This is a genomic window from Bacillus cereus group sp. BfR-BA-01347 (assembly GCF_022663835.1).
Classification (GTDB): Bacteria; Bacillota; Bacilli; order Bacillales; family Bacillaceae_G; genus Bacillus_A; species Bacillus_A thuringiensis_K.
In genome coordinates this window covers 1-57,671 of record NZ_JAKUGG010000011.1, presented here as the reverse complement: position 1 = coordinate 57,671, position 57,671 = coordinate 1, and the positions used below count along the sequence as shown (strand labels likewise).

The window sequence follows — 57,671 nt, the reverse complement described above, 5'->3', positions numbered from 1 at the left end:
GAGAAATTTGATTATTCACAAGATGTACCAAAAATTGTTATATTTAATAATGAGAAGAGTGGAGAATTAACTCGTTCTGACGCTGTTTTATTACTATTTTTAAATCAAATAGGAGTAGATGTATTCCACTTCAATCCAACAGGAAGAAACGATATTGAACCGTATGTTGAAGCGGGAGCATTTGATTCTCATTGGCTTGAAGAAGTTAATTTCGATCTTGAGTTTCATGGTTCATCAGCCTATAAAAATTTATCACAAACAATAAAAGGACTATTTCGTCCATTTTTATAAGGAAAGGGAGAATACCATATGAATAACCCAGTCGTACTAGATTCGAAAACTGAATTGAATGAGCAAACCGCACAAGATGTTCGCTTGCAACTTAGACAAGATGCAGATGTGCAACGTATTTATAATGCAGTAGATATTAAAGACCAACTGGAATTAATTGAACTTGGAAAAGAACCTTCTATGGAAATTTCACGTTTTGCTGATCAAATTTTACATACAATGTCATTATCAAAAATAGAAGATTCTGGTGAATTGTTAAAGCAACTTGGTAAAATTATGGACAGATTTGATAGTAAAGACTTTGCGGAAGAGAAAAGTGGTTTCTTCTCACGTATGTTCAAAAAAGCGGATAAAATGATTGAACAAATCTTTAGCAAGTATCAAACGATGGGCCGTGAAATTGATAAAGTGTATGTCGAAATTACGAAGTATCAAGATGAAATGAAAAAATCAATTGGTACGTTAGATGGTTTATATGAGCAAAACTTAAAATATTATTTAGACTTAGAAAAATACGTAGTAGCAGGAGAAATGTTGTTAGAGCGTTTAAATACAGAGTTAGTTCCGATGTATGAAGAGCGCGTGCGTAATAATGATCAATTAGCAGGTATTGAATTAGAGTCGCTTAAAAACTCGGTTGAAATTTTAGAGCAACGTATTGATGATTTAGAAAAAGCTCGTATGGTTGCGTTACTTACAGCACCACAAATTCGTATGATTCAACGTGGTAATAATAAATTAATTGGTAAAATCAATACAGCATTTATTACGACGATTCCTATCTTTAAAAATGGTATCATTCAAGCGGTAAATGCCAAACGTCAAAAGCTTGTTGCAGATTCTATGGCTGAACTTGATCGCCGTACAAATGAATTACTTAAGAAAAATGCACAAAATATCGCAACGCAAAGTGTAGAAGTAGCGAGATTATCGGGTTCTTCTAGTATTAAGATGGAAACACTTGAGGAAACTTGGAACATTATTTCAAGAGGTATGCAAGAAACACAACAAATTGAAGAGCAAAACAAACGTGAGCGTGAAGAAAGCCGTAAGCGTATGGCTACATTAACAGAGAATATCAAAAAAGAATTACAAGGGTAAATGAAAAGGCAATGAGGAATAGTCCTCATTGCCTTTTAGTTTTTCTTCACTAATTTAATGATTTCATTCACAACAAGCGGAATGATACTTAATAAGAGAACAAATCCCCAATCTCGCATCGTTAATGCATGTACACCGAATATATTTGCAAGGGGCGGGATGGAGATGATACAAACTTGCATAAGAACACCGATAAGGAGGGAGAAGACTAAATATTTATTTGTAAAGATCCCAATTGAAAAAATCGATTTTGTTCTTGAACGCAAGTTAAATGAATGAACGAGCTGAGAAAAACTAAGAACGACAAATGCCATCGTTTGAGCATGTAATAGAGCATCGTCATCAATTTGCTCTGGGAAAAGAGGGAATAAATTTGTATCTCCAGTATAGAATTTTGCTCCGGCGATAAAAGCTATTAGCGTTAAAAGTCCAATGACAACTCCATTGAAAATTAGGAAAGGAACGCTGCCGCTAAATAAGCTTTCTTTCGCATGTCGTGGTTTTTCCTTCATCACATCTGGGTCTTCAGGATCAACCCCAAGTGATAATGCAGGCAGTGTATCTGTAATTAAATTCACCCACAAAATGTGAATAGGTCGTAGTGGTGTCGCCCAGCCGAGTAAAATGGCTAAAAATAAAGCGATAATTTCTCCGAAGTTACAAGAGAGTAGGAAGAGAATTGATTTTTTTATGTTGCGATAAATATTTCTACCTTCTTCAACGGCTTTCACGATAGATGAGAAATTATCATCTGTTAACACGACATCTGCTGCCCCTTTTGCAACGTCTGTTCCTGTAATGCCCATCGCTACGCCAACATCAGCTTGCTTTAAAGATGGTGCATCATTGACACCATCACCAGTCATAGAAACGATATTTCCTTTTGCGCGTAATGCCTTTACAATTTTCACTTTATGCTCTGGAGAGACTCTAGCGAATACATTTAAATGATTAATTTTGTTAGCTAGTTCTGTATCAGAAATGTTATCTAATTCAGTTCCAATCATAATTTCCGATATTTCTTCAGCAATGCCAAGTTCTTTGGCAATTGCAAAGGCGGTATCTTTATGGTCACCAGTAATCATAACTGTGCGAATACCGGCTTTTTTACATTCTTTAATTGAATCTTTCACTTCAGTTCGTGGTGGATCAATCATACCGACAAGACCAATAAAGATAAGATTTTCTTCAAGATGATTTATATCCACATCGTTTGAATCGTATTGTTTAAATGCGAATGAAAGTACTCTTAAAGCTTCTTGAGACATTGATCCGGCAGCTTCTAATATTTGATTTTTATCAGAATCAGTTAAAATCTCGATTTTGCCGTTTTTAAAAATATGGGTACATCGAGGTAAGAGTTTATCAATAGCGCCTTTCGTCATGCTATAGTAACTTTCATTGTACATATGTACGGTTGACATCATTTTACGATCTGAATCAAAAGGTACTTCGTTAACACGTTCATGTATTTTTTCTAAATGATCTTTTTGCATGTTAAAAGTGGTTCCAGCAACGAGAAGTGCAATTTCAGTCGGGTCTCCCGTTTGTGATTCGTTATTGTAAGACGCATCATTACATAGCACCATATTTTCTAACAATAGACGTTGCGCATCATTATTTACATTTAAACTTTCTAAGCGATCGTATGTGTTATCACTATAAAAGTGAGTAACGGTCATTTTATTTTGCGTTAACGTACCTGTTTTATCTGAACAAATAATTGTGACAGAACCGAGGGCTTCAACAGCTGGTAGTTTCCGAATGATAACGTTTTGTTTAATCATACGTTGCACACCAATTGCAAGAACGATGGAAACGATAGCTGGCAAGCCTTCTGGAATAGCTGCAACAGCTAAACTAATAGCAGTCATAAACATTTCTAATGTATCCCGGCCTTGTAAAAAACCGATGAGAAACATAACGATACAAATAGCTACAGCGACAAAGCCTAAATATTTTCCAACTTGTGCTAAGCTTTTTTGAAGTGGTGTCATATCATCGTCTGCTTCATGTAAAAGGGTAGCAATCTTACCAATTTGTGAGTTCATCCCAGTTTCAACAGCAACACCGACGCCTCTTCCGTATGTTACAAGAGTAGACATAAATGCCATGTTTTTTTGGTCGCCGAGTGGTACTTGCTCATCACTTTGCATGGAAGGGTGGTAGATTGCATCTTTATCAACAGGGACAGATTCACCAGTTAGAGCAGATTCTTCAACTTTTAAATTTGCGGTTTCGATAAGGCGTAAATCGCATGGGATATATCGTCCAGCGTCGAGCATAACGATATCCCCTGGAACGACGTGCTCAGATGGAATTTCTTTTAGTTCACCATTTCTCTTGACGATAGCTTTAGGTGTTGCCATCTTTTTCAATGCCTCTAAAGCTTGTTCTGCTTTCGATTCTTGGACAACACCGATAACAGCATTTAAAACTACAACGAGCGCGATAATACTGGCATCCGCCCATTCACCTACAAAGGCAGAAATAAGGGCAGCAATAATAAGGACATATACGAGGACGTCATTAATTTGGGCGAAAATACGCTGCCATAAAGTGCGTTTTTGTTTTGTAGCTAATTCATTAGAACCGTATTGCTTTAAACGTTCACTTACAATCTCATCTGTTAAACCGTGTTGTTCGTTTGTTTCTAGGTCAATTAATATTTGATTTTTCGTCTTACTGTACCAATTGCTCATAAGTAAGCACCTCCAGTAAAAACAGTTAGCAATGGTAGTGTTGCTATTATTTGTGAGTAGTATGTATGGAGAAAAAATCTAAGATGAGGTTCTACTTCTATTGTACAATATTTTACAGTTGGTTGAGGGAAAGAGATGAGTTGTCATGAATTTGTTGGAAATAAAAAAGAGCCTCATATAAGAGAGGCTTTTTTACTTTTTAATTAATGTACCTAATTCTTCTGTAATAGCTTGCATTTCACTAATGCTGAATGTTTCACGTTTCATAACATGATCATAAATGTCACGTAAATCTTCGTACATTTCTTCGTTAAAACTAGCAGCTCTCATCGCTCCAGCATTAACCATACGTAATTTTTCTTTAATAGCTTCGACCATATATTCAACGTTTTCTTCTGACTTTACGGATAAATCCACCGAAGTGTCCCCCTTTAAAATAACATAAGGCTATCTTAACATTTTTTATCATTTTCGTTAATGAATCTTTTCAATCCCATTAAATTAGTAGGGATTTCCTTTATATTCACTAATTGGTTGTTTATACTATAAGTATATATAAACAAATGCACCAAGAAAGGAAGAAACAAAAATATGGTTCAAGTATTGTTTGTTTGTCTTGGGAACATTTTCCGTTCTCCGATGGCAGAAGCGATTTTTCGAGATCTTGTCGTAAAAGAGGGACTTAAAGAGAAAATTGTCATTGATTCTGCAGGAACTGGAGATTGGCATGTTGGCCATCCGCCACATAAAGGAACACAAAAAATTTTAAAAGAAAATGCAGTCACTTTTGAAGGAATTAAAGCAAGGCAAGTAGAAAAAGAAGACTTAACAAAGTTTGATTATATTATTGCCATGGACAACAAGAATATAGCAGATTTAAAAAGTTTAGGTAAAACTGGAGGCTATATTGGTAGGCTGTCCGACTTTGTTCCAGACGGTGGCTGGACAGACGTTCCTGACCCTTACTATACAGGGAATTTCCAAGAAGTATATGACCTTGTAACAGAAGGGTGTGCAAAGCTATTAGCTTTCATTCGAAATGAACAAGGAATATGAGGAAGCTTAGAAAGAAATACTTTCTAACATAAGAAATGAAAGGGTGAAGGAATATGGCAAAGAAAAATAATATTGCTCGAAACATTGCGATTGGTGTAGCGGCAGGTGTAGCTGTATCCATGTTAAAGAAAGAAAACCGTGAAAAAGTAAAAAATACAGCAGAAAAAGCAAAAACAAAGATGATTGAAATTGGTGAAAATGCAAAGATTAAAGAAAAAGTGCAAACTGTTACAGATAAAGGACGCGAACTTGCTGATTTCAATGTGGTAAAAGCGAAAGTAGCAGAAATTAAAAAATTAACGCCATCTGTTGTAGAGACGTTAAAAGAAACGAAAGAAATTTTTAGTAAGAAAAAAGTTGAGCCAGAAGAAAAGCCAGAAACGATTGAAATTCAAGCTGTATCTCCAAAGGTAGATGAGCTAAAAGCAGAAGAAGAGCCAGTAGTTGCTGAAGATGGTGGTATGAAAGAAGCGCGTGAATTATTTATGAAAGACTCAAATGCAGTGGAAAAAAAAACTGAAGCGTACATTGAGTTAAAGCAAGATAAAGAAGAGAAGAAAAGCGTTTAAACATATATGAGAAAAATTTTAGAAAAGGTGAGAAGAAATCGTACTTATTCGTTTGGTAAAGATTTATATGACCGGACGATGCGCGATGATGTAGCGGGCTTGGCAGCACAGCTCGCTTATTTCTTCTTGCTTGCGATTTTTCCTGGGCTCGTTTTCTTAATTACGCTTCTTGGATTTATTCCCATTCAAACAGAGGATGTGCTTAGTTTATTAGAGGTTTATGTACCAGATGATGCAATGAACTTAATTGAGGTAAATGTAGATAAAGTTGTAAACCAGCAAAATGGTGGTTTATTATCATTTGGTTTATTATCCATGTTATGGTTTGCCTCAAATGGTGTTAATGCGGTTATGAATGCTTTTAACCGCGCTTATGACGTGAAAGAAACACGTTCTTTTATTACAACAAGAGCGTTATCAATTGTGTTTACATTAGCTATTATTTTTATGATTGTCTTTGCGTTAATTGTTCCGGTATTCGGACAAGTTATTGGAGCAGCAGTGTTTAAAGCACTCGGTTTATCAGATAGTTTTTCTTTCGTATGGAGCATTACACGATTAGTAGCGAGTTTCTTCGTGCTATTTGCTTTGTTTAGTTTCTTATATACATTTGCCCCAGATCGAAAGTTAAAAAGAAGAGAAGTTATTTCAGGGGCGTTATTTGCTACTGTAGGATGGATTGTGGTATCGTACTCATTTGCTTATTATGTAGATAAGTTTGCGAATTACGCCAATACATATGGTGGTCTCGGTGGTATTATTATTTTAATGTTATGGTTTTACTTAACTGGATGGGTAATTTTACTTGGCGGTGAAATTAATGGTTTACTCCATCATTATAGAACGGGTGACAATAATTCCCGTAATGAAAAATGACCTCTTGTTCCATAATAATAGGGAATAGGGGGGATATTTCATGAGTAATAATAAAAAGAATCACAACAATAAAAATAACAATAAACAAAAGAGCAGTTCGCATCCTAAGCATAAAACGAGTAGTAGTGCGAACGGACATAATAGCTACCATTAAAAAAAACGGGTCCTCTATGAGGGACCCGTTTTTTTTAATGGGCAGTAAGACCCCCACCTCAAAATTCAGCGAAAGCAAAGAAGTTAGGTGGGGGTCGGGCTGCCCATAAAAGTCCGATTGGTGAGGGCTGATAATCAGTGGGGGATGAAGAAAACCCCCACTGATTAAAGTTTCACTTTATTTGCTTCCTTTTAATAATCGTAAGCCATTCAAAATGACAAGAATCGTACTTCCTTCATGGCCAATAACACCGAATGGAAGAGCTAAAAATTGCAAGAAGTTTGAACAAATTAGCATGGCAATAACGGCTAGCGAAAAGATTACGTTTTGCTTCACAATACGGTTCATTCGTTTTGATAGACGGATCGCTTGAGAAAGACGAGATAGTTCGTTTTTCATCAGTACAACATCCGCAGTTTCTAAAGCTACATCTGTTCCTTCTCCCATTGCGACACCAATGCTAGCAGTAGCTAGTGCAGGTGCATCATTTATACCGTCTCCGACCATTGCTACTGTACCGTATTTTTCTTTTAACTTTTTAATCGTTTCAACTTTTGTTTCTGGTAAACATGATGCGTAATATTCTTTTATATTACTTTCAGAGGCAATAGCTTTTGCCGTTTCTTCATTATCACCAGTAATCATAATTGCTTCGACACCAATGCTTTGCAATTCACGAATAGCAACTATTGTTTCTTGGCGAAGCGTATCTTTTAAAGCGATAAGTCCAAGAATGCCTCCTTCATCACTAATATAAACGACAGTTTTACCTTCCTTTTCAAGTGAGGCAGAAATACCATTATGAAATGTTTTGGTTTCTTCACCGATAAAATCAGCTTTACCTATTTTATAAGCAGTGTTTTCCAATATTCCTTTTAGCCCAAAACCAGTTACATCTTCAACCTTTTCTGGTTTTTTTAATGTAATGTCGTACGCATGTTGTGCATATTTAACAATAGATTCAGCTAAAGGATGTGTAGAGTGACTTTCAATGGATGCTGTAATAGAAAGTACTTCTTTTTCTGTTATATTTTCTCGAACATATATATCTGTTACGGTAGGTTTACCTTCCGTTAATGTACCTGTTTTATCAAAGGCGATTGCTTTTACTGAAGCGAGACGTTCTAAATGTACGCCACCTTTAAAGAGAATCCCATTTCTCGCTCCGTTAGAAATTGCAGATAACGTTGCTGGTGTAATGGCAGCAACGAGTGCACAAGGAGATGCGACTACAAGTAAGATCATAGCGCGATAAAACGTTTCATTCCAGCTCCAGTCAAGTAAGAAATGAGGAACGAACATCATAAGCGCAACAACGAGTAGTACACCTTTTACGTATGTTCCTTCAAACTTTTCGATGAATAGTTGTGATGGTGATTTTTCACTTTGTGCACTTTGGACGAGACGGATAATCTTTTGGAATAATGTTTGATCGCTCGGCTTCGTAATTTTAACTTCGATAGCACCACGTAAATTTACAGTACCGGCAAATACTTCATCGCCATGTCTTTTCTCATTTGGAATAGGTTCTCCTGTGATTGCTGCCTCATCGATATTTGTTTCACCGTTATGAATTGTACCGTCAGCAGGAACACGTTCACCTGGTTTAATTAAAATAATGTCGTTAATTTGTAACTCTCCAACAGGAACACGTTCCTCAGTTCCGGTGGAAATACGTAATGCTTCTTCAGGTTGTAAGTCAAGAAGAGCGGAAATTTCTTTTTGGCTCTTACTTAACGTATAAGATTCCATAGCACCGCTGAGCGCAAAGATGAAGATTAAAATAGCCCCTTCTGCCCAATAGCCAATAATTGCAGCACCAATAGCTGCAAAGAGCATTAGCATTTCAACATTTAGCTCTTTTTCTTCAATCGTATCTTCAATTCCTTCTTTCGCTTTTGCATATCCACCAACTATATAAGCAAGGATATAGCAAGTAATACCTACATTCATTGCATCGTTCTTTGTGAATAACCAACCAACTAAAATAAAAATACCAGATGCTACTGCAAATACAAGTTCATAATGTTTTTTTAATGTGTCCCATAGAGAGGGATGAGAAATTGTTTCTTTTGCGTGTAACGTTTTTACTTCTGAGTTCATTACTACTCGCTCCTTCCGAATTCTTATTGAGAAAAATAATCAAAATCGAAACCCCTATAAAACGACGAAAGCTGCCATCCATAATGGATAGCAGCATTTCTGTTGAATCTGTTTTTAATAGTTATTATGTTGTAATTATTCTATAGTATATCATATGTTTTTATGAGATGGTACGGTTTTGTTTCAAGTATAAACGGAAAACTTGTGTTTTCGCAATTCCTCTGGTATATATGAATATTGTTCATAAAAGATCGGAAAGGAAGACAACAAGTGAAGACAGAGAAATTTTTTACCCATCCGATTGGCGTATTTATTGCTGCGATAGTAGCAACTTTTTTATGGGGAAGCGCATTTCCTTTTATTAAATTAAGTTATGTTGAACTTGGAATTCAACCACAAGAAGTTGGAGAGCAAATATTATTTGCCGGTTATCGTTTCCTTTTATCTGGAGTCATGCTCTTATTATTCTTTAAAATGTTAGGAAAAGATATGAGCTTCAAAAAAGGAACGGGGAAACAGTTAATACAAATTGGTTTATTCCAAACGTTTCTTCAATATATCTGTTTTTATATTGGAATGAGTTATAGTTCGGGAATTGAAGCAGCTATCATTTCAGGGACATCATCATTCTTTCAAATTTTACTCGCCCATTTTTTATATAAAGATGATGCCCTCAATATGAGAAAAATAATTGGGGTATCGATTGGTTTTTGTGGCGTCATTTTAGTAAATGTGCCGAGTGATGGTAGCTTATCATTTCATTTTGGAATCGGAAGCTTGTTACTTCTTAGTGCAGCAATGCTGTATTCATATGGAAACATATTAGCAAAAGAAGGTAGTAAAACATTAGATGTTGGCTATATGACAGCATACCAAATGATGTTTGGTTCTATAGGATTATTATGTATAGGGGCTTTACAAGTTGGAGTAATGCCATTTACATTTAGTCTACATGCACTACTTATGCTGATTTATTTATCTTTCTTATCTGCAGCTGGTTTTTGTATTTGGAATACAATTATGAAATACAACAAGGTTGGAAAAGTATCTATGTATATGTTCTTTATACCCGTATTTGGTGTATTATTATCGAGCATGATTTTAGGTGAAGCAATTCATTCATTTGTGCTATTCGGTTTAGCGTGTGTAGCCGCGGGAATTATTGTGGTAAATCGAACGCCAGCTAAGCAAAAAATGGAGCAAGAAAAACAAGTGGCATAGAGAGCAGAAAAGCGATTACAATGGAAGAACAGTACTGTTCTTCTTTTTTTTTGTAGAAAAAGGATAATAGACTAAGTGTAACGAAAAAAGATACAAAAAGCATTTATTGAGGAGAACATATTATGAATCTACTTTACGTGTTGTTAATTGGGCAAATACTTCTTTTTTTAATTGGTGCAATTTATGCAATACGGCAGACAAAAAGAACAAAAGATAATATGCCGTTACCTTTAGCAATCCGTCTTATTCTTAGTTTTTCTTTAACAGGTAGTGCAATTTGGATATGGGTACAAGATCCATCTGTAGAGTATAGTACGTGGGTTGCACTTGGTATGACTTTATCCACTGTGGGAGATTTGTTTATGGCTGGGCTGATTCCAATTGGTCACAGGTTAATTGGTGGGATGGTTACTTTCGCTCTTGCTCATTGTTTTTATGTAAAAGCATTTTTGCAAACAGGAATTTCGTGGAATGGTTTTTGAATTGGCTTACTCGTATATGGGCTCTTTCTAATTGTAGGATGGTTCTTCTTTATCCGAAATGATAAACAGGATAAATTGTTTACGATAGGAGCTCTAATTTACGGATTGTGGGTTGGAGGAATGGCTTGCTTTGCATTCGCCTTATATTATGAAAATACAGGAATATGGTGGATACCAGCGTTTGGTGGTTTACTGTTTGTGATTTCTGATTTCATTATTGGCGTGACAGATATCGGAGGGCGTAAATTGAAGTATGAGCCACTTTGGATTTGGTTTACATATGTAGCTGCTCAAATGTGTATTGTATATGTGGGATTATAAAAAGATACTCTCAAAATAGTGGATAGACTATTTTGAGGGTATCTTTTTTGCTTGTTTAATTTGATCAGTATTATTATTTTAAAATTTATAATTTTACAATTAATAATTTTGTAGAAAATCATCAGTTGTATTATTTATAATAAAAGTAAAAAGATGATGAGATGGTGAAATGATGCAAAAGAAAAAACGTTGGCGTGAATTCTTTGGAACTATTGCAATTGCATGTTTATTGGTGTTTTTGGCGAAAATTTTTGTGTTTTTCCCTACGACTGTAAAAGGAGCATCTATGAGGCCAACGTTGAAAGATGGAGATAAGGTGATTGTTAATAAGTTAGCAAAACAATTTGAAAGCTATGGGAGAGAAGACATTATTGTTGTGAAAACAGATAATTTTTATGTCAAAAGAGTGATTGGATTGCCTGGAGATATAATTGAGATGAGAAATGATCAATTATATGTAAATTCTGAAGTAGAAGATGAAGAGTATTTGGATAGTAATAAAAAACAAGCAGAAAAAAAACTTATGAATTTAACAGAGGACTTTGGACCGATTACAGTTCCTAAAAATAAGATTTTTGTTATGGGAGATAATCGCTTAATAAGTAAAGATAGTAGAAATGGTTTAGGTTTTATTGATAGAGAAGATGTGTTAGGAAAGTTAGCAGGCGTTTATTATCCGTTTGAACATATGAAAATAATAAAGTAAAAAAACCAAGCAAATTTTAGTTTGCTTGGTTTTTTTGTTAAACAGTAGGAGATTCGTTAGATACAAAGGTATCTTCATATTTCTTTGTAGTACTTAAAACGAATTTATGTTGTAGCAATTGTAGTTTAAATAACGCCAAAGGATCATGATATGTTTCTGGATTGCTTCTTAGCGTTGCTAATGTTTGCTCGTCTTCCTTTATCTCAAGTTGAGCTGCATCTACATTTTGTTTCAATATGTTAAGTGGATCTTTGAAGAACATCATGATATCACGTTCTAATGCACCTTCAAATACTTCAAATTGAAGGAAGAATTGTTTTGAAATTGTGTGAGCAATTTCTGTATAGTCTTCTGTTTCAATATATTGTTTATATTTGTTGGCGAGCATAGATTGGTTTTTTTGCATATTACCAAATAATTTTCCGGCACTTTTTAAGAAAAACTGTGTCGGTGTAAAGCGTAATAAAATATTGATGTTCGTTACTGTAATTCGATTTGTCATTCGTACAACATCTCGATTCCAATCATCTAATAATTTGAAATCGCAAGGAAGTTTCATACGTTCTTCTTTATATAATTTATTAAATGTTTCACTCATTTCATCTAAATAAGCTTGAGCTTGAATAAATTCATTATGTGCTGTTTCAATCCATTCTTGAATAGAACCAGTAAATTTAGGAAGAAGTACCTGTTGTACATGCTTTTGAACTCGTTCATTCATTGCAGCATTTAATTCTTCATGAACTAGTTTGAAATCACTATCTTCTTGAACAAGATCAGAGCAGCTCTGTAATAATTCAGGAATTTGAGAATGTATATCTCGTGTAATTTCTTCTTTCATTAAAAGATAGGATTCGGTAATAGAGCGAATTTTATCTTTTTCAAGAGCAGTAAGGTTATTAATAAATCCAGTAAGTTTCACTGAGATGTGTTTATTCCAGCGTACGGATTTTACTAATGTATTTTCTAATTCCACACGTTCATTTATGAGATAAGCAATTGTCTTTTGCGTAAACCATATTAGCTTTTCTATACGTTCTTTTTCTATATCGCGTTTTGCAAGATTAGAGAGAATAGATTCTGTTACATCTCCAAGTTGCTGGCTACTCTCTTGCGAAGGAGAGTATGGGAAGAATTGTGCATCTGGAAAATGTGCTTTAAGTTTATTAATTAGTTTTTCATTAGTAGTCGTATTATTTGTATGTAATACGAAGTGAATTTGTAAGTTTGGTACTTGTTCACGTAAATAAATTAACGTATCAATTTCTTCACTATGCAATGGTGAAGAAGAATTTAATACGTAAACAAGGCTATCTGCTGCTTGTAAGTATTCAAAGTATGCATTGTTTTTATCCAATTGTTCTTGAATGGATGGTGTAATAAGAAATGTAAACTTATTTTTTCTTAAAAACCTACTTGGTAGCTTAATTTCTATACATTTTTTCTCAAGTTCTGACTGAGCAGATGTAGACGTTATTTGATGGAATTCATCAAGGTTAGAGATATTTCGTATATCTAACTCGGTAAATTCTGTAATTTCAGTTTGACTAGCGTCTTTAAATAGAATAGGAGTTGTTAAAGTTTCAGTTAAGATGTTCTCTCCCAATATTGAATTAACAAATGATGTTTTATCATGGTCGCTAGTTCCAGCTATTAGTAGTGGTGTGACATTTAAATCACATAGTTCATGGACGAGTAGCGTAAATTGATGACTTAAATCTACATCATTTTTCTCAGCCCATACAGCGATTGTTTCGAATAAATGAGAAACTGTTTCCATATTTACATCTGCTTCAGCTGATGTATTAGAAAGTAAGGAACCAGCACTTTTTACAAGTAATGATTCTAAAGTTGTAGGTGAGACTTCATTCCATGCTAACACTGCTGCAGAGACAACTAGAGAATCTTTTGCTTTTGTTAAACTGAACCAATTTGTTAATAAATTTGGTACAAGTCCGTTTAATTCATGCATAAAGTGATTTCCGGTAATTAATGCAAAGTATGTTTCTTGATAGCGAGTACAAATTTCATTCCAATCGTCATTATTGTCTGTTTCAATATGCAAGAATAAATGATTAATACTTTGAATCCAAGGAAGGTATAAGGATTCATGTTGATAGCTATTCCAAAGAGCAATAACAAGTTCTTTAAATTGGGCTTGATCAACAGCATATAGAGCTTTTAAAGACTCATAGAAATATTCAGGCTTAATATTTTTTGTAAATCCTTTGTTTATGTAATTTATTAACGTATCAAACCAGTGTAAAGATTGTGTTCGAATACCTTCTTGAACAGCTAGTTCGATAGCGTTGTTCCAATCTTCTTGTTTTTCATAGAAAGAACGTGCAATTGCAGTAATATTTGGGTAATCCGGTTGGAATGCAACAGCTTCACTAATCGTCTTAAAAGCGAGTCCTAAACGATCTTGTTCGATATAAAGAGAAAGAAGTTGTAAGGAAACCTCCATCGTAAGAGTTGTATCTTCCGTTTGAATAGATTGATAAATTTCTTCTGCCTTTGATAAGAATCCTAGTTCAAAATAAGCATCTGCAATATTTTTTGTCGCCCAAAGTGCAAGAGCATTATTTACTTTTTCCCATTTAAATATAGCTGCTTCAAAATCTTTATTTTGATAATAAAATTCACCTTGAGCAAATCGAATATTAGAAATGTTGGAGAATTCATTTTTAGATTCATTTATATATGCTTCACCGAGTACTTCCGATGCAGGAGTAGAAGTTTCTTCTGTTAAAAATGTTTTATAGTAAACTTTTTGAATAAATTGATTTTCAATGGTCATGTTCGTTCCCCCCTGTATAATTTAGAAAAATGATGTTGTATGTAAAAGGGTGTATGTTCTTTTAATAGGTAGAAGTTGCATTATATAGACCAAACTATGTTTTTGCTAGATATATCATTTTTCTTGAGAGTTAAACCGTTGCGAAAAGTAACTTTCCTTTATTGTAACAAAAAAACACGCATATGAATTTTTATTTTTTATCGGGTCATTTGCGTGCAGTAAGAATCTAATCTCAAAATTGGTGAATGTAAGTGAGTTATGTGGGAGTCGGGATGTCTGTAGAAGCAAGATTGGCATAGGTTAATAATTAGTAGAGGATGAACAAAACTCCCACTGATTAAAGTTTCACTTTATCTCTGTTAAAGGAAAGAATAGAAGTAGAGTTCATTATAAAAACAATGTATAGTGAATATGTATACCATGTTTGCCTTAAAGATAGAAAGGGTACAATGTGGAATAACGATCGTGCATAGGATGTGTCTTCCGAATGGAACAACATATTGGCGAGTTAATCGCGCATTATGGCTATTTTGGAATTGTTATAGCTTTGGCTGGTGGGATTGTCGGATTACCGATACCAGACGAGTTTTTATTGACCTTTGTTGGTTATAATGTTTCAAAAGGAGTTATGTCAGGAACTGCTGCTTTTTTAAGTGGGATGGCTGGTGCGATGTTAGGGATCACGTTAAGCTACATATTAGGTTTAAAACTTGGGCTCCCTGTTTTAAAGAAATATGGGCCGAAAATTAGAATTAAAGAACATCACATTGAAAAAACACATATTTTATTTGAAAAATATGGGCCATTTCTTTTAATGATTGGTTATTTTATACCGGGAGTACGTCATTTAACAGCATATTTTGCTGGGGTATCAAATTTGACACTTTGGCGTTTTTGTTTATACGCTTACGGTGGTGCGCTCATTTGGATAAGTGTTTTTATTGGGCTTGGCTGGAAGTTAGGCGAGAAGTGGCGCTTCGTTGAGTATAGTTTACATCATTATGGAATATGGATTTTATTAATTTCAGCAGTTGTTACATGTGTTGTATGGTTGTACATAAAGAAAAAGAAAAACCGCTAATAGCGGTTTTTTAGCTGAAAGCAATAAATAATACACCAGCTGTAATAAAGACTACACCAACACCGGTCATAAAGTTTAACTTTTCACCGAGGATAATCATAGCGAGAATGATAGAAAATACGACGCTTAATTTATCGACAGGAGCTACTTGTGAAACCTTTCCTGTTTTGAGGGCAAGAAAATAAAATAGCCATGACGAAGCACCTGCAACCCCACTTAATGTGATAAATAGCAGTGCTTTTTTATTTAGCAGTACGTCGCCGATATTTTGAAATTTACCTTGTATGATAATAACGCCTATCATAAATAATGCCATAATAATAGATCGAATTGTTGTTGCAACGTTTGCATCGATGCCGTCTAAACCAAACTTTCCAAAAATCGATACAAGGGCAGCAGCAATTGCTGATAATAGGGCAAATAAGAGCCACGAACTCATAGTAAAATTCCTCCAATCTTACAGTATTATACATGAAAATGATTCTCATGTATAAGGTTGAAGCAATTGAGGTTTATAGGAAGCACGACTTCAACTTAACTTCTTGCTCCACCTGAATTTTAAGGTGGGAGTTTTACTGTCTGTAAATAGTGGGCTAAATAACGAAATAACCCCCACCTTATATTTTTAATAAGGTGGGGGTTATTATACTACTCTGCAATTTCCTCATATAAAAAGTACGTTACATTATAAATATGTTCTACTTCATCGTCTGTCATAAACAGTAATTCGTCACGCTCAATCCCTTTTTTCTTTTCAATAAACTCAATCATGTTTTTGCGTTCTTCTCTCTTCATCAATTTTATTTCTCCTCTCAATCTGTTTTAATACAGTTTATTTAAGTTACTGCTATTATATAACAGAATCTTTAGAAAGTTCCACCTATTTTATTGTTTTTTTCAAAAGAACTTTTCGACAAAACAAGCCCACCTAAGGGGGCTTGTTTTATTTTATAGTCGTAAAAACTCAGGCTCCGTCGTACCGGCACCATCGATGTAATAAATTGTGTCGGGATTGATTTTGATCAGTACGTAATTAGGGTCTTCAGGGCCGAGTAACCAACGTTTTAAGCTATTATTCCAAAACTTGTTTTTTAATGTCGAGTCTTCCTCGATTGAAGCCAATCCTTCAACTTCAATATAATCTTCATCTAATTTTTTCCCTTCTCGTCCGAGTAGTACATGGACATTAGGATTTTGTTCAATATCTGTTATCTTTTTTGATTGTCGATCTGTTGCAACATACAGTACAAAATCTTCATGGAAAAACATCATAAAGGCGCTATGAGGTTTCTCATTTCGTACTGTAGATAATACACCAGTACGTTGACCTTGAATAATAGTTGCGATTTTTTCTTTTAAGTGCATAATTTTAACCCCTTTTCACAATTTATAATTCTGTCTGTTTAAACAAGATAATTTAAATATCTTTCATACTGTTTTCTTCAATCCGATTTTTTAAACGTAATTGTGATGAAATCGGACAAGTTAGGAGAATAATAATAATAATATTGAGGAGAAATACATACGATGGAAGGATGAAAAAGCATGTTTAATAAAATATTTCTTATAGTAGCGCTTATAGGTGTACCACTGTCTGTGCTTGGAAAAACACTTCATTGGCCAGAAACAATTATGTTTGCTGTGTATTGTATTACGATTATCGCATTAGCTGGTTTTATGGGGAGAGCAACAGAGAGTTTAGCAATTGTTTCTGGTCCTAGAATAGGCGGGTTATTAAATGCTACTTTCGGTAATGCTGTTGAACTTATCATTTCAATTTTTGCACTTCAAGCAGGGTTAATTGAAGTGGTGTTAGCTTCTTTAACGGGTTCTGTACTTGGAAATTTATTATTAGTAGGAGGGTTATCTTTCTTTGTTGGAGGTCTTAAATACAAAAGACAAAGTTTTAATGTATATGATGCAAGGCATAATTCAGCTTTATTAATATTTGCTGTTGTTGTGGCCTTTGTTATTCCAGAGATCTTTTCAATGAAGATGGACGCTGGCAAGACGTATCAATTAAGTATAGGTGTTTCTATTATTATGATTATCATGTACCTTGCTGCATTACTATTTAAGTTAGTTACGCACCGTGGTGTATATCAACATAAAAGTGACGAAGTAGCGCATGAAGAAGAGCCAGAGTGGTCGAAAGGGAAGGCGCTCCTTATTTTAGCGATAGCAACACTGGCAGTAGCTTATGTGTCAGAGGCACTCGTGCATACTTTTGAAACTGTTGCAAAGTCATTTGGCTGGTCAGAGTTATTTATAGGGGTTATTATCGTTGCAATTGTTGGGAATGCAGCGGAACATGCGTCTGCAATTATTATGGCTTATAAAAATAAAGTAAATATTGCAGTCGAAATTGCAATAGGCTCTACATTACAAATCGCTATGTTTGTTGCTCCTGTATTAGTATTGCTATCTATGTTCTTCGCACAAAGGATGCCTTTAGTATTTACCATACCAGAACTTGTGTCTATGATTACAGCCGTTTTCTTAACGATTGCGATTTCCAATGATGGAGATACAAACTGGTTTGAAGGTGGCACTTTACTAGCGGCGTATGTCATTATGGGAATTGGTTTTTATTTATTATGAAAAATAGGCATAACAATTGCGCTCAGAGAAAACAATAAACGAAGTAGTATATATACCTACATAGGAAGGAGCCAGACAGGTGAAACGAGTATACAGCATATGCCTTTCAACTATGGTCTCGTTTATTTTATTATTTCCTAACATGAGTTTTGCAAAGACAACAGTAGGAACAAAAATGCCTTCATCTGTTTTAAATATTTCAAAAGACAATACATTTCCAAATGATGCGCAAGATTTGCCACGTTTACAACCAAGTAAATTTGCTCAAGAGCTATTGAAAACGGCTAATATTAAAATTGAAAATCCAGACTTAATTCGGATGTTTAATGAAACGACAATTTCAAATGCGCCGCTTGCAGTAGGGTATCGGGCAAAAATTTATTTAGGTCAATGGGCTTTACGTTATGAATCAGTAGACACATCGATTAATTGGGAATATAAACAAGTGAATCGAAATGTGTATGATAATCGCGGAGGAGACCGTTTATATCCACTTCGCTATAAGCAAGAAACACAAAAGACGGTTGAAGGCGATTTAACAGCAGATATGAAAGATGCTGCAGATGTGAAAAAAATGATGCTTCTCAAAGCACTTGAAAAAGTACAATTACCCCTTTCGTTTAAAACGACCATTGGTTATGGTACTGGGCATGAGCGTGTGTATAATATTAGCCCGAGTCAACTCGGATATTTATACGCTTATACACCAGCAGTAAATGAAAAAGGAAAAGTAACATTTGGAGAAGTGTATCTTGTATTAAAGGGAAATCAAAAAAGACTTGTTGTGAAAAATATTACTTCTCAAGGAATTGGAGCTGCTATTCCAATTCATGATCATTTGTATTTTAAATTCATTTCTTCTTCCCACTCGCAATAACATGAAAAAACGTCAGCTTATGAGCTGACGTTTTTTTATAATGTAATGTTTGCTGTTTTTGATAAGAAATCTTCTGTCGGATAGTAGCTGTTTTTTACAAGAACATTTGGTCCAAGACATTTTACTGCAGGACAGTGACAGCTTAATGATTTTGCTGTTTTTGAAGCGCTCCATTTTTCATACGCTTCTTGTAATGTGTTTGTTTGTATGTTTCCTAGAAGTGGAACATCACCAAAATCAGTAACGATAATATTGCCATCAAAAATATTTACATTTAAGCGTGAACGACCATCTGGATCGTTACGAACAGTTACATTTTTGCTCTCTTGTAACTTTTTAAATGTGGCAATGTCTCGCTCGTCATCGCTACAAGCATAGAAAGGTAAAGTTCCAAATAGCATCCATACATTTTCATCGCGAATTTCTAGTAAATGTTCAATCGCATCACGAATTTCAGCTTTTGTTAAAATTTCTAGATTACTCGCGAAGTCACTTGGATACATTGGATGAACTTCATGACGTTTACAGCCCATCTCTTCGACGATTTGGCGGTGAATATGTTCAATATGTGGTAGAGTTCTTTTGTTTAGCATTGTTTCGGCCGATACAAGTACACCTGCATCTGATAAAGCCTTACTATTTGTAATCATTCTTTCGAATAATTTTGCACGTTGTTCGTAAGTAGGCTTACGCTCCATCATTGCAAATCCGCCTTCAACGAAGTCATCAATTGTTCCCCAGTTATGAGAGATATGCAATACGTCTAAATAAGGAATAATCTGTTCATAACGTGCTAAATCTATAGTTAAGTTAGAGTTGATTTGAGTGCGAACGCCTCGTTCATGGGCATATTTTAAGAGTGGTGTTACATAGTTGTCGACGGATTTTTTGGAAAGCATAGGTTCTCCGCCAGTAATACTTAAAGAACGTAAATGAGGAATCTCATCTAATCGTTTTAATAAAAGATCCATCGGAAGCGGATTTGGGTCTTTCGGCTGTAACGTGTAACCAACAGCGCAATGCTCACAGCGCATATTGCATAACGTCGTCGTTGTAAATTCAACATTTGTTAATAGTAGTTTGCCGTACTCTTCAAGGTCCATATACGCTTCCCATGGATCGTAAGAAGGAGTAATCGGCTTCATTTTTTGTGATATCGTCATATGAAATACTCCTTTGACTATTGAAATAACAATTTGTCCATTCTCTATAATAGAAGAATATGTGCTTTTTATAAAGTGAAACTTTTTAGCATGAAAAGAGAGAGGGCTTACATTATAGTGGATGACTGTGACAAAATTGATGAAATTTCATGCCCATAGCAATCGTTTTTGCGGTATAATAAAAGCAACTCGAATTAAAAGGAGAGTGCCTTCATGGGAAAAGCAATTCAAGATAAAGATACACAATTAGTATATTTAAAAGAACGTTTAAATATGTTCATTGAAGTAATTGATACAATTGAACCTGAAGAAGTAGAATTAGAAGATGTAGATCGTCTTCTTGCAATGTTAGATGAATTAGAATTAAAATGTGAGCAATTTAAAAAAGACGAATAATATATTAAAAAGGCTACCAATTCCAATTTGGTAGCCTTTTTCTGTTCGGGTAATAGAAGGACGATAGAAAAAGAGGTATAATCAAGTTGTGAAAAATTTCATTTATGCTCTAATAGCGTGAAACAAATAAATAGCTAAAGAGCATAACAATTGAATTTTCAGCTCATAACGTTTTGGTAGCGTTCACAATTGAGGGGGAAGTAACAATGGAAAAGCTTCAAGAAAGCATGTATCAACTAATTGTTGAAACGTCAACGAACTTACCGAAAGATGTTCGTCGTGCGATTCAACAAGCGAAAGAGCGAGAAAATGCAGGGACTCGTTCTGCGATGGCACTTGGCACAATTACAAATAATATTAAAATGGCTGATGATAACATCTCGCCGATTTGCCAAGATACAGGGATGCCAACGTTTAAAATTTATACACCAGTTGGTGTGAATCAATTAAAGTTGAAGGAAGCTATCTATAATGCGCTTGAGCGGGCGACAAAAGATGGTAAACTTCGTCCCAATTCTGTTGATTCTCTTTTTGGAGATAATAGTGGAAATAATTTAGGACCAGGTACACCGGTGATTAAGTTTGAACAATGGGAAAAAGATTATATTGATGCACGTTTAATCCTAAAAGGTGGTGGCTGTGAGAATAAAAATATTCAATATAGCTTACCGTGTGAACTAGAAGGACTTGGACGAGCTGGCCGTGATTTAGAAGGGATTCGTAAATGCCTTCTTCATGCAGTATATCAAGCACAAGGGCAAGGATGTAGCGCTGGTGTAATTGGTGTTGGTATCGGGGGAGACCGCACATCAGGTTATGAATTAGCAAAAAATCAATTATTCCGTACATTAGATGATGTCAATCCAGTACCAGAGTTACAACATCTTGAAGAGTACGTATTAGAAAATGCGAATAAGCTTGGCATTGGTACGATGGGATTTGGCGGAGAAACAACTTTACTTGGTTGTAAAATTGGCGTCTATAATCGTTTGCCAGCTAGTTTCTATGTATCTGTTGCGTATAATTGCTGGGCATATCGTCGCCTTGGTGTGAAAATCCATCCTGAAACAGGAGACATTATGGATTGGTTATATCAAGAAGGGGAAGATACACTTCAGCATGAAGTACAAGAAAAAACAGAGCAACGTGAGATTGTATTACAAGCACCAATTACAGAAGAGCAAATTCGTGAACTTCGCGTTGGTGATGTTGTAACAATTAATGGCATGATGTATACAGGTCGTGACGCAATCCATAAGCATTTAATGGATAATGATTGTCCAGTAGATTTAAACGGACAAATTATTTACCACTGTGGTCCAGTTGTTGTGAAAGATGAAAATGACAATTGGCAAATTAAAGCGGCAGGTCCAACGACAAGTATTCGTGAAGAACCGTACCAAGGCGATATTATGAAGAAATTCGGTATTCGCGCTGTCATTGGAAAAGGCGGTATGGGTGCGAAAACATTAACGGCTTTAGAAGAACACGGCGGTGTATATTTAAACGCAATCGGTGGTGCAGCGCAATATTATGCTGAATGTATTAAAGAAGTGAAAGATGTTGATTTCTTACAATTTGGTATTCCAGAAGCAATGTGGCATTTACGTATCGACGGGTTTAAAGCAGTTGTAACGATGGACTCTCATGGTAATAGCTTACATGCAGATGTTGATAAAACATCACTTGAAAAATTAGCTAGCTTTAAAGAGCCAGTATTTAAGTAAATAAAAAATGCATCTCGAATGATTCGAGATGCATTTTTTTGGTATATATAGAAAAACATGTTCAGCATGAAAGAATGCGTAGCAACAGAAACTACAAGTACGATTATATATGGAAAGGAGACTATTTATGAAATATAAATGGTTATATATCGGTCTCATTTTTTCAATTATGATGGCACTTGTTCCAGTTTCAGCACTGGCTTATACAAATACTCCACATAACTGGGGAATCCCGCGTCCTAAAAATGAAACAGTACCAGATGCAGGAAAGTTATATACAGATTTACTACAAAAAAATGGCGGGTTTTATTTAGGAGATACGAAGAAAAAAGATATTTATTTAACATTTGATAATGGATATGAGAATGGATACACCGGGAAAATATTAGATGTATTAAAAGAGAAAAAAGTACCAGCAACTTTCTTTGTAACGGGGCATTACATTAAAACACAAAAAGATTTATTGTTAAGAATGAAGGATGAAGGACACATTATTGGAAACCATTCTTGGAGTCATCCTGATTTTACAGCGGTAAATGATGAGAAACTTCGTGAAGAATTAACGAGTGTAACGGAAGAAATTAAAAAAGTAACTGGGCAAAAAGAAGTGAAATATGTACGTCCTCCGCGCGGTGTATTTAGTGAAAGAACGTTAGCTCTTACGAAAGAAATGGGCTATTATAATGTATTTTGGTCACTTGCATTTTTGGATTGGAAAGTGGATCAGCAAAGAGGATGGCAATATGCGCATAATAATGTTATGACGATGATTCATCCAGGATCTATTTTATTACTTCATGCAATATCAAAAGATAATGCAGAAGCACTTGCGAAAATCATTGATGATTTGCGCGAGAAAGGGTATCATTTTAAAAGTCTAGATGACTTAGTAAAAAGCAATCAACCGTAAGCATGTATGCTTACGGTTTTCTCATGCTATAATGATGTGTAAAAAGGATGGGGAAACGTATGTGGAGCGAACATGTTACGTTAGAGTATCCGTATCATTTTGAAGAAGTATTAAAACGTTTATCTTTTGATCCTCTTAACGTCATTCAATTAGATGAGAAAGTTATTTATATCCCGCTTTGTATAGACGAGGAACAGGTTGTTGTTCGCTTACAAGGGATTGGTACTGTTCAAAATCCACAGTTTTGGATTTCTAGTCAGACAGGAGATCCAGAGAAAGTCATGAAACGAATGAGGGCCATTTTTCATTGGAATGAACCGTTTCAAGATATACAAAATCATTTTTTAAACACATCATTACGTCCACTATTTGAAACATATGCTTATACTCCAATTATTTTAGAATTTGATTATTTTGCTTGTCTTCTTCGCTGTATCATTCACCAACAAATAAATTTGAAATTTGCTACTGTGTTAACAGAACAATTTGTGAAACGGTATGGAACAGAGAAGAACGGTGTATTCTTTTTCCCCACTCCGGAAATAGTAGCAAATATTTCAATAGAAGAATTGAGAGAGCAGAAGTTTAGTCAGCGAAAGGCTGAATATATAGTAGGATTAGGTCGAAGTATTGTCAGTGGTACATTAAATTTAGCGAGTATAGAAAATGGGACGGAAGAAGAAGTTTCAGCACAATTGTTGCCAATTAGGGGAATTGGTGCATGGACAGTGCAAAACTTTTTAATGTTTGGGCTTGGACGGAAAAATATGTTCCCGAAAGCGGACATTGGGATTCAGCGTGCAGTGCAAGGTATATTTCAATTAGATGATAAACCTGATGATGCATTTTTAGAAAAAGTGAAACAAGAGTGTGAACCATACTGCAGTTATGCAGCGTTATATTTATGGAAAAGTATAGAGTAGAGGTGTAATAATGATACAAAAGCAACATGAGAGTAAGTTGGAAGTTGGTCAAACGTTTCCTGTGACAATTAAACGTCTTGGGATTAACGGAGAAGGCGTTGGTTATTTTAAGAGACAAGTTGTTTTCATTCCAGGGGCATTACCAGGAGAAGAAGTTGTTGCAGAAACAACGAAAATTCAGCGTGGCTTCGCTGAAGCGAAAGTGAAAAAAGTTCGTAAAGCTTCACCGCATCGTGTGAAAGCACCGTGTCCAGTATATGAGGAGTGCGGCGGTTGCCAATTGCAACATTTAGACTATAAAGAACAACTAAATCAAAAGCGTGATATCGTTGTACAAGCATTCCAGAAGTATATGAACAACGGTTTGGAAGAGAAAATTCGTCCGACGCTTGGCATGGAAAATCCATGGCATTATCGTAATAAGAGTCAACTACAAGTGGGGCGTAAAGACGAAAAGGTTATTACAGGGCTGTATAAACAAAACTCACATCAGTTAATTGATATTGCTCATTGTATGATTCAACATAAAGCAACGAATGAAGCGACAAAAGTTGTAAGACGTATATTAGAAAAGTTAAATGTTTCTATTTATAATGAGAAAAAGCAAAAAGGTTTAGTACGTACAATTGTGACACGTACTGCAGTGCAAACAGGGGAAGTACAAGTTACACTTATTACAACAAAAGAAGAATTGCCAAATAAAGAGCAATTTATCGCAGAAGTACAAAAACAGATGCCAGCTGTTAAATCAATTATGCAAAATGTAAACTGGCGTAAAACATCTGTTATTTTCGGTGATAAAACATTTAAATTGGCTGGAAAAGAAGTAATTCAAGAAACACTTGGTGATTTATCATTTGAATTATCAGCACGTGCATTCTTCCAGTTGAATCCAGAACAAACGGTTGTTTTATACAATGAAGCGAAAAAAGCCGCTGCTTTAACAGGCAATGAGAAAATTGTAGATGCGTATTGTGGCGTTGGTACAATCGGACTTTGGCTTGCAAATGATGCAGCGGAAGTACGTGGTATGGATGTAATTCCAGAAGCGATTGCAGATGCAAGAAAAAATGCGAAGCGTCACGGATTTACAAATACGAAATATGAAGCAGGTAAAGCTGAACAATGGTTACCGAAATGGGTAAAAGAAGGATGGCGTCCAGATGTAATTGTTGTCGATCCACCACGTACAGGTTGCGATGATAAATTACTGGAAACAATTTTAAAAGTGAAGCCGAAACAAGTTGTGTATGTGTCTTGTAATCCTTCATCATTAGCACGTGATGTACAAGTATTAATGAAGAGCTATGAAGTGGAGTATGTGCAACCAGTTGATATGTTCCCGCATACAGCTCACGTAGAAAATGTAGTGAAGCTTGTTAGAAAGTAAAGTTTATTAATATTCCCTCATGGTATGAGGGAATATTTTCTATGAAGGAGAATGAAATGTACAATTATAAATTAACGATTCAGTACGATGGTGCACGTTTTAAAGGATGGCAACGTCTCGGTAATAACGATAATACGATTCAAGGAAAAATCGAAAGTGTCATCTCTGAAATGGTCGGAAAAGAAATTGAAATTATCGGTTGTAGTAGAACAGACGCTGGTGTACATGCTTTGAATCAAGTTGCTAACTTTCAAAGTGATGAGAAGTTAGTGGAACATAAAGTGAAAAAATATTTAAATCAATATTTACCTAATGATATTAGCATTACGAATGTGGAAGAAGTACATGATCGCTTCCATGCTCGTTACAATTCTAAAGCAAAAACATATCTGTATAAAATTTGGAATGAAGAGCATACAAATCCATTTATGCGTAAATATAGCATGCATGTGAATAAAAAATTAAATGTGAAAAGCATGAAAGCAGCTGCAAAACATTTAGTTGGTTCACATGATTTTACTGCTTTTTCAAATGCGAAATCAAAGAAAAAATCTATGGTTCGAGAAGTATATACACTTGATGTGATGGAAGAGGCAGGGTTTGTACAAATTAGAGTAAGTGGTAACGGCTTCCTTCATAATATGGTAAGAAAAATTGTCGGGGCATTAATTGAAGTTGGATTAGGACAATTAGACGCTGAAGCAATTCCAAACATTTTAGAGGAAAAGCAGCGCAATCAAATTAATTGTCTTGCTGAGGCAAGTGGGTTGTATTTAGAGAATGTTGAGTTTTAATGGCAAATAAAAAAATCGGGCTAAGTAGCTCGATTTTTTTAGTATTACGAAGATTTTTCGTTTTTTATACGTAGCTTCAAATTCCAAAAAGCAGCAAGCATAATAGCTGCAAAGGAGCCAAAAATTGTTCCTAATAGCTTTGCATAAGGAGAGCTGCTTACATCGGCATTAATGAATAACATCATACAGAGCATGGCAGGGAAAAAGTATAAGTATTGTAATAACTTTAATTTTTTATCATTACTCATATATATAGCCCCTTTCTAGCATGTTATATGTTTATTGTAACATATTTTACCAAGTTGTTTTTACACTTGGAGACATGTTTATTTTATATGTGTAAACGCAGTTTTTTAATTCGATATTGTAAGTTTTGCCTACTTAATCCTAAAAATTTTGCAGCTTGTGAGATGTTTCCATGATTCTCTTTAAGAATTTGGTTAATGTAGTTCTTTTCCATTTTTTCTATTGTGTGTTTTAAAGTTTTAGGTGTATCAGCATTGTGATTAGTTAGTGCATGTTGCATATTGAATTCTGTTTTTATTCGTTCGCGAAAGCGAGTAGGCAGCTGAAACGCTGTAATGATGGTTTCAGCTTCTATCAAGTTCATGGAACCTTCAATTATATGTTCCAACTCCCGTACGTTTCCAGGCCAATCGTATGCATAGAAAAATTCTCTTACATTTACATCTACATCGGTTACATTGAGCCCGAATTGAGTATTATATTTTTCAATAAAGTGCTGAACAAGAGCTGAAATATCTTCTTTTCTTTCACGTAAAGGCGGAAGACATAAAGTAACGACGCTTAATCGGTAATATAAGTCTTCTCTTAATCGATTATGTGCGATGGCTTCAAAGGGATCTTCATTGATAGTTGCTATAATACGAACATCAATTTCTTTTTCGTGTGTACCTCCGATTCTTCGTATTGTTTTCTCTTGTATAGCCCGCAGCAACTTAGCTTGAAGTATTGGGCTTAATGAATTGATTTCATCTAATAATAAAGTTCCTCCGTTTGCTTCTTCGAATAAGCCTGATTTATCTATTGCTCCTGTAAAGGCACCTCGATTTGTTCCAAATAGTAGGCTTTCCATTAATGTATCAGGTATAGCGGCACAGTTTTGTGAAATAAAGGGTTTGCCTGAACGCTGACTTTCATTATGGATGCTTTGTGCAAATAGTTCTTTACCAGTGCCTGTTTCTCCTACTAGAAGTATGGAGGAAGATGTACGAATTACTCTTTTTCCTTCTGTAATGATTGATTGAATGGCTTCAGAATCACCAATTATGTGATCAAAGGTAAATTTAGTGCTTTGTTTTCGAGAAGGGCTCATTTTTATTGTTTGCTTTAAGTTACTAATTTCTTTTGATACTTCAATAGCGCCTTTGATTTTTCCATTTTCTGTTATAGGGAAAGTATCGTTAATCGTTGTAATTTCTTGTCCTTTATTATTAAAATACGTTTGTTTTATATTTTTCTTTGTTTTTCCAAATTTTAATGCCTCTATAAGAGTACTATTTTTATTTTCTTCAAATGCAAACACCTCTAAAGGGCTTTTATATAGCACATCTAAGCGATCCATTGATTCAATTTCCATCATTTTGCGGTTATAGACAATCGTTTTACTTTCCTCATTAATAATATGAATCCCGATATCGAGTTCATTGAGTAAAGTTTCATATAGCATATTCATTTCAATAATTTGTTTAAAATTAATTTCTTCTGTATGCATGTAACATCTTCTCCTCATTTTACCCTATGAAGACTGACTTTTTATAATTTTATTAAAATTCTCATAAAATCGCAAAAATTTTTTGCTATTTTTCTCTTAAAACTTTTCAAATGATAGAAAAATTTTGCGGTTATAAACATTTTTTTTTGAGAAACCTTCATTTTAAATAGGAATTGGAGATTGGTACGCATTTTGCATAAATAATAGTTGAAATCTCTAAAGGAGGGATATGCAACGTTTCAGTACCAATTAAAAAGAAGGAGGAGTTTATAAAGTGAAGACGGTTATAGAAGGCGTGTATAGTCCTTGTTACGGGAAAGTTGAGAAGTTATTTGTTACGGAAAGTTCTTACGTATACGAATGGGAGAAATTAGCATTAATTGAAACGATAGATAAACAGAAAGTAGAAATTAAGATAGGGATCAGTGGTTATATTGAATCATTAGAAGTAGTAGAAGGACAAGATATTGCTGATCAAAAGTTATTAATAACAGTAAGGGATGACCTTTTAGTAACAGGCAGTGATTAATGTAAGTGACGTGTATTTTTGCTCTTTTAAATCATTATTTTTAAGGTGAGGAATTTTAAAAACGCTTACATTAAATGGGTTGGCAAAGTGAAAAGGGGGGATTTATATGATGGATCAAAACCAAGGATTAAAAAGAGAATTGAAAAGTAGGCACATATTTATGATTGCACTCGGTGGAGTTATTGGTACAGGACTTTTTTTAGGGTCAGGTTATACGATTCATGAGGCTGGACCTGGAGGAGCAATTGTAGCGTATCTTGTCGGTGGATTTGTAATGTATTTAACGATGCTCTGTCTTGGAGAATTAGCTGTTGCGATGCCTGACGCAGGGTCTTATCAAACGTATGCGACAAAGCATATTTCCCCTGCAGCAGGTTATGTAGTGGGATGGATGTCATGGTTAAACTGGTCTGCTACGATAGGTATTGAATTAATTGCAGTTAGTATTTTGATGAAACGTTGGTTTCCTGATGTACCGTCATGGATTTGGTGTGTAGTGTTCGCGGTACTGCTCTTTGCTATTAATGCGTTATCTTCAAGAAGTTTTGCGGAAGTGGAATTTTGGTTTGCAAGTATTAAAGTAATTACAATTATTGCATTTATTATTTTAGGCGGGGCGGCAATGTTTGGTTTTCTAGATATGAAAGGAAATGAACCAGCGCCAATGTTCTCTAGCTTTACTGATTATGGTGGGTTGTTCCCCAATGGATTATCAGCCATTTTAATTACGATGATCGCAGTTAATTTTTCTTTCCAAGGAACAGAATTAGTTGGTATTGCAGCAGGTGAGAGTGAAAATCCAGAGAAAACAATCCCGAAGGCAATTAACAATACAGTTTGGCGTATACTTGTTTTCTTTGTACTATCTATTTTTATTCTTGCTGGACTATTCCCTTGGCAGCAAGCAGGAGTAATTGAAAGTCCATTTGTAGTTGTATTTGATAAAATTGGTATTCCTTATGCAGCAGATATTATAAATTTCGTTATTATTACAGCAGTGCTATCCGTTGCAAATTCAGGATTATATGCAACTTCTCGTATGCTATGGTCTATGTCTAATCAAGGAATGATTAGTCCGATTTTTGGTAAGTTATCTAAAAACGGTGTTCCTATTTATGCATTGATTGTAAGCACAATTGTAGGTTGTCTCTCATTATTATCAGGTATTTATGCGGAAGATACAGTTTATTTATGGCTGCTTTCTATCGCTGGATTCGGAGCGATACTAGTTTGGGCATCTATTGCTCTATCTAACTTATTAGCTAGAAGGACATATGTTAAGCAGGGCGGGGATGTGAAGGACTTGAAATTTAAAACACCATTGTATCCATTTGTACCACTTCTTGCGTTAGTATTAAATTTAACAGTAATCGTTGGAATGGCCTTTATTCCAGAACAAAGAATGGCATTATATTGTGGTATTCCATTTATGATTGTTTGTTTACTGTTTTATCGTGCTACAAGAAATAAGGGAAGTAATGTAGAGCATATTGAAAAGACAAATACAACGGAAGTAGAGAGTTTATAATAGTGATTAATTAGGAGACTGTAAAATTGTAAACAGTCTCTTTTTTTGTGAAAATAAAGCTGGAAACATACTATGTATGCAAAGGGGAATTAGCGATGAATCCAGAAGTTTCGCAGTTATTAAAACAAATAGATTCAAGGAAAGAGGAATTGTTAGAACTTACAAAAACATTAATTCGTTTTGAAACACCAGCACCGCCAGCGAGAAATACAAATGAAGCGCAAGAATTTGTTGCAGAGTTTCTAAGAAAACGAAATTTTAGTATTGATAAATGGGATGTATATCCGAATGACCCAAACGTTGTCGGGGTTAAAAAAGGAATAAAAAGTGATTCATATAAAAGTCTTATCATTAATGGTCATATGGATGTAGCTGAAGTGTCAGCAGATGAGGCGTGGGAAACAAATCCGTTTGAGCCATTTATAAAAGATGGTTGGTTAGTTGGACGTGGCGCAGCTGATATGAAAGGGGGACTAGCTGGAGCGCTATTTGCTATTCAGCTATTACAAGAAGCTGGTATTGAATTACCTGGAGATTTAATCTTTCAATCCGTAATTGGAGAAGAAGTTGGAGAAGCTGGCACACTTCAATGCTGCAGGCGAGGTTACGATGCTGATTTTGCAGTCGTAGTGGATACGAGTAATTTACATATGCAAGGACAGGGCGGCGTAATTACTGGCTGGATTACTGTGAAAAGCCCTCAAACGTTTCATGATGCAACGCGTAGGCAAATAATCCATGCTGGAGGACGTTTATTTGGAGCGAGTGCAATTGAAAAAATGATGAAAATTGTGCAAAGTTTACAAGAATTAGAGCGTCATTGGGCAGTTATGAAAACATATGAAGGCTATCCGTCTGGAACAACAACAATTAATCCAGCTGTTATTGAGGGAGGAAGGCATGCGGCGTTTATTGCGGATGAGTGCCGATTATGGATAACAGTGCACTTCTATCCGAATGAAACACATGAACAAATAATAAAAGAAATTGAAGAGTATATTGGAAAGGTGGCAGCTGCCGATCCATGGTTAAGTGAAAATCCGCCACAATTTAAGTGGGGCGGAGAATCAATGATCGTAGATCGTGGTGAAATTTTCCCTTCATTAGAAGTCGATAGGGAACATGCAGCTGTAAAAAAACTTAGCTCAGTACACGAGTCTATTTTATCAAAAAATGCAATTTTAGATATGTCTGCAACGGTAACTGATGGCGGTTGGTTTAGTGAGTTTCACATTCCAGCCATTATATATGGACCAGGTACATTAGAAGAAGCACATTCTGTAAATGAGAAAGTTGAAGTTCAACAGTTAATTGAATTTACAAAAGTGATAACAGCATTTATATATGAATGGTGCCACACGAAAAAATAGATTTGTATAGTAAAATCGTACGAGTATGTATACTTGTACGATTTTTTATTGAACTATTTCAGAGTTGAATATAAACAACTGAAATAGTTCTTTATTTTGCTATGTCTTTCGTTTCATTTCAATTAATTTCTCTTTCGCTAATTCAACGGCAATCGCATCATCTAAATAGCCAATTGGAAAGAGATAGTCGGGAATAATATCTGTCGATAATATGAAATAAAGTAATGCGCTCCCAAGAACTGCACGTTCTTCTTTTGAAATGGTTTCATTACAAAATTGTTGATACATATCTGTTAATTGTTCAATAAAAGGACCAGCACTATCAATTTGCTCTAATTTGCTTGCAAAACTGTCATGAATACGTTTTTCGCCTTCTGTTGTCTGGGCATAGCGTTCGTAATTTTCAAGTTCTTGTTTTACGCGAGTTGTAGTGTAATCGAAATCGAATGAGTTAGAGGATTGTAAAGTTTGCTGAATGGTATCAAGAGATGTGTACATATCCGTTTTTTCTTTATTAATGTGAGGAGAATCAGGGTACATTTCATCAAATAACAATTGGGGTGGAACTTGAAGACATTCTGCAAATTTTTGTAGATGTTTTTGTTTTGGCGGTTGTTTGCCATTAATAATTCTTGAAACTGTTGCAGGATCAATATTTGTAAGTATTCCTAGTTGGCGCATAGATAAGGCGCGTTCTTTTAAAAGTTTTTTTATTAATTTGCCAAGCCGATCATTCGGGTTTTCATTAGCCATAGTGTAGGCACTCCTTTTTTAGTATTGAAAAAATATTGAGCATTTATTACAAGTATATGAAACAGACAGGCACAGTTGCTCAACATTTTCATAATATGCATTGAAAAGTGAGAAAAAGGGGTGACTATTTATGAGTACAGTAGGCTTATTTTCAATTTTTTTAATCGGGATCGCTTCTAATTTAGATAATGCAGGTGTTGGAATTGCATATGGCATTCGTAAAATTCGTATTTCGTGGTTTAACAATTTTATCATCGCATTCTTTGGATTTTTATTTACTTTACTAGCTGGATTTTTTGGAAACTGGATTGCGTTATTTATTTCAGAGTTTACAGCAAATCTGATTGGAGCAATCGTTTTAGGGGTAATCGGTGTGTTTATTTTGTGCCAGCCTTTCTTGGGTCAAAAAAATACTGCAGGTTCTAAAGATGGTAATGTACTTATGGGCATTTTACGTAATCCGGAAAAAGCAGATTTTGATGGTTCTAAAACAATTAGTTTCTCAGAAGCAATTGTTTTAGGAGTTGCGTTGTCTATTAATAATATTGCAGGTGGATTTGATGCAGGGGTAACAAATTTAAATCTTTGGCTTACAGCGACTATTTCTGGGGTGTTTAGTTTTATTTGTATTAGTGGTTTTGCGTATGTAGGAAAACGATTTTTAGCAGAATACTTAGGGAAATGGGCGACAGTTATCGCAGGACTATTATTAATTCTTATTGGGATCGATCAGTTGTTGTAAGGAGAGTAGAAAACAAGGTTCGAGTATTTCCTTGGAAATACAGCAAGAGATTGCATATATCGACGTACTTTTCTCCATACTAATACGGATTTCTTTTAAGAAAGGGGGATTTGTATGGGACGCGGGAAAGCATTTGATCATAAGAAAAAAGGGCATGATCATCAACCACCTAAAGGTGCGTTCATTCATAAAGATGTAAATGAACATACTTTGGAAGAGGAAGAGCTACCAGTAAATATTGAGGCGTATAAAAATAGTTTAAAAAAACATTAAAAGCACCTACATAGGTGCTTTTTTACCGTATATCTTCAATTAATTGTTCGGATTCTTCATGCATACTGTACTCACTTAATACTTGAATGCAAAGCCACTTTAATTCCTCAATCGTATGCTCAAGTTCTTCAGGAAGCACATGATAAATGTCTTCAAGTCCCATCCCGAAATGAATAAGTTCAAGTACTTGATCATCGATGTTCCGATCCATTAATAATTCAAGTACTTCTAAATTGAATATGTATCGGTGAGCTTCGTCGAGTGAAACAACTTTTAACTTCAAGCTTTCTACAATACTCAATATAAAAAGAAGGATTGTTTTTTCAAGAACAGGTTGTTTTCCCATTTGAAATATTAGTTTCATCTTTCACACCTCCACATATAGCGCTAGGTTGTACTATATTATTCAGGAGGGGGGAACAAATATGCATGATATAGAGAAACTTTCAGCACTGTTTTTGTAAGAGGATTGATAACTGACAAAAGTGAGGTTTTGGCGAAATAAAAAATCCTGCTAGTATAGCAGGATAACTCGCGATTAAAAAATGCTCCAACCTTCTTGAGCAGAAAGAAGTTCAAGAATTTTAAAACCGGCAATACTATTTCCGTTTGCATCTAAAGCTGGTCCGAAAATACCGATTCCCATGTCTCCTTTTACGCAGCCAAAAATACCACCGGCTACACCACTTTTTGCAGGAATACCAACACGAATTGCAAATTCACCAGATTCGTTATACATACCACATGTGACCATAAATGTTTTGCAAATTTTTGTAATATGCTTAGGGATAATTTGTTTTTTCTTATATGGATCATATCCATCCATTGCAAAAATTAAGCCGATACGTGCTAAATCGATGCAGTTTACTTCAACTGCGCATTGACGAGTATATAAATCCATAAGTTCTTCAATATCACAATCGATAATTCCGTTTTGTTTCATATAATAACAAAGTGAACGGTTTAGGTAAGCTGTCTCTAGTTCTGAATCGGCAACTTTAGAGGAATAATTAATAGTAGGATTATCTGTTATTTCACGTACAAAATGAAGAATACGTTCCATTTTTTCCTCGTTATCTTTTCCTGCTAGCATGCTTGTAATAGCTAAAGCCCCTGCATTTATCATTGGATTAAGGGGTTTGGATGGACTTGTCGTTTCTAACTTAATAATAGAATTAAATGGGTCACCCGTTGGTTCCATTCCAACTTTAGAAAATACATATTCTTCACCACGGTCTAAAAGGGCAAGGGCGAGTGTAATTACTTTGGAAATACTTTGAAGAGTAAATAGTGTTTGTGAGTTGCCTGCATGGATATATTCTGTTTCTTTATGGAAAATGGCAATCCCTAAATCGTCTGGATTTGCATTTCCTAGTTCGGGGATATAAGTAGCAAGTTTTCCTTTTTTCGTATATGGTTTTACTTGTTCTAACAACTGTTGTAAGTTGTTTGTTTCAATGCACTGCATAGTACCAACGCTCCTATTTTGAATTAACTAAGTTTACTTTTCCCGATATGCTCGGAAATAAATAATAACATGAAAAAGTGGAATGATAAAACGAAAGTTCAATGTGCTATAATAGGTCTTTCGTTTCGAGTATTCTGTATTTTAAAAAGGAGAATTTTCCTTTTATATAACAGTTTGGAAATAGGAGATTTATCCATAAAAAGTTCAGAAATAAAAACTACACATCTATACAACTATATGTTATTATGGTTATGTAATAGAAAGCGTTTTCTAAAGCGTACTTATAATGATAACGATTTCATAAATTTGATTAGGGGGAATTAAAATGTTGCAGTTTTTACAACGTATTGGTAAAGCTTTAATGCTTCCGATCGCAGTACTACCAGCAGCAGGATTATTGCTTCGTTTAGGGCAACCAGATGTATTTGATATTCCTGTTATGGCACAGGCCGGCGCAGCAGTTTTTGATAACTTAGCACTTATTTTTGCAATTGGTATTGCAATCGGTCTTTCAGTGGATGGTAGTGGTGCAGCAGGTCTTGCAGGTGCAATTGGTTATCTTGTTATGAAAAATAGTATTGATGCGCTTAGCAAAGGGTATTCAACTGCTGAATTACAAGATAAATTGGGTAAAGTCCAAGATTTAATAGGTAATAGCGCAAATGTAGATCCATCTAAGCTTGCGGATACAATGACACAAGTATCTAAGGCTGCTGAATTATCGACTAAAGTAGATATGAAGGTTTTAGGTGGTATTATTGTCGGTGTTATAGCGGGACTTCTTTATAATAAATTCCATAAGATTAAACTTCCAGAATGGTTAGGTTTCTTTGCTGGAAAACGTTTCGTCCCAATTGTTACATCAGTTGTGATGCTGATATTAGGAATTCTATTTGCACAAATTTGGCCAACAATTCAAAATGGTATTGATGCATTAGCTCATGGAATTGTTAATTTAGGTGCAATTGGTTCAGGATTGTTTGGTTTATTAAACCGTTTATTAATCCCAATTGGTTTACACCACGTAATGAACACATACTTCTGGTTTGTATTTGGGGACTTTACAAATGCAGCAGGTAATGTTGTTAATGGTGATATTGCTCGTTTCCTTGCCGGAGATAAAACAGCGGGTATGTTTATGACTGGTTTCTTCCCAGTTATGATGTTCGGTTTACCAGCAGCATGTTTCGCGATGATTGCAGCTGCTAAACCAGAAAAGCGTAAAGCAGTTACTGGTATGTTAGCTGGTCTAGCATTAACTTCATTCTTAACTGGTATTACAGAGCCTATTGAATTCTCATTCATGTTCTTATCACCAGTATTATATGGTATTCATGCTGTACTAACAGGTCTTTCTTTATTTATTACAACATCACTTGGCATTCATGATGGTTTCTCATTTAGTGCCGGTGCAATCGATTACGCTTTAAACTTCGGTATTGCAACAAAACCAGTCTTACTAGCAGGTATCGGTTTAATTTACGCAGCAATTTATTTCATAGTATTCTACTTCTTAATTAAGAAGTTCGATTTAAAAACTCCTGGTCGTGAAGATGATGATGAGTTAGTTGAAGATGGTGATGCACCAGTTGCAGGTTCAATTGGTGAAACTTACGTAGCAGCTTTAGGTGGAAAAGAAAACTTAACTGTTATTGATAACTGTGCAACACGTCTACGCTTACAAGTAAAAGATGCTGGTCAAGTAAACGAAGCAGCGTTAAAACGTGCTGGTGCGAAAGGTGTTATGAAATTAAGTAACACGAGTGTCCAAGTTATCGTAGGTACAAATGTTGAATCTGTTGCCGATGATATGAAAAAACACGTATAACTAATACGATAAGAGGATATCCGAAAAGATTGATGACATCAATTTTTTAGAGGATATCCTCTTTTTTGTTAATAATTTAAAGGGAATCTTACTTTTGTAAATTTTCTTTTTCTTTTTTGTACATATAGGTTGGTAATATGTGCAGTGCGTGATAAAGTAGGGATGATATAGAATGGATTATCCATAATCTACTAAAATAATTCTTTAGTAGACGAATTAAATTATTGTTGAGTAAGGGGAAAAAAGCAATTATGGATCAGGAAAAAAATAATGCGAATAGGGAAGCACGTCGGCCGATTGTATACATAAAAAGAACAATTATTTTCGTCTTACTACTATCACTTGTATATTTCATGTATACAAAAATTGTTGCGCATAATAAGAAAGAAGAAACTTTAAAAGCGGCAGCAGAAATGAAGAAACAAGAAGAGCTAAAAAAGAAAGAAGAAGAAAAAAAGAAGCAAGAAGAACAAAAACAACAAAAACAAAAAGAGCAGGAAGAACAAGTGAAGCAAGCGCAAGCTGTGGAGAAGCTTACCGAGGGACCACCTCAAGAAATTAATGAAAACGCTCAATTGGACCAGTATTTACAAAACGCAGGATTTAGTGGTACGGCTGTTATTGTGAAGAATGGAAAAGTTCTTTTAAATAAAGGGTACGGCATGGCAAATAAAGAGCAGCAAGTACCAAATAATTCAGAGACAACTTTTTATATTGGCTCTATTTCAAAGGCGTTTGTGGCAACCGCTATTATGCAGTTGAAAGATCAAAATAAATTACAAGTAGAAGATACTGTTGCAAAGTATATTCCAGACTTTCCTCAAGGTAATAGTATTCAGCTAAAACATCTATTAACACATACATCAGGGATTCCCGAATATGAGCAGGGAAAAGAAGATATTTCTCATGAAGAACTGATAAAGCGGATAGGAAATCAAAAGCGTATTGGTGGTCCAGGAGAGAAGTGGAAGTATTCTGATTCGAATTACTCTATACTTGCATACATTGCCGAGAAGGTAAGTGGACAGTCGCTCGAAGAATATATTAAACAACATATTTTTGCTATTGCGGGTATGAAACATTCTGGTTTTGGCACAGCGTTAGAACAAACAAGATTCCCATCAACGGGTTATAAAATAGTAAATAATAATATGACAACACCTAATATTCCGAGCATGTCACAACTATATGGTTGTGGTGATATATACACAAGTGCGCATGATTTATATTTATTTAACGAAGCACTATTCTCTGGTAAATTAATTTCAAAAGAGAGTTACGATCAAATGTTTACGGGTGGAAAAAAGGATTACGGGTTTGGATGGTACGTAGACCCAGGAAGCTATTCGAATCACGGTGTAATGCCAGGATGGAATTGCTTAAACGGATTTAGTAAAAATGGTAGTGTATATGTTGTTTTATTATCTAACATTCAAAATAACATTAAATCATTTGGTAAAGTGAATAACGACATTTATTCGATATTGCGGAATATTGAAGTGTAAGAAACTATCCTTTTGGATAGTTTTTTTTATGCCTTGAACCAAATATTTCTTTTAGAAAATGTATGTCTTACCTATCACAAAAATATCTATTTTGTATACATTAAGATGTATGGATGTGAAATTTTATAATCTAAAAATAATAGGAGGAGAAGTGTATGTGTCTGTTCAGAAAATATTGGCATAAATTATCGAGATTGTTTAATAGGCAATTAGATTATTTTTTAGATAATAAGTTATTACCTGCTGTGGAAAGACTTTTATTTTCACAAAACTTCGCGAGATTTATTCAAAGAAATTCTAAGCAAGCTACAGAGGAATTTATTGAATCAAGTAGATTTCAATCTATTATTTGTAACATTTTAAAAGAATGTAATACATCACCATTTAAAGAAATTGCAGAGCAGTATTTGGGTAAAAACGTAGAAATTACTGTGACAGTTGGACAGTTAACGGGTGTGATTGTAGCGGTTGGAGATGATTTCTTAACACTGCGAGAAGGAATAGGAACAGAAGTTTTATTACCATTTACAAGTATTATATCAATTAAAGAAGCGTAAGAAAGGAGAGTTATATATGTTATTTACTGATGAATTACGTAACCATGTTGGGGAACTAGTGCAAGTTGTGACAGCTGTAGAAATCATTGCAGGCGTTCTTTTATCTGTGACGGATGGGGCAGTAATTGTTCGTACTTCTCCTTCTTATGGACCACCAGAAGATGTAGTTGTACGTATTCCTATTATTGCTTATGTTCGCTTGGAAGGGTAAGAGTGATGCAAGTATGAGAGTGTCAGTTGTGATTCCAGTGCATAATGAAGCAAGTACTTTATCAAAAGTTTTAATAGAAGTAAGAAAGCTCGAACCATATGAAATTATCATAGTAGATAATGGATCGACAGATGGTACGAAAGAAATAGCGCTACAGCATAATTGCCGTGTGATTTATTATAGATATTCCCTTGGTAATGATGTGGGACGGGCAATTGGTGCTAGAGAAGCAAAAGGTGAAATTGTTTTATTTTTAGATGGCGATATCGTCATGAAAAGTGAAGAATTATACAATTTTATTAAAGGAATACAGCAAGGACATGAGATTGTTTTAAATAATTTAACATGGTCCGTTTATTTGAAGATGAGACCGCATTATACGACGGTTGGAAAATATATGTTAAACCGTTATTTGAACAAAAAAGAGTTTGTTGTAGGATCTTTAATTGCGATACCACATGCGATAAGTCGTGAAGTGATTGAAAAACTAGGATGGTGGAATTTAGCGGATCCAGCACTATTTCAAGCGATGGCGATGTCTAGAGGAGTAGATATTTCTGATATGGCTTCAGTTGATGTCATTTACACAAATAAAGTTCGTCCTGTCCATACGGGCACATCACCTGGCTCTCCTTATCCGAAAGCGACTAGTCGTATTATGGGTGATCATTTGCGTGCTTTACAATACGTAATTGAAACATACGGTAATCGCGGTGATTTTTCAGAGGACAATAGAGATAGAGAGTTTGTAGGAAAGTATAAACCAGTTTTATTACAAAAGAAAAAAGCGAAATATAGTGCCATTATCCCGGTATCAGAAGAGAAAACAACTATAAGGTCTGTTATACAAGAAGTGAAAGAAGCAGGTGTAGATGAAATTATAGTTGTCGCGAATGGAGCAGATGTTGAGACTGTTAAACAGGCAAAGCTAGAGAATGTTATTGTTGTTGAATTTACGAAGGCGCTTGGACATAATGTAGCACGAGCAATAGGGGCCATGCATGCTACGGCAGATATTTGTTTATTCGTTGATGGTGATTTTGTTATTCCAGCAAAAAAACTCACTCCATTTTTACATGCTGTTGAAGATGGAAATGACGTGGTGTTAAATGATTTACAATGCTTATTAGATATGTTTCATCCAGCAGATCCAATTAGTATGGGAAAATACTTTTTGAATTTGGTAGCGAAAAGACCAGATTTATGGAATAACTCACTAACTGCTGTACCACATGCCATTCATAAGAAGGTAATAGAGAAAATAGGATATGACTCCCTTATCATTCCGCCATTAGCACAAGTGAAAGCTATTTTAGAAGGATTCTCTATTACAGCAGTAGAGTTAGTAGATGTTATAAAAACAAATCGAGTACGTCCAGAGCAACACGAATTTGTAAATGGACGTATTTCAGCATTTGATCGTATTTTCGGTGATCAAATTGAGGCGATTGCGTATTTATTACAACGTACGGACGAACGCGGTGGCTTTACTGATGGAGATAGAGATAGAGATATAATTCAACAATTGAGAAGGGAAGAAGAGAATACAAATGAATAGTAGTAAAGTAGCTATTATTGGGTTAGGGTATGTTGGCCTTCCTTTAGCAGTACATTTTGCAGAAAGAGGGCATACAGTACTTGGATTAGATAAAGATATTAGAAAAATAGATTCAATTATAAAAGGAGAAAGTTATATTCCGGATGTTTCTTCTAAAGAGTTACAAAGTTTATTGACCAAAAAAAAATTAACAGTAAATACACCGGATCAAGGCATTGCTGATTTTCAAAATAGTGATTATGTTATTGTCACTGTCCCGACTCCAATTAATGAACAAAGAGAACCAGACTTAAGTGCCCTCATTTCAGCTTCGCATTATATACAACAAAACCTTCAAAAAGGACAAACCTTCATTTTTGAAAGCTCCACATATCCAGGCACACTTGAAGAAGTCATCCTACCTATTATTTCTCAAAATGGTAAAAAGGTAGGTGAAGATTTCTATATCGGATATTCCCCTGAGAGAATTGATCCAGCAAATAGTCAATATTCAGTTCAAGTTATTCCAAAAGTTATTAGTGGACAAACAGAAAAGTGTAAACAAAAAGTACAGGAGTTGTATAGCACTACATTTGATGTAGTTGTTCCAGTTAGTTCTCCAAAAGTAGCGGAAATGTGTAAGTTATTTGAAAATATTCAGCGCCTAGTCAATATTTCCTTAGTAAATGAGTTAAACACACTATGTGAAAGTTTAGGAATTGATTTTTATGAGGCGCTTGAAGCCGCATCTACAAAACCATTTGGATTTACCCCATATTGGCCAGGACCAGGAATAGGAGGACATTGTATTCCAGTAGATCCTTTATATTTCCAATGGAGAATAAAAAAGAATGGGGAAATTAGTCAATTAATTGAGGCTGCACATGTGATTAATGAAGAAATGCCAGAGAAAATAGTCCGGAAAGTAAAAAGTGTGGTGCAATCACCTGCAATGGTGTTAATTGTAGGGATTGCGTATAAAAAAGATGTAAATGATTTGAGAGAATCACCAGCGTTACCGATTATTCAGTTATTAAGAAATAAAGGATACGAGATAGAATATCATGATCCTTATATTTCTTCCGCGGAAATGGGAGATAAGGTGTACCAATCTGTTTCTTTAGATGAAGAAAAAGTTAAAAAAGCGGATTGTATTTTAATTTTAACGGATCATTCAAATATTGATTGGAAGCTTTTTAAAGGAATGGATCAAGTAATAGATACACGCGGGATCGTAAAGAAGGTGAGTAAATGAGTAAGAAATGTTTAATTACAGGTGGGGCCGGATTTATCGGGTCGCATTTAGCTGAAGAGTTGATGAGAAGAGGTTATGAGGTCACTGTTGTGGATAACTTTTATAAAGGTAAAAATAAGTATCATAAAGAGTTAATGAAAGAAATCCGTGTTATTCCAATAAGTGTTTTAGATAAAAATTCTATTTATGAATTAGTAGATCAGCATGATGTCGTGTTTCATTTAGCAGCAATTTTAGGTGTGAAAACAACAATGGAAAAAAGTATAGAGCTCATAGAAACGAATTTTGATGGGACGAGAAATATTTTACAAGCAGCGTTAAAAGGAAAGAAGAAAGTAGTTTTTGCTTCTACTTCAGAAGTATATGGTAAGGCCAAGCCGCCTTTCTCTGAAGAGGGAGATCGATTATACGGGGCAACTTCTAAAATACGCTGGAGTTATGCAGTGTGTAAAACATTAGAAGAAACATTATGTTTAGGATACGCATTAGAAGGTTTACCGGTAACGATTGTTCGTTATTTTAATATTTATGGTCCAAGAGCGAAAGATGGTCCGTATGCAGGGGTAATCCCGCGATTTATTAGTGCGGCACTGCAAGGAGAAGACATTCTCGTATATGGAGATGGAGAGCAGACACGTTGTTTTACGTATGTAAGTGATGCGGTAGAGGCAACGATTCGAGCGATGGATGAAAAGGTAAATGGTGAAATTATTAACATAGGTTCTGAGAATGAAAAGAGTATAAAAGAAGTAGCAGAAGTAATTAAAAAACTAACGAAATCTTCTTCGAAAATTGTCCAAGTTCCTTTCGAAGAGGTATACCCACATGGATTTGAAGAAATTCCAAATAGAAGACCGGATGTTGCGAAATTAAGAGAACTTGTTCAGTTTCAAGCAGAAGTAACGTGGGAAGAAGGATTGAAAGAAACTATTAAGTGGTTCCGTGAAGAAAATAATGGCTAAGTCACTATCGGTCATTATACCTGTATGTAATGAAGTTGAAACGATTTCAGATGTTATCCAATCGGCAAAAGGATTAAATCCAATAGAGATTATTGTAGTAGCAAACGGTTGTAACGATGGTACAGAAGAGGTTGCTGATCGTTTAGGGTGTAAAGTAATCAAGCATACGGAGCTACTAGGGAACGATGTTGGCCGTGCGGTTGGCGCAAAACACGCGATAGGTGATGTATTACTATTTATAGATGGTGATTTTGCTATTCAAACTTCCAAATTACAATTATTCCTGAATCCGATTTTACATGATCAGACCGACATCGTTTTAAATAACTTGGATGCATTATTTTTAAAAAGGCAAAAACCCAATTCTATTACAGTATGGCGCCAAATATTAAATGCAATGTTAGAGCGTGAAGAATTAAAAATTGATTCCTTATTAGATGCACCTCATGCGTTGACGAAAGAAGTCGTTCAAAGCATTGGATATGAAAGCTTTGTTAATCCTATTGTCGCTCATTTACGCCTAGTTCAAAGTGAATGGAGAATTAGTCGGCATTGTGCAATTGACGTTATTACGCCAAATAAATTTCGGCCGACCGAGCATGCTGCATATGGCACGGGTCTGTCGCAATCTGAAAAACGGATGATAGGTGATCATATAGAAGCTGTAGCGGAGCGAATAGTAGGTAGTGATGAGCGCGGAGGATATTATGATGGAAATAGGAAAAGGGATAGTGTCTATCATACTCTAGATTTCGAAGATTTTTATCAAGGATGGGGCATTACATCTAAATTGTATAAAGGAAAGCAATTATCAGTCATTATTCCTGTACAAGATGAAGAGAAAACAATTGGAAATGTTATAGATGAACTTCGAAAAATTGAACCTTTTGAAATTATCGTTGTAGTAAATGGCTCGTCTGATCAAACCGCAACGATTGCAAAAGAAAAGGGAGCAACAACAATTGTATATAAAGAAGCACTTGGAAACGATGTAGGGCGTTCACTTGGAACTTACTTTGCAAAAGGCGATATTGTGTTGTTTATAGACGGTGACTTTGTTATCCCGGCTAGGGAACTATATCCTTTCGCAAAAGCTATTGCAGATGGAATGGATGTCGCATTAAATGATCTAAATCATTATTTAGATTTAAGAGTACCGCTTCATCTTGTAACTGCATTTAAATATGCATTAAATTTAGCTTGTGATAGAAAGGATTTAGGGGTAGGATCACTTATTGCGGTACCTAATGCATTTAGCCAAAAGTGTTTGAAAGCAATTGGGTATAAATCTTTATTGTCACCTTGTGTAGCACAAGTGAAGGCTCTTCTTTCTGGATTTGAAATTGCATGTGTATATCATGTTGAGGTTGATAAGATGAACCGTATTCGTCCCAGTGAACATTTCGCAAAAATAGGTCACCCTCCAGCTGTACTTCGAATTATAGGTGATCATATAGAGGGACTAGAGCAAATAATTGCATTAACAGACAATCGTGGCGGATTCTATGACGGCAATAGAAAAAGAGATGTTTTAGAGTAGTAACAAAAAAAGTGTACAACATATGTACACTTTTTTGTTCTGTTATAAAAACTATAACAGATTAGGAGATAAGAGTATTACAGCTCTACAATGGGTATTGTTCTTATATTACAAAATAGGACTCGTATATAAGGGTACCAAAAAAATACAATTAAGGAAAGGGTTAATTATAAAGACTTTTAAGTGAAGTTAACACTATACATATAGTAGTTTGCTCAACATTTCACAAACATGTCACAACTGTTTCGTTCACTTTCGCAAAAAAGTAGTATTCTAAGTGTGTAAGCTGTTATATAAAAAATCTTAGTCCTGTACTAATCAAAAATGGAGGAGATTAGGATGACTCAAGTATTAGAAAATGTTAAAAACGCATGGGAAAACTTTAAAGGTGAAAAATGGAAAGCTGAGATTGATGTTCGCGATTTCATTTTAAATAATGTAAACGTTTACGAAGGAGATGAATCTTTCTTAGCGGGAGCAACTGAAGCAACGAAACAACTTTGGGATCAAGTAATGGATTTAACAACAAAAGAACGTGAAAACGGTGGCGTTCTTGATATGGATACAAAAATCGTTTCTTCTATTACATCACATGAACCAGGATATTTAAATAAAGATATTGAAAAAGTAGTCGGTTTCCAAACTGATAAACCATTTAAACGTTCTTTACAACCATATGGTGGTATTCGTATGGCGGAACAAGCTTGTGAATCTTACGGATACGAAATGGATAAAGAACTTAGTCGTATTTTTAGAGATTGGAGAAAGACTCATAACCAAGGTGTATTCGATGCTTATACATCAGAAATGAGAGCTGCTCGTAAATCAGGTGTTATTACTGGTCTTCCAGATGCATACGGACGTGGACGTATTATCGGTGACTACCGTCGTGTAGCATTATATGGGGTAGATCATTTAATTGAAGCGAAAAAAGCTGATTTAAATTTAACTGGCGGTGTAATGAGCGAAGAGACAATGCGTTTACGCGAAGAGTTATCTGAGCAAATGCGTGCACTTCAAGAGTTAAAACAAATGGCTGCTGCTCATGGTTTTGATATTTCTAAGCCAGCAACAAATACGCAAGAAGCATTCCAATGGTTATACTTCGCATATCTTGCAGCAATTAAAGAGCAAAACGGAGCTGCAATGAGTCTTGGACGTACTTCTACATTCTTAGATATTTATATTGAAAGAGATTTAGCAAATGGTACTTTAACAGAAGAAGAAGTACAAGAAATTGTGGATCACTTCATTATGAAATTACGTCTTGTGAAATTTGCAAGAACTCCTGATTATAATGAATTATTCTCTGGTGACCCAACTTGGGTAACTGAGTCTATCGGTGGTATGGCATTAGATGGTCGTTCATTAGTAACAAAGAACTCATTCCGTTTCTTGCATACATTAGATAATTTAGGACCAGCTCCAGAACCAAACTTAACAGTTCTTTGGTCTAAACAATTACCACAAAACTTTAAAAACTACTGTGCAAAAATGTCTATTAAAACATCAGCAATTCAATATGAAAATGATGACATTATGCGTGCTGATTACGGCGATGACTACGGAATTGCTTGCTGTGTATCTGCAATGAGAATTGGTAAACAAATGCAATTCTTCGGCGCACGTGCAAACTTAGCAAAAGCATTACTATATGCGATTAACGGTGGTAAAGATGAAAAATCTAAAGCACAAGTTGGTCCTGAGTACGCACCGATTACTTCTGAAGTATTAGATTATGAAGAAGTTATGCATAAGTTTGATATGACAATGGAATGGTTAGCAGGCCTGTATTTAAACACATTAAATGTTATTCATTACATGCATGATAAATATAGCTACGAACGTATTGAAATGGCACTTCATGATACAAATGTTCTTCGTACAATGGCAACAGGTATCGCGGGTCTATCTGTAGTGGCAGATTCATTAAGTGCAATTAAATACGCAAAAGTAAAACCAATTCGTGATGAAAATGGTATTGCAGTTGACTTCGAGATTGAAGGAGATTTCCCTAAATACGGTAACAATGATGATCGTGTAGATGAGATTGCTGTAAATCTTGTAAAAACATTTATGAATAAACTTCGTAAACATAAAACATACAGAAATTCTGTTCATACAATGTCAATCTTAACAATCACATCTAACGTTGTATATGGTAAGAAAACTGGTAATACTCCAGATGGCCGCCGTACTGGAGAACCATTTGCACCAGGTGCGAACCCAATGCATGGACGTGATACAAAAGGTGCATTAGCTTCATTATTATCTGTGGCTAAATTACCATATAAAGATGCACAAGATGGTATTTCTAATACATTCTCTATTATTCCGAAAGCACTTGGTAAAGAAGATGATGTACAAGTACGTAACTTAGTATCAATGCTTGATGGCTATGCAGTAAAAGAAGGTCACCACTTAAATATTAACGTATTTAACCGTGAAACATTAATGGATGCAATGGAACATCCTGAGAAGTATCCACAATTAACAATTCGTGTATCTGGTTATGCTGTAAACTTTATTAAATTAACTCGTGAACAACAAATTGATGTAATTAACCGTACAATGCATGAAAGCATGTAAATGAAAAAAAGTGTCCCTTCGTTCTTAATATATAGCGAAGGGAGGCTGTTTCAATAAAGGAGGAAGTAACATGGTAAAAGGAAGAATACATTCTGTAGAGTCTTGTGGTACTGTTGATGGCCCAGGGATTCGTTATGTCATATTTACACAAGGGTGTTTATTACGTTGTCAATATTGTCATAATGCTGATACGTGGGAAATCGGTAAAGGTAAAGAAATAACAGTTGAAGAAGTGATGCAGGATGTGACATGTTACCTTCCATTTATTGAAGCTTCCGGAGGCGGTATAACAGTTAGCGGTGGAGAGCCATTATTACAGCTAGACTTTTTAATTGAGTTGTTTAAAAAGTGTAAAGAGGCTGGTATCCATACAACAATTGACTCTTCTGGTGGTTGTTATTCTGAAGAACCAGAATTCCAAAATAAGCTAGATATTTTAATGGATTATACAGATTTAGTTTTATTGGATCTGAAACATATCGATTCCAAAAAGCATCGTAAATTAACAGGGAAACCAAATGAACATATTTTACAATTTGCTCGTTATTTATCGGATAAGAATAAACCGATTTGGGTACGACACGTATTAGTCCCTGGTGTTACGGATAATGAAGAGGATCTACAAAAACTATCTAGCTTTATTCAAAGCCTGTCTAATGTTCAAAAAGTTGAAGTGTTACCATATCATAAGCTTGGTGTATATAAATGGGAGGCGCTTGGACACAAGTACCCACTCGCAAATGTAGAACCACCTACTGAGAAAAATGTAGAACATGCTAAACATATTTTACAAGCGGTCTAATCCAAATATTGGATTAGGCTTTTTGCTTTCTTTACAATAAAATCTAGAGTATATATTGATAAAAGAGTATACTGAAAGTAGAATATCCATAATTTTGTAAGGAATAAGTGGAGAAATTTACATAATTGTAAAGGGAAATCAAAATAGTAAAAAGAATTAAGAAGTAAAAGAGTGAGTATCATGGAATAGAGAACATTTGTAAGTTATTGCGAAAGCTCTTATAGGAAAGTATAATGTAAAGATATGAGCACAGATAGGATTAAGGGGTCAATCTTATATGCTTTGCATATCCACGACAGGTACATAGCTGAAAGGGAATTATTAGAATCTGTTTATGTAATTTTTAAGGAAAATGTTTTTCCTATTGTCGTATATGCAATATGGAGAAACAAAAAGCTAGGAGTGGATTTGTTTGATAAAAAACCCCAAGGTTTTAATATTAACTGCACATTACGGTAATGGTCATGTGCAAGTAGCAAAAACATTAGAACAAACATTTCGCCAAAAAGGAATTGAAGATGTTATTGTATGCGACTTGTTTGGAGAATCACATCCATTTATAACTGACATTACAAAATATCTATATTTAAAAAGTTATACAATAGGAAAAGAATTATATCGTTTGTTTTATTACGGGGTAGAAAAAATTTATGATAAGAAAATAGCATCTTGGTATGCGAACTTTGGAAGAAAACGTTTGAAAACACTGTTACAGGTGGAGAAACCAGATATTGTAATTAATACATTTCCAATTATCGCTGTACCAGAATTGAAGAAACAAACAGGTATTTCAATTCCTGTCTATAACGTATTAACGGATTTTTGCGTGCACAAAATATGGATTCATCGAGAAGTAGATCGTTATTTTGTTGCAACGGATCACGTGAAAGAATTGATGGTTGATATCGGTGTACCTGCGGAACAAATTGTTGAAACAGGAATTCCAATTCGGAGTAGTTTTGAGTTAAAGGTAAATCCAGAAATCATATATAATAAATATCAGTTATGTGAGAACAAAAAGATTTTACTAATTGTAGCAGGTGCTCATGGAGTATTAGGAAATGTAAAAGAACTATGCCAATCATTTATGTCAGTGCCTAATTTACAAGTAGTTGTCGTTTGTGGAAAAAATGAAGCTTTAAAACAGGATTTATTAAGTTTACAGAAGCAAAATTCCGATGCATTAAAAGTGTTTGGGTATGTTGAAAATATTGATGAATTATTCCGTGTTACTTCTTGTATGATTACGAAGCCAGGCGGAATAACATTAAGTGAAGCAGCAGCGTTGCAAGTACCTGTCATTTTATATAAGCCTGTTCCAGGACAAGAAAATGAAAATGCGATGTACTTTGAAAGAAAGGGAGCAGCAGTTGTCATTCGCGATGATAGTGAGGTTTTTGCTAAAACAGAGGCATTATTACAAGATGATGTGAAGCTTCTTCAAATGAAAGAAGCAATGAAAAGCATCTATCTTCCAGAGCCAGCTGGTCATATTGTAGATGCAATTTTGGCAGAAAATCATGCAGAACCGCGCCATATACCTATTAAATCACCTGCTCTTGCACAATCTTTTACTTAATATGAAACCCTCTTTGTATATGTAAAGAGGGTTCTTTATTATTTTCAAAGAAAATTTAGCCAGTTATCCACAAAAGGATTACGCTTTCATTAAACAGTAAAGTCGGAATATTAACAACTATATCCACATTGTCCACAATTTTTAGAAAAATATCCACAATTAAAACAGCTGATATATGCTTTAATATAGAAAAATATTAAATGTTTTTGAAAATTACTAACAATTTCATTGATTTTGTGGATAAAGTTGTCCACAGCAAAAAAGACCCTTATGTATAAGGGTCCTTTTTGCTTACTTCTATCAGTCGAGAAAATTGTGTAATGAAAATGAATAATTAGGGGGGAAACTTCTAATTATTCATTTTCACTTTAAATGCTTTTCGAGCGATATCCTGCTGCACGATCTGCTTTTTGAAATTCGCGTTGATAGAGAACTTCTTGTGTACTAGATAATGTGTTTTTTGCTTTATCACGTTTCTTTTTATCCATTACAAATCACCTCGTGTCTTAAAGTTACTATTTATCGTTTCCAAAGACATGAGGGGATATACGCATATGGAAAATGTTAACTATTGATTATTATTTCAGAAAATTTAGATTACGCTTCTTTTAATTGATGAGCATCTTGGAAGGTTGTATCTCGCATTGTAGCAAGTGTGTATTGATCTTTTGGAATTTCATATAAGTTATACACTTCTTCGTTTGCGTTAATTTCATCATATACGGCTTTTCTTGTTTCGTTTGCTAGATTCACATATTGCAGTTTTTCTGCAGCTTTAATAGAACGAATATTTATTTTACGAATACGCATGAAAATTGTTTCAATATCTAATTCATAGAAAAGTTCACTAAAAAATGAATCTTTTGCCAATTTATTATAGCCTTTTCCATGATATGGTTTGCCAAGCCATGTCCCGAGAAATCCAGCTTTTTCTTGCACATCAAATAAAGTAATTGTTCCGATAGGGTTACCCCATTCATCTAAAATTGTGCGTGAAATTAATTCACCACGCTCTTCAGCTTCAATCGTTTGTTTCGTTAAGAATAAATATTCTTCATAAGAATAAGCCTTTTGACGCACAAAAGGGAAGACAGCTGGATCCACCATTAACTCGTATAGAACGTGGCTGTCGTGTAAGTCGCGTTTTTTCAACATACTAACTCCTCCTCACACGAGGGTAGCATGACGAAAAAACACCCCACCCTCGAAATTTTTATATCAATCTTTAAAAAATTTCGGGGTGGGAATCGAACCCACTAGAACCAGTTTCTAACGCTGGTGGCGCACCATTTGCCTTCCCCATTCATCAATTTGAAAATGATAATCACGACACAAATTGATTATGGTTTCATTCAGTTTATAATCGTATAATACTTTATCTAGTCAAAAAAATAAACTAGTTTTTTTTATTTTTTTTGTAAATTATTTTTCCATCAATCATAGTTAGTACAGGCTTGGCTAAATAATGGAAAGGATGATGAGTCCATAACACGAGATCGGCGTCTTTTCCAACCTCGATGCTTCCAATTCTATCCTCTAAACGCAAATTTCGCGCTGGAAATATGGTGATTCCTTCTAGTGCTGTTTTCTCGTCTAACCCTTCTCTTACTGCGACAGCGGCACAAATATTTAAATATTGAATGGGTGTATAAGGATGATCTGTTGTTATAGAAACTTCCACACCATTTTTAGATAATATATGGTAAGTATCCCATGTCTTGTTTTTTAGTTCGATTTTAGAACGACGTGTCAGAGTGGGACCAACTGAAACCTTCAAATTGTGTTTCGAAAGCTCTTCAACAAGAAAGTGTCCTTCTGTACAATGTTCAATACGTAGATCAAGGTTGAATTCCGTTGCAAAGCGTAGCGCAGAACTAATATCATCTGCTCGATGGGCGTGGATACGTACGGGTATTTCACGACGTAATGCTTTTAAAATAGGAAGCATTCGAAAATCAGCTTCGTGCCCGTAGTGTTGCGCTTCATAGAATGATTCCCGAAGTAACCCCATAATCCCCATACGTGTAATGGATTCTTTTGTTCCATTACTATGGACTTTTTTAGGATTTTCTCCAAAGGCAATCTTTAAACCAGCAGGTTCTTGAATAATCATATGATCAATACAAGTTCCAGCTGTTTTTATTACACAAGTCGTACCCCCGATAATATTTTGACTGCCAGGCATAACGTGAACGGTTGTAATTCCGTTTTGTACAGCGTCTTGAAAGGCAATATCGAAAGGGTGGATCCCATCTAAAGAACGAATATGTGGTGTTGAAACTTCAGATGTTTCATTGGCATCATTTCCAGCCCAACCAGTACCCTCATCATAGAGACCAAGGTGAGTATGGACATCAATAAAGCCAGGTAAGAGATGGAGTGCTCGTGCATCTATAACGGTCATATCCTGAGTAGGTTGAATAAAAGGTTTGACCTCGGTAATTCGCTCTCCTGTAACGAGTACATCGCCTTGAAATTTTTGAGATGTAATAGGGTATACAATGGCTTGTTTGAGCAATATTTTCATAGGTACCTCATTTCTGTTACTTTATAATGCTAATGGAAGTTAAGGGAAAGTAACTGAAAGGTTATTTGTATAGTGATGCTTCGGATTCTAGAAAATGAAAGTTTTGAAAGAGCCCATGTAAAATTGTGTTTTAGAAGTACTACATTGTATGCGAAAGTATATTTTGTAATGCATGGTCTATTGCCGGAAATGTGTATTGGTATCCATGTTCAATTGCTTTAATGGGTAATACACGTTGCCCTTCTAGTACAAGTATGCTCATTTCACCTAATAAAGTTTGAATGATAAATGAAGGTACAGGCAACCAATGAGGTTTTTTCATTATAGTTGCAATGGTTTCTCCAAATTCCTTCATTCTTATAGGTGTTGGTGCTGTCATATTAAGAGGACCATCAATTTCTTTTTTGTGTATGATGAAATCCATCATACGAACGACATCGTCTATATGAATCCATGATAACCATTGCTTCCCAGAACCAATGGTGCCGCCGATATAGAATTGATAGGGAAGTAGCATTTTTGGAAGAGCTCCTCCATTTGCACCTAATACAACTCCAAATCTTGTGTAGATTGTTCGTATTCCGAGAGAACTTGCTTTAGATGCTTCTTGTTCCCATGAATATACTGTATTTGCTAAAAAGTCATTTCCAGGAGTCTTATGCTGTTCTGTAAAAGATTCTATTTCAGACGTTCCATAGTATCCAATAGCACTTGCGTTAATAAATGTGTGTGGTTTTGTATGGAGTGTTTGCAATTGTTTAATGAGTCCTTTTGTTGTTTGAATTCTACTGTTTAAAATGGCTTTCTTTTGTTGCTTTGTCCATCTACTATTAATAGACTCTCCGGCTAGATTAATAACTACATCAATAGAAGAGAGGGGGAAGGTTTGTAAATCCGGTGTCCATTGAACATACTGAAGGTTAGGGTCGGAAGTTTCAGTAGTTTTTTTTCGTGTGAGAATGTAAACAGTATATCCTTTTTGAATAAAAAAAGTAGAAAGGTATTTGCCGATAAAGCCTGTACCACCAGAAATTGCGATTTTCACAAGTATTTCCTCCTCATTATATATATTCTTGAAAAGAAAAAATGTTCCTCGACTATGTTAAAATAATAGAGAGGTGAGAGTATGGCTGTCATTACAAAAATCGAAGTACAAAAACGATCGAAAGAACGATTTAATATTTATATTGATAAAGGTCAAGGCGAAGAGTACGGATTTAGTGTGGATCAAGTAATCTTAATAAAACATGGATTACAAAAAGGATTAGAAATTGATGAAATCGAGTTAGGAAATATTTTGTACAATGAAGAAGTACAAAAAGCATATTTACAAGCAATCTCCTATTTATCCTATCAAATGAGAACAAAACAAGAAATAGAAGATTTTTTACGAAAAAAAGAAGTGGGACAGGCCATCATCTCTGAAGTCGTTTCGAAATTATTACATGACCGATATATTAATGATAAAGAGTATGCTGTTTTATATACGCGAACGCAAAGTAATGTGAATCGAAAAGGTCCAACTGTTATTAAAAGAGAGCTATTAAATAAAGGTGTTCAGGATTTAATTATTACACATAGTTTACAAGAATATCCAAAGGAAAAGCAAATTGAGAATGCTTCGTTTCTCATAGAAAAGAAGAAAAAATCTTATCAAAAGCATTCTTTTTTACAAATGAAACTAAAGTTAGATGAGATGCTTGTTCGAAAAGGATATTCTAGAGAAGTAATTCAGATTTGTTTGGAAGAATTGAAAGACGAAAAAGATGACGAAAAGCAACAAGAAGCGTTACACTATCATGGGAATAAATATTATGAGAAATATAAGAAGCATGATGGATGGACATTTGAAAACAAGATGAAACAAGCGTTATATCGAAAAGGATTCTCTATTGATGAAATCGAGATATTTTTGCAAATGAAACGCGAAGAGGAATGAGGAGAATAAGATGAATATGCCAAAACGCTACAGTGAAATGACACCGCATGAGCTAAGGGAAGAAATTGGCGCTTTGAAGGAGCAAGCAGTAAAAGCTGAGCAGCTTGGGATTGTCAATGAATTTGATGTATTAATGAGAAAAATGGCAATGGCTCGTGCTTATATGACGGATATAAACAAATTCCGTATTGGTGAAACATATGAATTAGTAGAAGAACCTGGTGTATTATTTAAAATTACGTATTTCAATGGGGTATTTGCTTGGGGATATAAGCAAAATGATAATGAAGAGATTGGCATACCAATTTCCTTATTGCAAGAAAAATAAAAACCAGAGAGCACATATCTCTCTGGTTTTCATCTTTGGTAGGCGTTAAAGGAGATAGGAGATTCTAAAATTGGCGTTTTTTACATTCATTTGCCAATATAATGAGAGACTGGGTTTGTTGCGTCTGTCCGTTAACTTGCGCTTTCGCATGTTTTGGACGAGTCCACGTATGGTTAAATAATTCAGAACGACTATCTAAGCGATCACGGTAGCTCATCTTTATCACCTCGTGTAGGAAGTTAATTTAATTTGTACTACTCTTCCTGCTGATTTGCAGCACGCATACGTTCTTGTGGGTGCGTGTTAATTGTGCCGTTAGGTCGTTTCGAAGCGAAGCGTGATTTCGCTTTCGGTTGACCGTCGATTTTGCTGTTATTTTTTGACTCAGACCAAAATTCGGCTTGTTTACCCATTGCGAACGCCCTCCTCATTATCGGTTGATACCTCTTCTTTAAGAAGTATCAATTATAGAATGTGCAAAATTGAAGAAACTATCCTTTAGAAATGAAGGGATAAATAGGTAAAAGGAGATTATAATATGAATGATATTTATGAAATATTAACGAAAGAATTATTAGACAAGAATGACAAGCTTTCTTACGCACAAGCTCGTGCGTGGGTTGAGTTACTATGGGAAGATTTTCAAACAACTTATGCCAAATCAGGTCGTTATCAAGGCGATGAAATGACGGAACAAGTGGTACGATCATGGATTAATAATCATGGTATACGCCTTCATGAAATGCGTACAAATAATCCGAAGTACAGCCATTTAATTAATCAAGAAGATCATTTGAAACATTAAAAAAAGCGACTTAAGTCGCTTTTTTTAATGTGGAAGTAATTCTAGTTTTTTTCGAAGTTTTTCTTCACTAAAAATCCATCCTGTATAGGAGCTAATAATATTTAAATTGTGGTCGAGCTGAACGATCGCAACAAATGGATAATAATCTTTACTTCGGTATCGTAAATCAATGAATCGTACTTCGTAATAATGATCATGATCAAAAATATCCCAGCGATATACAGGAGAGAAAGATAAGAAGGCTGAGATGTTTTCATCTTGTTTAGCTGCTCGCATAATATCATTGTCTGGGAACGGTACCCGATCGAACTTATCATATATCATGATGTTACCACGATGCCATCTCGCAACGTAGTAATAATCAGCCGTAACGACTGCTAAATGATAATGATAAAATCGGTAAGAAGGAGAAATGATAATCTTCTCGACATTGTTGAAACGTTTGTGTACAACGCTTCTTATATTTCTATGCATCATAATCCGTCCGATATAGTAAATAATCATTAATATATATGCTGCTAAGGCTGTATATCCTTTATGAGAACCGACGAGCATGCAAGCAATTGCAAGTATATGGATAAAGAAAATTACGGTATCGAATGTATTAATTATGCCAAGTGCGACCCATTTTTTTGTGAAAGGTCGTAATGCTTGTGTACCATAGGCGTTGAAAATATCTACAAAGACGTGAAGAAAGACGGCAATAAATGACCAAAGTAGTAAATGAAGATATGGAGCTTCTGAAAAGAAGGCGAAAGAGATGCCACTTATAAGGAATGACCAAAGAATTACCGCGGGAATGGAATGAGTAATCCCACGATGATTTCTTATATATTTAGCGTTATTACGCAATTTTAAAACTGTGTCAATGTCAGGAATGTTGGAACCAGCAATTGTAGCAAGCATAACAGCTTGAGGGCCAATATCACTTTGTGCTATGGCTGGATCTAATGTTGCTAAGCTACCTAAAGTGATACCCATAACAAGGTGAGTGGCTGTGTCCATAGAAATCCACCTCCGTTTTTTTATTAATGTAACTCTTTTTATTCGATACCTCAAGTCCTTTGCCTTCTATTTCCTATGTCATCTTACTTAAATTTTTTCCTAAAATCTTTATAATAGTACTTATATGCAAAAAAATGAGGGGGATCAAGTTTGACACTTGAAATACTAAACAATTTTAATATAGAGCAGTTTCAAAATGATTTAATTGGTTGGTTTGAAGAAGAACAGCGCGACTTGCCATGGAGAAAGAATAAAGATCCATACCGCGTTTGGGTTTCTGAAATTATGTTACAGCAAACAAGAGTAGAAGCTGTAAAACCATATTACGCAAATTTTATGGGGAAGTTTCCTACACTTGAAGCGTTAGCGAACGCAGATGATGAAGAAGTATTAAAAGCATGGGAAGGTTTAGGATATTATTCTAGAGCACGTAATTTACATGCGGCAGTAAAAGAGGTAAAAGAAGTATACGGCGGGGTTGTACCAAGTGATGTAAAGAAAATTGAAAAGTTAAAAGGAGTTGGACCATATACAAAAGGTGCTATTTTAAGTATCGCATATGGTATACCAGAGCCGGCAGTTGATGGAAATGTTATGCGTGTATTATCTCGCATTTTATCAGTATGGGATGATATTGCAAAACCAAAGACTCGAAAAGTTTTTGAAGAGATTGTGCGTGAAATTATTTCGACTGAAAATCCATCTTATTTTAATCAAGGTTTGATGGAATTAGGTGCACTAATTTGTATTCCGAAAAATCCAGCATGCTTACTTTGTCCTGTACGTGAACATTGCAGGGGATATGCTGAAGGTGTTCAAAAGGAGTTACCAGTAAAAAGTAAAGCGAAAGCTCCGACGATGGTACCCCTTGTTGCAGGAGTACTTCAAACGGAAGATGGTTGTTACGTCATTAATAAACGTCCAAGTACCGGATTATTAGCTAACATGTGGGAATTTCCGAATATTGAACTTGGCGAAGGGATTCGAAATCAGAAAGAGCAGCTTATAGATTATATGAAAGAGAAATTTGAGCTCGCGGTTTCTATTGATGAGTACGCAATGAATGTACAACATACGTTTACACATCGTACTTGGGATATATTTGTATTTTACGGAAAAGTAACCGGTAATATTGTTGATACAGATACATTAAAATTTGTATCGAAAGAAGCATTCGAGCAATTGCCTTTCTCGAAATCACATCGTACTATTTACGAAAATTGCGTGGAGAAAATTACAATGCAATAAATAAAAAAAGTGTTCCCAATCTAGGGAACACTTTTTTAATCGTAAGAAATTTTTGTCCCATGAGTCCAACTAGCTTCGCCTTCTTGTAAGCCGCCTCTTGATTCGATTTCTACTACAATTTCTTTGTAAATACTTTGCCCTTCGGCGTTTAAATAAGGCAAAATTTGTTGTAATGAATGATGAAAATAAGCTAATTCATCTTCTTTCCACTCATTTTTTGAAACCATCGTTAGTTCAGTCATATCGCGTCCTATATACATATTCCCACCTCCATTTCTTATAGTTTGAATAAGTAACAAAAGATATATGCGGAAATTATTCAAAAGAAAATTACGGATAGCTTCTAAGTGAATTGGTTACATTATTGATTGTGGAGGTGAGAAAGATGAGTAAAAAACAACAAGGTTATAACAAGGCAACTTCTGGTGCTAGCATTCAAAGTACAAATGCTAGTTATGGTACAGAGTTTTCAACTGAAACAGATGTGCAAGCAGTAAAACAAGCAAACGCACAATCAGAAGCAAAGAAAGCACAAGCTTCTGGTGCACAAAGTGCAAACGCTAGTTATGGTACAGAATTTGCAACTGAAACAGACGTGCATGCTGTGAAAAAACAAAATGCTAAGTCAGCTGCAAAACAATCACAATCTTCTAGCTCAAATCAGTAATGAAAGAAAAACACTTCTCTAATTCGTGAAGTGACCCCCGAAAAGGGGACACCAATCAAAACACCTAAACCACTTGTTCCCTAAATTCTTTAGGGGATAGGTGGTTTAATTTTTCTTGAATTCGCACACAATTGTAGTAATGAAT

At 35.1% G+C, this 57,671-nt stretch carries 59 protein-coding genes and 2 pseudogenes (1 of these 61 running past the window's edge); 39 read left to right on the top strand and 22 right to left on the bottom strand.

Going from position 1 to position 57,671, the window contains the following annotated elements; translation table 11 throughout:
* Both MR143_RS16980 and MR143_RS16975 read left to right on the top strand, forming a co-directional pair.
* Positions 1–291 carry the final stretch of a YceG family protein gene (locus tag MR143_RS16980; protein ID WP_000492849.1) on the top strand. Its footprint begins 1,341 nt before the window's first position, so 291 of the gene's 1,632 nt are visible here — the last part of the coding sequence; its start codon lies beyond the left edge, outside the window; the stop codon is at positions 289–291.
* An 18-nt stretch (positions 292–309) separates the two neighbouring features.
* Positions 310–1,392, top strand: a complete 1,083-nt coding sequence (locus MR143_RS16975; RefSeq protein ID WP_001064413.1) for a toxic anion resistance protein — start codon at positions 310–312, stop codon at positions 1,390–1,392.
* Positions 1,393–1,427: 35 nt separating this feature from the next.
* Here MR143_RS16975 and MR143_RS16970 read toward each other — a convergent pair whose 3' ends face one another.
* Together MR143_RS16970 and MR143_RS16965 are read right to left on the bottom strand one after the other, a co-directional pair.
* Entirely contained in the window at positions 1,428–4,094 is a 2,667-nt protein-coding gene (locus MR143_RS16970; RefSeq protein ID WP_000073728.1) for a cation-translocating P-type ATPase, read from the bottom strand.
* Positions 4,095–4,286: 192 nt separating this feature from the next.
* A complete protein-coding gene (locus MR143_RS16965; protein WP_000366196.1) occupies positions 4,287–4,511 on the bottom strand; it encodes a DUF1128 domain-containing protein in 225 nt (74 codons plus the stop codon).
* Positions 4,512–4,685: 174 nt separating this feature from the next.
* On the opposite strand from MR143_RS16965, the gene MR143_RS16960 reads away from it, so the two are divergent.
* From MR143_RS16960 to MR143_RS16950, 3 genes are read left to right on the top strand one after another with little or no spacing between them, the layout of a single operon-like run.
* Positions 4,686–5,150: a low molecular weight protein-tyrosine-phosphatase gene (locus tag MR143_RS16960; RefSeq protein WP_199718188.1), complete on the top strand. Its 465-nt coding sequence runs from the start codon at positions 4,686–4,688 to the stop codon at positions 5,148–5,150.
* 53 nt (positions 5,151–5,203) lie between these two features.
* Positions 5,204–5,719, top strand: a complete 516-nt coding sequence (locus MR143_RS16955; RefSeq protein WP_001085388.1) for a DUF4075 domain-containing protein — start codon at positions 5,204–5,206, stop codon at positions 5,717–5,719.
* Positions 5,720–5,725: 6 nt separating this feature from the next.
* Positions 5,726–6,595 carry a YihY/virulence factor BrkB family protein gene (locus MR143_RS16950; protein WP_001226537.1) on the top strand — a complete coding sequence of 290 codons (870 nt, stop codon included), beginning with the start codon at positions 5,726–5,728 and terminating at the stop codon, positions 6,593–6,595.
* Between the two features lie 331 nt (positions 6,596–6,926).
* Here the strand turns inward: MR143_RS16950 and MR143_RS16945 are convergent, their stop codons facing one another.
* Positions 6,927–8,852 (bottom strand): heavy metal translocating P-type ATPase, encoded by a 1,926-nt coding sequence (locus tag MR143_RS16945; RefSeq protein ID WP_001083756.1) that lies wholly within the window; start codon positions 8,850–8,852, stop codon positions 6,927–6,929.
* 270 nt (positions 8,853–9,122) lie between these two features.
* Between MR143_RS16945 and MR143_RS16940 the strand changes: the two genes are divergently transcribed.
* The 3 genes and pseudogenes from MR143_RS16940 (at position 9,123) to lepB (ending at position 11,582) form a co-directional block, all read left to right on the top strand.
* Positions 9,123–10,073: a DMT family transporter gene (locus tag MR143_RS16940; RefSeq protein WP_199718186.1), complete on the top strand. Its 951-nt coding sequence runs from the start codon at positions 9,123–9,125 to the stop codon at positions 10,071–10,073.
* A 122-nt stretch (positions 10,074–10,195) separates the two neighbouring features.
* Positions 10,196–10,876: pseudogene (locus MR143_RS16935) on the top strand (lysoplasmalogenase).
* Positions 10,877–11,045: 169 nt separating this feature from the next.
* Positions 11,046–11,582 (top strand): signal peptidase I, encoded by a 537-nt coding sequence (lepB, locus tag MR143_RS16930; protein WP_002163834.1) that lies wholly within the window; start codon positions 11,046–11,048, stop codon positions 11,580–11,582.
* 37 nt (positions 11,583–11,619) lie between these two features.
* Here lepB and MR143_RS16925 read toward each other — a convergent pair whose 3' ends face one another.
* Entirely contained in the window at positions 11,620–14,382 is a 2,763-nt protein-coding gene (locus tag MR143_RS16925; protein WP_000151422.1) for a tetratricopeptide repeat protein, read from the bottom strand.
* Positions 14,383–14,869: 487 nt separating this feature from the next.
* Here MR143_RS16925 and MR143_RS16920 point away from each other — a divergent pair, with 487 nt between their 5' ends.
* A complete protein-coding gene (locus MR143_RS16920; RefSeq protein WP_000434878.1) occupies positions 14,870–15,463 on the top strand; it encodes a DedA family protein in 594 nt (197 codons plus the stop codon).
* A 10-nt stretch (positions 15,464–15,473) separates the two neighbouring features.
* On the opposite strand, the gene MR143_RS16915 is transcribed toward MR143_RS16920, so the two are convergent.
* The 3 genes from MR143_RS16915 to MR143_RS16905 form a co-directional block, all read right to left on the bottom strand.
* Positions 15,474–15,902: an EamA family transporter gene (locus tag MR143_RS16915; protein WP_000100296.1), complete on the bottom strand. Its 429-nt coding sequence runs from the start codon at positions 15,900–15,902 to the stop codon at positions 15,474–15,476.
* Between the two features lie 209 nt (positions 15,903–16,111).
* Positions 16,112–16,258 carry a BH0509 family protein gene (locus MR143_RS16910; protein ID WP_000817786.1) on the bottom strand — a complete coding sequence of 49 codons (147 nt, stop codon included), beginning with the start codon at positions 16,256–16,258 and terminating at the stop codon, positions 16,112–16,114.
* 153 nt (positions 16,259–16,411) lie between these two features.
* Positions 16,412–16,828 carry a pyridoxamine 5'-phosphate oxidase family protein gene (locus tag MR143_RS16905; protein WP_000550220.1) on the bottom strand — a complete coding sequence of 139 codons (417 nt, stop codon included), beginning with the start codon at positions 16,826–16,828 and terminating at the stop codon, positions 16,412–16,414.
* A 180-nt stretch (positions 16,829–17,008) separates the two neighbouring features.
* Here MR143_RS16905 and cax point away from each other — a divergent pair, with 180 nt between their 5' ends.
* Positions 17,009–18,064, top strand: coding sequence for a calcium/proton exchanger (gene cax / locus MR143_RS16900; protein WP_000482133.1), 1,056 nt, complete (start codon positions 17,009–17,011; stop codon positions 18,062–18,064).
* A gap of 79 nt (positions 18,065–18,143) precedes the next feature.
* The gene (locus MR143_RS16895) at positions 18,144–18,941 is read left to right on the top strand and encodes a YfkD famly protein (RefSeq protein WP_002163835.1); all 798 of its coding nucleotides are present in this window, start codon (positions 18,144–18,146) and stop codon (positions 18,939–18,941) included.
* 35 nt (positions 18,942–18,976) lie between these two features.
* Here MR143_RS16895 and yfkAB read toward each other — a convergent pair whose 3' ends face one another.
* Positions 18,977–20,104, bottom strand: a complete 1,128-nt coding sequence (gene yfkAB, locus MR143_RS16890) for a radical SAM/CxCxxxxC motif protein YfkAB (protein ID WP_000156023.1) — start codon at positions 20,102–20,104, stop codon at positions 18,977–18,979.
* A gap of 213 nt (positions 20,105–20,317) precedes the next feature.
* Here yfkAB and MR143_RS16885 point away from each other — a divergent pair, with 213 nt between their 5' ends.
* From MR143_RS16885 to truA, 6 genes are all read left to right on the top strand, one after another.
* A complete protein-coding gene (locus tag MR143_RS16885) occupies positions 20,318–20,500 on the top strand; it encodes an SE1561 family protein (protein WP_000513558.1) in 183 nt (60 codons plus the stop codon).
* A 206-nt stretch (positions 20,501–20,706) separates the two neighbouring features.
* Positions 20,707–22,227: a class I fumarate hydratase gene (gene fumA / locus MR143_RS16880; RefSeq protein WP_000413524.1), complete on the top strand. Its 1,521-nt coding sequence runs from the start codon at positions 20,707–20,709 to the stop codon at positions 22,225–22,227.
* Between the two features lie 127 nt (positions 22,228–22,354).
* Positions 22,355–23,137, top strand: coding sequence for a delta-lactam-biosynthetic de-N-acetylase (pdaA, locus tag MR143_RS16875; protein WP_000875957.1), 783 nt, complete (start codon positions 22,355–22,357; stop codon positions 23,135–23,137).
* 59 nt (positions 23,138–23,196) lie between these two features.
* On the top strand, positions 23,197–24,060 hold the full coding sequence (locus tag MR143_RS16870; RefSeq protein ID WP_000269424.1) for a DNA-3-methyladenine glycosylase family protein: 864 nt from the start codon (positions 23,197–23,199) through the stop codon (positions 24,058–24,060).
* 10 nt (positions 24,061–24,070) lie between these two features.
* Positions 24,071–25,450, top strand: a complete 1,380-nt coding sequence (gene rlmD, locus MR143_RS16865; protein ID WP_000615224.1) for a 23S rRNA (uracil(1939)-C(5))-methyltransferase RlmD — start codon at positions 24,071–24,073, stop codon at positions 25,448–25,450.
* A gap of 56 nt (positions 25,451–25,506) precedes the next feature.
* On the top strand, positions 25,507–26,244 hold the full coding sequence (gene truA, locus MR143_RS16860) for a tRNA pseudouridine(38-40) synthase TruA (protein ID WP_002181877.1): 738 nt from the start codon (positions 25,507–25,509) through the stop codon (positions 26,242–26,244).
* Between the two features lie 44 nt (positions 26,245–26,288).
* On the opposite strand, the gene MR143_RS16855 is transcribed toward truA, so the two are convergent.
* Entirely contained in the window at positions 26,289–26,492 is a 204-nt protein-coding gene (locus MR143_RS16855) for a hypothetical protein (protein WP_000063861.1), read from the bottom strand.
* Between the two features lie 83 nt (positions 26,493–26,575).
* Positions 26,576–27,979 carry a sigma-54 interaction domain-containing protein gene (locus MR143_RS16850; RefSeq protein WP_000556691.1) on the bottom strand — a complete coding sequence of 468 codons (1,404 nt, stop codon included), beginning with the start codon at positions 27,977–27,979 and terminating at the stop codon, positions 26,576–26,578.
* A 274-nt stretch (positions 27,980–28,253) separates the two neighbouring features.
* Between MR143_RS16850 and MR143_RS16845 the strand changes: the two genes are divergently transcribed.
* From MR143_RS16845 to MR143_RS16835, 3 genes are all read left to right on the top strand, one after another.
* Complete coding sequence (locus MR143_RS16845) at positions 28,254–28,508, top strand: biotin/lipoyl attachment domain-containing protein (protein WP_000859490.1); 255 nt, start codon at positions 28,254–28,256, stop codon at positions 28,506–28,508.
* 106 nt (positions 28,509–28,614) lie between these two features.
* A complete protein-coding gene (locus tag MR143_RS16840) occupies positions 28,615–30,036 on the top strand; it encodes an amino acid permease (protein WP_000969256.1) in 1,422 nt (473 codons plus the stop codon).
* Positions 30,037–30,131: 95 nt separating this feature from the next.
* Positions 30,132–31,406 carry an acetylornithine deacetylase gene (locus MR143_RS16835; RefSeq protein WP_001067763.1) on the top strand — a complete coding sequence of 425 codons (1,275 nt, stop codon included), beginning with the start codon at positions 30,132–30,134 and terminating at the stop codon, positions 31,404–31,406.
* 99 nt (positions 31,407–31,505) lie between these two features.
* Here MR143_RS16835 and MR143_RS16830 read toward each other — a convergent pair whose 3' ends face one another.
* Positions 31,506–32,159, bottom strand: coding sequence for a DUF1232 domain-containing protein (locus tag MR143_RS16830; RefSeq protein ID WP_001262778.1), 654 nt, complete (start codon positions 32,157–32,159; stop codon positions 31,506–31,508).
* A gap of 130 nt (positions 32,160–32,289) precedes the next feature.
* On the opposite strand from MR143_RS16830, the gene ytaF reads away from it, so the two are divergent.
* Together ytaF and MR143_RS16820 are read left to right on the top strand one after the other, a co-directional pair.
* Positions 32,290–32,901: a sporulation membrane protein YtaF gene (gene ytaF, locus MR143_RS16825; RefSeq protein ID WP_000108731.1), complete on the top strand. Its 612-nt coding sequence runs from the start codon at positions 32,290–32,292 to the stop codon at positions 32,899–32,901.
* A 114-nt stretch (positions 32,902–33,015) separates the two neighbouring features.
* Entirely contained in the window at positions 33,016–33,174 is a 159-nt protein-coding gene (locus MR143_RS16820) for a hypothetical protein (RefSeq protein ID WP_000532409.1), read from the top strand.
* 22 nt (positions 33,175–33,196) lie between these two features.
* Here the strand turns inward: MR143_RS16820 and MR143_RS16815 are convergent, their stop codons facing one another.
* Complete coding sequence (locus MR143_RS16815) at positions 33,197–33,538, bottom strand: DUF3969 family protein (RefSeq protein ID WP_000766604.1); 342 nt, start codon at positions 33,536–33,538, stop codon at positions 33,197–33,199.
* A 174-nt stretch (positions 33,539–33,712) separates the two neighbouring features.
* Positions 33,713–34,642, bottom strand: a complete 930-nt coding sequence (gene glsA / locus MR143_RS16810) for a glutaminase A (protein WP_001149850.1) — start codon at positions 34,640–34,642, stop codon at positions 33,713–33,715.
* A gap of 69 nt (positions 34,643–34,711) precedes the next feature.
* Here glsA and MR143_RS33225 point away from each other — a divergent pair.
* The 12 genes and pseudogenes from MR143_RS33225 (at position 34,712) to MR143_RS16755 (ending at position 49,007) form a co-directional block, all read left to right on the top strand.
* Positions 34,712–34,826, top strand: a pseudogene (locus tag MR143_RS33225) (transcriptional regulator).
* 141 nt (positions 34,827–34,967) lie between these two features.
* Positions 34,968–36,470: an N-acetylglucosamine-specific PTS transporter subunit IIBC gene (gene nagE / locus MR143_RS16805; RefSeq protein ID WP_000938892.1), complete on the top strand. Its 1,503-nt coding sequence runs from the start codon at positions 34,968–34,970 to the stop codon at positions 36,468–36,470.
* A gap of 251 nt (positions 36,471–36,721) precedes the next feature.
* Positions 36,722–37,975, top strand: a complete 1,254-nt coding sequence (locus MR143_RS16800) for a serine hydrolase domain-containing protein (protein ID WP_000371847.1) — start codon at positions 36,722–36,724, stop codon at positions 37,973–37,975.
* Positions 37,976–38,130: 155 nt separating this feature from the next.
* Positions 38,131–38,532 carry an LSm family protein gene (locus MR143_RS16795; protein ID WP_000335529.1) on the top strand — a complete coding sequence of 134 codons (402 nt, stop codon included), beginning with the start codon at positions 38,131–38,133 and terminating at the stop codon, positions 38,530–38,532.
* A gap of 16 nt (positions 38,533–38,548) precedes the next feature.
* On the top strand, positions 38,549–38,743 hold the full coding sequence (locus MR143_RS16790) for an LSm family protein (RefSeq protein ID WP_000899469.1): 195 nt from the start codon (positions 38,549–38,551) through the stop codon (positions 38,741–38,743).
* A 13-nt stretch (positions 38,744–38,756) separates the two neighbouring features.
* Complete coding sequence (locus MR143_RS16785; RefSeq protein ID WP_001266454.1) at positions 38,757–40,301, top strand: glycosyltransferase family 2 protein; 1,545 nt, start codon at positions 38,757–38,759, stop codon at positions 40,299–40,301.
* Positions 40,294–41,535, top strand: coding sequence for a nucleotide sugar dehydrogenase (locus tag MR143_RS16780; RefSeq protein ID WP_001088927.1), 1,242 nt, complete (start codon positions 40,294–40,296; stop codon positions 41,533–41,535). The genes MR143_RS16785 and MR143_RS16780 overlap by 8 nt, the downstream gene beginning before the upstream one ends.
* Complete coding sequence (locus MR143_RS16775; RefSeq protein WP_000037019.1) at positions 41,532–42,497, top strand: NAD-dependent epimerase/dehydratase family protein; 966 nt, start codon at positions 41,532–41,534, stop codon at positions 42,495–42,497. Before MR143_RS16780 ends, MR143_RS16775 begins: the two co-directional genes overlap by 4 nt.
* Positions 42,490–44,037, top strand: a complete 1,548-nt coding sequence (locus MR143_RS16770; protein WP_002181881.1) for a glycosyltransferase family 2 protein — start codon at positions 42,490–42,492, stop codon at positions 44,035–44,037. Before MR143_RS16775 ends, MR143_RS16770 begins: the two co-directional genes overlap by 8 nt.
* A 339-nt stretch (positions 44,038–44,376) precedes the next feature.
* A complete protein-coding gene (gene pflB, locus MR143_RS16765; RefSeq protein WP_000195482.1) occupies positions 44,377–46,626 on the top strand; it encodes a formate C-acetyltransferase in 2,250 nt (749 codons plus the stop codon).
* 70 nt (positions 46,627–46,696) lie between these two features.
* Complete coding sequence (gene pflA, locus MR143_RS16760; RefSeq protein ID WP_000238466.1) at positions 46,697–47,428, top strand: pyruvate formate-lyase-activating protein; 732 nt, start codon at positions 46,697–46,699, stop codon at positions 47,426–47,428.
* A 412-nt stretch (positions 47,429–47,840) separates the two neighbouring features.
* Positions 47,841–49,007, top strand: a complete 1,167-nt coding sequence (locus MR143_RS16755; RefSeq protein WP_000594687.1) for a diglucosyl diacylglycerol synthase — start codon at positions 47,841–47,843, stop codon at positions 49,005–49,007.
* 368 nt (positions 49,008–49,375) lie between these two features.
* On the opposite strand, the gene MR143_RS16750 is transcribed toward MR143_RS16755, so the two are convergent.
* The 4 genes from MR143_RS16750 to MR143_RS16735 all read right to left on the bottom strand — a co-directional run bounded on the left by MR143_RS16750 (position 49,376) and on the right by MR143_RS16735 (position 52,579).
* On the bottom strand, positions 49,376–49,495 hold the full coding sequence (locus MR143_RS16750; protein WP_000358482.1) for a YfhE family protein: 120 nt from the start codon (positions 49,493–49,495) through the stop codon (positions 49,376–49,378).
* A 109-nt stretch (positions 49,496–49,604) separates the two neighbouring features.
* Positions 49,605–50,162 (bottom strand): GNAT family N-acetyltransferase, encoded by a 558-nt coding sequence (locus MR143_RS16745; RefSeq protein WP_000914737.1) that lies wholly within the window; start codon positions 50,160–50,162, stop codon positions 49,605–49,607.
* Between the two features lie 241 nt (positions 50,163–50,403).
* Complete coding sequence (locus MR143_RS16740; RefSeq protein WP_000698317.1) at positions 50,404–51,534, bottom strand: amidohydrolase; 1,131 nt, start codon at positions 51,532–51,534, stop codon at positions 50,404–50,406.
* A gap of 139 nt (positions 51,535–51,673) precedes the next feature.
* On the bottom strand, positions 51,674–52,579 hold the full coding sequence (locus MR143_RS16735; protein WP_000684401.1) for a TIGR01777 family oxidoreductase: 906 nt from the start codon (positions 52,577–52,579) through the stop codon (positions 51,674–51,676).
* 81 nt (positions 52,580–52,660) lie between these two features.
* On the opposite strand from MR143_RS16735, the gene recX reads away from it, so the two are divergent.
* Positions 52,661–53,473 carry a recombination regulator RecX gene (recX, locus tag MR143_RS16730; RefSeq protein ID WP_000268503.1) on the top strand — a complete coding sequence of 271 codons (813 nt, stop codon included), beginning with the start codon at positions 52,661–52,663 and terminating at the stop codon, positions 53,471–53,473.
* A 10-nt stretch (positions 53,474–53,483) separates the two neighbouring features.
* A complete protein-coding gene (locus tag MR143_RS16725) occupies positions 53,484–53,801 on the top strand; it encodes a YfhH family protein (RefSeq protein ID WP_001057024.1) in 318 nt (105 codons plus the stop codon).
* Positions 53,802–53,865: 64 nt separating this feature from the next.
* Here MR143_RS16725 and MR143_RS16720 read toward each other — a convergent pair whose 3' ends face one another.
* Both MR143_RS16720 and MR143_RS16715 read right to left on the bottom strand, forming a co-directional pair.
* The gene (locus tag MR143_RS16720) at positions 53,866–54,018 is read right to left on the bottom strand and encodes a YpzG family protein (protein ID WP_000122093.1); all 153 of its coding nucleotides are present in this window, start codon (positions 54,016–54,018) and stop codon (positions 53,866–53,868) included.
* Positions 54,019–54,055: 37 nt separating this feature from the next.
* The gene (locus MR143_RS16715) at positions 54,056–54,214 is read right to left on the bottom strand and encodes a small, acid-soluble spore protein K (RefSeq protein ID WP_000517891.1); all 159 of its coding nucleotides are present in this window, start codon (positions 54,212–54,214) and stop codon (positions 54,056–54,058) included.
* A gap of 125 nt (positions 54,215–54,339) precedes the next feature.
* Here MR143_RS16715 and MR143_RS16710 point away from each other — a divergent pair, with 125 nt between their 5' ends.
* Positions 54,340–54,606 carry a YfhJ family protein gene (locus tag MR143_RS16710; protein ID WP_000998165.1) on the top strand — a complete coding sequence of 89 codons (267 nt, stop codon included), beginning with the start codon at positions 54,340–54,342 and terminating at the stop codon, positions 54,604–54,606.
* 24 nt (positions 54,607–54,630) lie between these two features.
* On the opposite strand, the gene MR143_RS16705 is transcribed toward MR143_RS16710, so the two are convergent.
* Positions 54,631–55,611, bottom strand: a complete 981-nt coding sequence (locus tag MR143_RS16705) for a metal-dependent hydrolase (RefSeq protein ID WP_000379107.1) — start codon at positions 55,609–55,611, stop codon at positions 54,631–54,633.
* Between the two features lie 150 nt (positions 55,612–55,761).
* On the opposite strand from MR143_RS16705, the gene mutY reads away from it, so the two are divergent.
* A complete protein-coding gene (gene mutY / locus MR143_RS16700) occupies positions 55,762–56,859 on the top strand; it encodes an A/G-specific adenine glycosylase (RefSeq protein WP_242280868.1) in 1,098 nt (365 codons plus the stop codon).
* Between the two features lie 35 nt (positions 56,860–56,894).
* On the opposite strand, the gene MR143_RS16695 is transcribed toward mutY, so the two are convergent.
* Positions 56,895–57,119: a hypothetical protein gene (locus MR143_RS16695; RefSeq protein ID WP_000275447.1), complete on the bottom strand. Its 225-nt coding sequence runs from the start codon at positions 57,117–57,119 to the stop codon at positions 56,895–56,897.
* A 125-nt stretch (positions 57,120–57,244) separates the two neighbouring features.
* Here MR143_RS16695 and MR143_RS16690 point away from each other — a divergent pair, with 125 nt between their 5' ends.
* On the top strand, positions 57,245–57,526 hold the full coding sequence (locus tag MR143_RS16690) for a gamma-type small acid-soluble spore protein (RefSeq protein ID WP_000039044.1): 282 nt from the start codon (positions 57,245–57,247) through the stop codon (positions 57,524–57,526).
* 64 nt (positions 57,527–57,590) lie between these two features.
* On the opposite strand, the gene MR143_RS16685 is transcribed toward MR143_RS16690, so the two are convergent.
* Positions 57,591–57,671 (bottom strand): IS3 family transposase (locus MR143_RS16685; protein ID WP_142243365.1); only part of this gene is annotated, 81 nt, incomplete at its 5' end.

Bases quoted from the DNA above. Each gene is read 5' to 3' on its own strand.
- MR143_RS16820 (WP_000532409.1), top strand. From the start codon at position 33,016: ATGGGACGCGGGAAAGCATTTGATCATAAGAAAAAAGGGCATGATCAT.
- MR143_RS16925 (WP_000151422.1), bottom strand. From the start codon at position 14,382: ATGACCATTGAAAATCAATTTATTCAAAAAGTTTACTATAAAACATTT.
- MR143_RS16815 (WP_000766604.1), bottom strand. From the start codon at position 33,538: ATGAAACTAATATTTCAAATGGGAAAACAACCTGTTCTTGAAAAAACA.
- pdaA (WP_000875957.1), top strand. From the start codon at position 22,355: ATGAAATATAAATGGTTATATATCGGTCTCATTTTTTCAATTATGATG.
- pflB (WP_000195482.1), top strand. From the start codon at position 44,377: ATGACTCAAGTATTAGAAAATGTTAAAAACGCATGGGAAAACTTTAAA.
- MR143_RS16975 (WP_001064413.1), top strand. From the start codon at position 310: ATGAATAACCCAGTCGTACTAGATTCGAAAACTGAATTGAATGAGCAA.
- MR143_RS16785 (WP_001266454.1), top strand. From the start codon at position 38,757: ATGAGAGTGTCAGTTGTGATTCCAGTGCATAATGAAGCAAGTACTTTA.
- MR143_RS16690 (WP_000039044.1), top strand. From the start codon at position 57,245: ATGAGTAAAAAACAACAAGGTTATAACAAGGCAACTTCTGGTGCTAGC.
- MR143_RS16800 (WP_000371847.1), top strand. From the start codon at position 36,722: ATGGATCAGGAAAAAAATAATGCGAATAGGGAAGCACGTCGGCCGATT.
- rlmD (WP_000615224.1), top strand. From the start codon at position 24,071: ATGATACAAAAGCAACATGAGAGTAAGTTGGAAGTTGGTCAAACGTTT.
- MR143_RS16745 (WP_000914737.1), bottom strand. From the start codon at position 50,162: ATGTTGAAAAAACGCGACTTACACGACAGCCACGTTCTATACGAGTTA.
- MR143_RS16750 (WP_000358482.1), bottom strand. From the start codon at position 49,495: ATGGATAAAAAGAAACGTGATAAAGCAAAAAACACATTATCTAGTACA.
- nagE (WP_000938892.1), top strand. From the start codon at position 34,968: ATGTTGCAGTTTTTACAACGTATTGGTAAAGCTTTAATGCTTCCGATC.
- MR143_RS16725 (WP_001057024.1), top strand. From the start codon at position 53,484: ATGAATATGCCAAAACGCTACAGTGAAATGACACCGCATGAGCTAAGG.
- MR143_RS16830 (WP_001262778.1), bottom strand. From the start codon at position 32,159: ATGGCTAATGAAAACCCGAATGATCGGCTTGGCAAATTAATAAAAAAA.
- MR143_RS16790 (WP_000899469.1), top strand. From the start codon at position 38,549: ATGTTATTTACTGATGAATTACGTAACCATGTTGGGGAACTAGTGCAA.
- MR143_RS16855 (WP_000063861.1), bottom strand. From the start codon at position 26,492: ATGAGTAATGATAAAAAATTAAAGTTATTACAATACTTATACTTTTTC.
- truA (WP_002181877.1), top strand. From the start codon at position 25,507: ATGTACAATTATAAATTAACGATTCAGTACGATGGTGCACGTTTTAAA.
- cax (WP_000482133.1), top strand. From the start codon at position 17,009: ATGTTTAATAAAATATTTCTTATAGTAGCGCTTATAGGTGTACCACTG.
- MR143_RS16915 (WP_000100296.1), bottom strand. From the start codon at position 15,902: ATGAGTTCGTGGCTCTTATTTGCCCTATTATCAGCAATTGCTGCTGCC.
- MR143_RS16715 (WP_000517891.1), bottom strand. From the start codon at position 54,214: ATGGGTAAACAAGCCGAATTTTGGTCTGAGTCAAAAAATAACAGCAAA.
- MR143_RS16955 (WP_001085388.1), top strand. From the start codon at position 5,204: ATGGCAAAGAAAAATAATATTGCTCGAAACATTGCGATTGGTGTAGCG.
- MR143_RS16795 (WP_000335529.1), top strand. From the start codon at position 38,131: ATGTGTCTGTTCAGAAAATATTGGCATAAATTATCGAGATTGTTTAAT.
- MR143_RS16835 (WP_001067763.1), top strand. From the start codon at position 30,132: ATGAATCCAGAAGTTTCGCAGTTATTAAAACAAATAGATTCAAGGAAA.
- MR143_RS16945 (WP_001083756.1), bottom strand. From the start codon at position 8,852: ATGAACTCAGAAGTAAAAACGTTACACGCAAAAGAAACAATTTCTCAT.
- recX (WP_000268503.1), top strand. From the start codon at position 52,661: ATGGCTGTCATTACAAAAATCGAAGTACAAAAACGATCGAAAGAACGA.
- MR143_RS16705 (WP_000379107.1), bottom strand. From the start codon at position 55,611: ATGGACACAGCCACTCACCTTGTTATGGGTATCACTTTAGGTAGCTTA.
- MR143_RS16885 (WP_000513558.1), top strand. From the start codon at position 20,318: ATGGGAAAAGCAATTCAAGATAAAGATACACAATTAGTATATTTAAAA.
- MR143_RS16970 (WP_000073728.1), bottom strand. From the start codon at position 4,094: ATGAGCAATTGGTACAGTAAGACGAAAAATCAAATATTAATTGACCTA.
- pflA (WP_000238466.1), top strand. From the start codon at position 46,697: ATGGTAAAAGGAAGAATACATTCTGTAGAGTCTTGTGGTACTGTTGAT.
- MR143_RS16920 (WP_000434878.1), top strand. From the start codon at position 14,870: ATGGAACAACATATTGGCGAGTTAATCGCGCATTATGGCTATTTTGGA.
- MR143_RS16770 (WP_002181881.1), top strand. From the start codon at position 42,490: ATGGCTAAGTCACTATCGGTCATTATACCTGTATGTAATGAAGTTGAA.
- MR143_RS16775 (WP_000037019.1), top strand. From the start codon at position 41,532: ATGAGTAAGAAATGTTTAATTACAGGTGGGGCCGGATTTATCGGGTCG.
- MR143_RS16905 (WP_000550220.1), bottom strand. From the start codon at position 16,828: ATGCACTTAAAAGAAAAAATCGCAACTATTATTCAAGGTCAACGTACT.
- MR143_RS16695 (WP_000275447.1), bottom strand. From the start codon at position 57,119: ATGTATATAGGACGCGATATGACTGAACTAACGATGGTTTCAAAAAAT.
- MR143_RS16950 (WP_001226537.1), top strand. From the start codon at position 5,726: ATGAGAAAAATTTTAGAAAAGGTGAGAAGAAATCGTACTTATTCGTTT.
- MR143_RS16720 (WP_000122093.1), bottom strand. From the start codon at position 54,018: ATGAGCTACCGTGATCGCTTAGATAGTCGTTCTGAATTATTTAACCAT.
- MR143_RS16780 (WP_001088927.1), top strand. From the start codon at position 40,294: ATGAATAGTAGTAAAGTAGCTATTATTGGGTTAGGGTATGTTGGCCTT.
- MR143_RS16840 (WP_000969256.1), top strand. From the start codon at position 28,615: ATGATGGATCAAAACCAAGGATTAAAAAGAGAATTGAAAAGTAGGCAC.
- lepB (WP_002163834.1), top strand. From the start codon at position 11,046: ATGATGCAAAAGAAAAAACGTTGGCGTGAATTCTTTGGAACTATTGCA.
- MR143_RS16740 (WP_000698317.1), bottom strand. From the start codon at position 51,534: ATGAAAATATTGCTCAAACAAGCCATTGTATACCCTATTACATCTCAA.
- MR143_RS16910 (WP_000817786.1), bottom strand. From the start codon at position 16,258: ATGAAGAGAGAAGAACGCAAAAACATGATTGAGTTTATTGAAAAGAAA.
- yfkAB (WP_000156023.1), bottom strand. From the start codon at position 20,104: ATGACGATATCACAAAAAATGAAGCCGATTACTCCTTCTTACGATCCA.
- fumA (WP_000413524.1), top strand. From the start codon at position 20,707: ATGGAAAAGCTTCAAGAAAGCATGTATCAACTAATTGTTGAAACGTCA.
- MR143_RS16960 (WP_199718188.1), top strand. From the start codon at position 4,686: ATGGTTCAAGTATTGTTTGTTTGTCTTGGGAACATTTTCCGTTCTCCG.
- MR143_RS16870 (WP_000269424.1), top strand. From the start codon at position 23,197: ATGTGGAGCGAACATGTTACGTTAGAGTATCCGTATCATTTTGAAGAA.
- MR143_RS16850 (WP_000556691.1), bottom strand. From the start codon at position 27,979: ATGCATACAGAAGAAATTAATTTTAAACAAATTATTGAAATGAATATG.
- MR143_RS16710 (WP_000998165.1), top strand. From the start codon at position 54,340: ATGAATGATATTTATGAAATATTAACGAAAGAATTATTAGACAAGAAT.
- glsA (WP_001149850.1), bottom strand. From the start codon at position 34,642: ATGCAGTGCATTGAAACAAACAACTTACAACAGTTGTTAGAACAAGTA.
- ytaF (WP_000108731.1), top strand. From the start codon at position 32,290: ATGAGTACAGTAGGCTTATTTTCAATTTTTTTAATCGGGATCGCTTCT.